56 protein-coding genes (1 of these 56 running past the window's edge) are annotated in these 57,671 nt (G+C 29.8%); 35 read left to right on the plus strand and 21 right to left on the minus strand.

From position 1 onward, the window contains the following. The first annotated feature begins 201 nt into the window (after positions 1-201). The 3 genes from EAH69_RS10805 (at position 202) to EAH69_RS10815 (ending at position 6,696) form a co-directional block, all read left to right on the plus strand. Positions 202-3,309 carry an AsmA family protein gene (locus EAH69_RS10805; RefSeq protein WP_230466786.1) on the plus strand — a complete coding sequence of 1,036 codons (3,108 nt, stop codon included), beginning with the start codon at positions 202-204 and terminating at the stop codon, positions 3,307-3,309. Between the two features lie 361 nt (positions 3,310-3,670). Then, the gene (gene typA, locus EAH69_RS10810) at positions 3,671-5,476 is read left to right on the plus strand and encodes a translational GTPase TypA (RefSeq protein ID WP_121935223.1); all 1,806 of its coding nucleotides are present in this window, start codon (positions 3,671-3,673) and stop codon (positions 5,474-5,476) included. Positions 5,477-5,562: 86 nt separating this feature from the next. Next, positions 5,563-6,696: a carboxypeptidase-like regulatory domain-containing protein gene (locus tag EAH69_RS10815; RefSeq protein ID WP_121935224.1), complete on the plus strand. Its 1,134-nt coding sequence runs from the start codon at positions 5,563-5,565 to the stop codon at positions 6,694-6,696. A 35-nt stretch (positions 6,697-6,731) separates the two neighbouring features. Here EAH69_RS10815 and EAH69_RS10820 read toward each other — a convergent pair whose 3' ends face one another. The 3 genes from EAH69_RS10820 to EAH69_RS10830 form a co-directional block, all read right to left on the minus strand. Beyond that, positions 6,732-7,040 carry a hypothetical protein gene (locus EAH69_RS10820; protein ID WP_121935225.1) on the minus strand — a complete coding sequence of 103 codons (309 nt, stop codon included), beginning with the start codon at positions 7,038-7,040 and terminating at the stop codon, positions 6,732-6,734. Positions 7,041-7,044: 4 nt separating this feature from the next. Beyond that, positions 7,045-9,321, minus strand: coding sequence for a choice-of-anchor L domain-containing protein (locus tag EAH69_RS10825; protein WP_121935226.1), 2,277 nt, complete (start codon positions 9,319-9,321; stop codon positions 7,045-7,047). Between the two features lie 138 nt (positions 9,322-9,459). Then, a complete protein-coding gene (locus EAH69_RS10830) occupies positions 9,460-9,855 on the minus strand; it encodes a hypothetical protein (RefSeq protein ID WP_121935227.1) in 396 nt (131 codons plus the stop codon). Positions 9,856-9,896: 41 nt separating this feature from the next. On the opposite strand from EAH69_RS10830, the gene EAH69_RS10835 reads away from it, so the two are divergent. The 4 genes from EAH69_RS10835 (at position 9,897) to EAH69_RS10850 (ending at position 13,164) form a co-directional block, all read left to right on the plus strand. Continuing rightward, on the plus strand, positions 9,897-10,490 hold the full coding sequence (locus EAH69_RS10835; RefSeq protein ID WP_121935228.1) for an NUDIX hydrolase: 594 nt from the start codon (positions 9,897-9,899) through the stop codon (positions 10,488-10,490). Positions 10,491-10,504: 14 nt separating this feature from the next. Further along, entirely contained in the window at positions 10,505-11,074 is a 570-nt protein-coding gene (locus tag EAH69_RS10840) for a DUF4920 domain-containing protein (protein WP_121935229.1), read from the plus strand. Positions 11,075-11,161: 87 nt separating this feature from the next. Continuing rightward, positions 11,162-11,572 carry a hypothetical protein gene (locus tag EAH69_RS10845; protein ID WP_121935230.1) on the plus strand — a complete coding sequence of 137 codons (411 nt, stop codon included), beginning with the start codon at positions 11,162-11,164 and terminating at the stop codon, positions 11,570-11,572. A gap of 65 nt (positions 11,573-11,637) precedes the next feature. Then, positions 11,638-13,164, plus strand: a complete 1,527-nt coding sequence (locus tag EAH69_RS10850) for a tetratricopeptide repeat protein (RefSeq protein WP_121935231.1) — start codon at positions 11,638-11,640, stop codon at positions 13,162-13,164. 34 nt (positions 13,165-13,198) lie between these two features. Here EAH69_RS10850 and EAH69_RS10855 read toward each other — a convergent pair whose 3' ends face one another. Further along, on the minus strand, positions 13,199-13,816 hold the full coding sequence (locus EAH69_RS10855) for a hypothetical protein (RefSeq protein WP_121935232.1): 618 nt from the start codon (positions 13,814-13,816) through the stop codon (positions 13,199-13,201). Between the two features lie 3 nt (positions 13,817-13,819). Continuing rightward, positions 13,820-15,079, minus strand: coding sequence for an exo-beta-N-acetylmuramidase NamZ family protein (locus EAH69_RS10860; RefSeq protein ID WP_121935233.1), 1,260 nt, complete (start codon positions 15,077-15,079; stop codon positions 13,820-13,822). An 85-nt stretch (positions 15,080-15,164) separates the two neighbouring features. Between EAH69_RS10860 and EAH69_RS10865 the strand changes: the two genes are divergently transcribed. The 9 genes from EAH69_RS10865 to EAH69_RS10900 all read left to right on the plus strand — a co-directional run bounded on the left by EAH69_RS10865 (position 15,165) and on the right by EAH69_RS10900 (position 25,549). Beyond that, positions 15,165-16,394 carry an ABC transporter permease gene (locus EAH69_RS10865; protein WP_121935234.1) on the plus strand — a complete coding sequence of 410 codons (1,230 nt, stop codon included), beginning with the start codon at positions 15,165-15,167 and terminating at the stop codon, positions 16,392-16,394. Positions 16,395-16,423: 29 nt separating this feature from the next. Continuing rightward, entirely contained in the window at positions 16,424-17,785 is a 1,362-nt protein-coding gene (locus EAH69_RS10870) for a pyridoxal-phosphate dependent enzyme (protein WP_121935235.1), read from the plus strand. 27 nt (positions 17,786-17,812) lie between these two features. Continuing rightward, a complete protein-coding gene (lptB, locus tag EAH69_RS10875) occupies positions 17,813-18,541 on the plus strand; it encodes an LPS export ABC transporter ATP-binding protein (RefSeq protein ID WP_121935280.1) in 729 nt (242 codons plus the stop codon). Positions 18,542-18,642: 101 nt separating this feature from the next. Next, positions 18,643-19,209: a porin family protein gene (locus EAH69_RS10880; RefSeq protein ID WP_121935236.1), complete on the plus strand. Its 567-nt coding sequence runs from the start codon at positions 18,643-18,645 to the stop codon at positions 19,207-19,209. A 450-nt stretch (positions 19,210-19,659) separates the two neighbouring features. After that, positions 19,660-20,535 carry a bestrophin family protein gene (locus EAH69_RS10885; protein WP_121935237.1) on the plus strand — a complete coding sequence of 292 codons (876 nt, stop codon included), beginning with the start codon at positions 19,660-19,662 and terminating at the stop codon, positions 20,533-20,535. 39 nt (positions 20,536-20,574) lie between these two features. Further along, on the plus strand, positions 20,575-20,730 hold the full coding sequence (locus tag EAH69_RS13955; protein WP_230466787.1) for a hypothetical protein: 156 nt from the start codon (positions 20,575-20,577) through the stop codon (positions 20,728-20,730). A gap of 3 nt (positions 20,731-20,733) precedes the next feature. After that, a complete protein-coding gene (locus tag EAH69_RS10890; RefSeq protein ID WP_121935238.1) occupies positions 20,734-21,942 on the plus strand; it encodes a metallophosphoesterase family protein in 1,209 nt (402 codons plus the stop codon). A 129-nt stretch (positions 21,943-22,071) separates the two neighbouring features. Then, the gene (locus EAH69_RS10895) at positions 22,072-22,356 is read left to right on the plus strand and encodes a GIY-YIG nuclease family protein (RefSeq protein ID WP_121935239.1); all 285 of its coding nucleotides are present in this window, start codon (positions 22,072-22,074) and stop codon (positions 22,354-22,356) included. Positions 22,357-22,510: 154 nt separating this feature from the next. Then, positions 22,511-25,549 (plus strand): AAA family ATPase, encoded by a 3,039-nt coding sequence (locus tag EAH69_RS10900; RefSeq protein ID WP_230466788.1) that lies wholly within the window; start codon positions 22,511-22,513, stop codon positions 25,547-25,549. 37 nt (positions 25,550-25,586) lie between these two features. On the opposite strand, the gene EAH69_RS10905 is transcribed toward EAH69_RS10900, so the two are convergent. The 3 genes from EAH69_RS10905 to EAH69_RS10915 are packed head-to-tail and all read right to left on the minus strand — an operon-like array spanning position 25,587 to position 27,136. Further along, positions 25,587-25,970 carry a hypothetical protein gene (locus EAH69_RS10905; protein WP_121935241.1) on the minus strand — a complete coding sequence of 128 codons (384 nt, stop codon included), beginning with the start codon at positions 25,968-25,970 and terminating at the stop codon, positions 25,587-25,589. Then, entirely contained in the window at positions 25,970-26,188 is a 219-nt protein-coding gene (locus EAH69_RS10910) for a VF530 family protein (protein WP_121935242.1), read from the minus strand. Before EAH69_RS10910 ends, EAH69_RS10905 begins: the two co-directional genes overlap by 1 nt. Before the next feature lie 42 nt (positions 26,189-26,230). Then, a complete protein-coding gene (locus EAH69_RS10915) occupies positions 26,231-27,136 on the minus strand; it encodes a hypothetical protein (protein ID WP_121935243.1) in 906 nt (301 codons plus the stop codon). 194 nt (positions 27,137-27,330) lie between these two features. Here EAH69_RS10915 and rlmF point away from each other — a divergent pair, with 194 nt between their 5' ends. The 3 genes from rlmF (at position 27,331) to EAH69_RS10930 (ending at position 30,798) form a co-directional block, all read left to right on the plus strand. Beyond that, positions 27,331-28,245: a 23S rRNA (adenine(1618)-N(6))-methyltransferase RlmF gene (rlmF, locus tag EAH69_RS10920; protein WP_121935244.1), complete on the plus strand. Its 915-nt coding sequence runs from the start codon at positions 27,331-27,333 to the stop codon at positions 28,243-28,245. A 56-nt stretch (positions 28,246-28,301) separates the two neighbouring features. After that, the gene (locus EAH69_RS10925) at positions 28,302-28,580 is read left to right on the plus strand and encodes a DUF1294 domain-containing protein (protein WP_230466789.1); all 279 of its coding nucleotides are present in this window, start codon (positions 28,302-28,304) and stop codon (positions 28,578-28,580) included. Positions 28,581-28,704: 124 nt separating this feature from the next. Further along, positions 28,705-30,798 (plus strand): outer membrane beta-barrel protein, encoded by a 2,094-nt coding sequence (locus tag EAH69_RS10930; RefSeq protein ID WP_121935281.1) that lies wholly within the window; start codon positions 28,705-28,707, stop codon positions 30,796-30,798. Between the two features lie 48 nt (positions 30,799-30,846). Here EAH69_RS10930 and EAH69_RS10935 read toward each other — a convergent pair whose 3' ends face one another. After that, on the minus strand, positions 30,847-32,418 hold the full coding sequence (locus tag EAH69_RS10935; RefSeq protein ID WP_121935246.1) for a M20/M25/M40 family metallo-hydrolase: 1,572 nt from the start codon (positions 32,416-32,418) through the stop codon (positions 30,847-30,849). Positions 32,419-32,682: 264 nt separating this feature from the next. Between EAH69_RS10935 and EAH69_RS10940 the strand changes: the two genes are divergently transcribed. Continuing rightward, positions 32,683-33,189 carry a hypothetical protein gene (locus tag EAH69_RS10940; protein ID WP_121935247.1) on the plus strand — a complete coding sequence of 169 codons (507 nt, stop codon included), beginning with the start codon at positions 32,683-32,685 and terminating at the stop codon, positions 33,187-33,189. A gap of 119 nt (positions 33,190-33,308) precedes the next feature. On the opposite strand, the gene EAH69_RS10945 is transcribed toward EAH69_RS10940, so the two are convergent. Further along, positions 33,309-34,100, minus strand: a complete 792-nt coding sequence (locus EAH69_RS10945; protein WP_121935248.1) for a S1/P1 nuclease — start codon at positions 34,098-34,100, stop codon at positions 33,309-33,311. Positions 34,101-34,352: 252 nt separating this feature from the next. Here EAH69_RS10945 and EAH69_RS10950 point away from each other — a divergent pair, with 252 nt between their 5' ends. The 5 genes from EAH69_RS10950 to EAH69_RS10970 all read left to right on the plus strand — a co-directional run bounded on the left by EAH69_RS10950 (position 34,353) and on the right by EAH69_RS10970 (position 38,615). Beyond that, positions 34,353-34,694, plus strand: coding sequence for a PadR family transcriptional regulator (locus EAH69_RS10950; RefSeq protein ID WP_121935249.1), 342 nt, complete (start codon positions 34,353-34,355; stop codon positions 34,692-34,694). Next, positions 34,687-36,480, plus strand: coding sequence for a PspC domain-containing protein (locus tag EAH69_RS10955; RefSeq protein ID WP_121935250.1), 1,794 nt, complete (start codon positions 34,687-34,689; stop codon positions 36,478-36,480). Before EAH69_RS10950 ends, EAH69_RS10955 begins: the two co-directional genes overlap by 8 nt. A gap of 141 nt (positions 36,481-36,621) precedes the next feature. Next, positions 36,622-37,182 (plus strand): 1-acyl-sn-glycerol-3-phosphate acyltransferase, encoded by a 561-nt coding sequence (locus tag EAH69_RS10960; RefSeq protein WP_121935251.1) that lies wholly within the window; start codon positions 36,622-36,624, stop codon positions 37,180-37,182. Between the two features lies 1 nt (position 37,183). After that, positions 37,184-37,609, plus strand: a complete 426-nt coding sequence (locus EAH69_RS10965) for a hotdog fold thioesterase (protein ID WP_121935252.1) — start codon at positions 37,184-37,186, stop codon at positions 37,607-37,609. Continuing rightward, positions 37,599-38,615: an isochorismate synthase gene (locus EAH69_RS10970; protein WP_121935253.1), complete on the plus strand. Its 1,017-nt coding sequence runs from the start codon at positions 37,599-37,601 to the stop codon at positions 38,613-38,615. The genes EAH69_RS10965 and EAH69_RS10970 overlap by 11 nt, the downstream gene beginning before the upstream one ends. Positions 38,616-38,617: 2 nt before the next feature. On the opposite strand, the gene EAH69_RS10975 is transcribed toward EAH69_RS10970, so the two are convergent. Genes EAH69_RS10975 through EAH69_RS10995 form a run of 5 tightly spaced genes read right to left on the minus strand, consistent with a single transcriptional unit; the run spans position 38,618 to position 43,598 of the window. Further along, complete coding sequence (locus EAH69_RS10975) at positions 38,618-39,511, minus strand: Ppx/GppA phosphatase family protein (protein WP_121935254.1); 894 nt, start codon at positions 39,509-39,511, stop codon at positions 38,618-38,620. Beyond that, positions 39,501-41,567 carry a polyphosphate kinase 1 gene (ppk1, locus tag EAH69_RS10980; protein ID WP_121935255.1) on the minus strand — a complete coding sequence of 689 codons (2,067 nt, stop codon included), beginning with the start codon at positions 41,565-41,567 and terminating at the stop codon, positions 39,501-39,503. Before ppk1 ends, EAH69_RS10975 begins: the two co-directional genes overlap by 11 nt. Further along, positions 41,568-42,050 (minus strand): SixA phosphatase family protein, encoded by a 483-nt coding sequence (locus tag EAH69_RS10985; RefSeq protein ID WP_121935256.1) that lies wholly within the window; start codon positions 42,048-42,050, stop codon positions 41,568-41,570. A 49-nt stretch (positions 42,051-42,099) separates the two neighbouring features. Next, a complete protein-coding gene (locus tag EAH69_RS10990; protein WP_230466790.1) occupies positions 42,100-42,537 on the minus strand; it encodes an acyl-CoA thioesterase in 438 nt (145 codons plus the stop codon). Between the two features lie 23 nt (positions 42,538-42,560). Beyond that, on the minus strand, positions 42,561-43,598 hold the full coding sequence (locus EAH69_RS10995) for an AI-2E family transporter (RefSeq protein WP_121935257.1): 1,038 nt from the start codon (positions 43,596-43,598) through the stop codon (positions 42,561-42,563). Between the two features lie 122 nt (positions 43,599-43,720). Between EAH69_RS10995 and EAH69_RS11000 the strand changes: the two genes are divergently transcribed. The 3 genes from EAH69_RS11000 to EAH69_RS11010 are packed head-to-tail and all read left to right on the plus strand — an operon-like array spanning position 43,721 to position 46,155. Beyond that, positions 43,721-44,740 (plus strand): isoaspartyl peptidase/L-asparaginase family protein, encoded by a 1,020-nt coding sequence (locus EAH69_RS11000; RefSeq protein WP_121935258.1) that lies wholly within the window; start codon positions 43,721-43,723, stop codon positions 44,738-44,740. A 46-nt stretch (positions 44,741-44,786) separates the two neighbouring features. Next, positions 44,787-45,569, plus strand: a complete 783-nt coding sequence (locus EAH69_RS11005; RefSeq protein ID WP_121935259.1) for a hypothetical protein — start codon at positions 44,787-44,789, stop codon at positions 45,567-45,569. A gap of 4 nt (positions 45,570-45,573) precedes the next feature. Continuing rightward, entirely contained in the window at positions 45,574-46,155 is a 582-nt protein-coding gene (locus tag EAH69_RS11010) for a hypothetical protein (RefSeq protein ID WP_121935260.1), read from the plus strand. Between the two features lie 303 nt (positions 46,156-46,458). On the opposite strand, the gene EAH69_RS11015 is transcribed toward EAH69_RS11010, so the two are convergent. Further along, a complete protein-coding gene (locus tag EAH69_RS11015; RefSeq protein WP_121935261.1) occupies positions 46,459-47,340 on the minus strand; it encodes a NifU family protein in 882 nt (293 codons plus the stop codon). A gap of 60 nt (positions 47,341-47,400) precedes the next feature. Here EAH69_RS11015 and EAH69_RS11020 point away from each other — a divergent pair, with 60 nt between their 5' ends. Both EAH69_RS11020 and EAH69_RS11025 read left to right on the plus strand, forming a co-directional pair. Beyond that, positions 47,401-47,913, plus strand: coding sequence for a gamma carbonic anhydrase family protein (locus EAH69_RS11020; protein ID WP_121935262.1), 513 nt, complete (start codon positions 47,401-47,403; stop codon positions 47,911-47,913). Continuing rightward, complete coding sequence (locus tag EAH69_RS11025) at positions 47,913-48,239, plus strand: hypothetical protein (RefSeq protein ID WP_121935263.1); 327 nt, start codon at positions 47,913-47,915, stop codon at positions 48,237-48,239. The genes EAH69_RS11020 and EAH69_RS11025 overlap by 1 nt, the downstream gene beginning before the upstream one ends. 31 nt (positions 48,240-48,270) lie before the next feature. Here the strand turns inward: EAH69_RS11025 and EAH69_RS11030 are convergent, their stop codons facing one another. The 4 genes from EAH69_RS11030 to EAH69_RS11045 all read right to left on the minus strand — a co-directional run bounded on the left by EAH69_RS11030 (position 48,271) and on the right by EAH69_RS11045 (position 50,457). Continuing rightward, entirely contained in the window at positions 48,271-48,618 is a 348-nt protein-coding gene (locus EAH69_RS11030; RefSeq protein WP_121935264.1) for an MmcQ/YjbR family DNA-binding protein, read from the minus strand. 31 nt (positions 48,619-48,649) lie between these two features. Next, on the minus strand, positions 48,650-49,081 hold the full coding sequence (locus EAH69_RS11035; RefSeq protein ID WP_121935265.1) for a hypothetical protein: 432 nt from the start codon (positions 49,079-49,081) through the stop codon (positions 48,650-48,652). Further along, positions 49,081-49,668 carry a DUF5715 family protein gene (locus tag EAH69_RS11040; protein ID WP_230466791.1) on the minus strand — a complete coding sequence of 196 codons (588 nt, stop codon included), beginning with the start codon at positions 49,666-49,668 and terminating at the stop codon, positions 49,081-49,083. Before EAH69_RS11040 ends, EAH69_RS11035 begins: the two co-directional genes overlap by 1 nt. 78 nt (positions 49,669-49,746) lie before the next feature. Then, positions 49,747-50,457, minus strand: coding sequence for a DUF5715 family protein (locus tag EAH69_RS11045; RefSeq protein WP_121935266.1), 711 nt, complete (start codon positions 50,455-50,457; stop codon positions 49,747-49,749). 247 nt (positions 50,458-50,704) lie between these two features. On the opposite strand from EAH69_RS11045, the gene EAH69_RS11050 reads away from it, so the two are divergent. The 3 genes from EAH69_RS11050 to EAH69_RS11060 are packed head-to-tail and all read left to right on the plus strand — an operon-like array spanning position 50,705 to position 53,370. Next, positions 50,705-51,580 (plus strand): carbon-nitrogen hydrolase, encoded by an 876-nt coding sequence (locus tag EAH69_RS11050; RefSeq protein WP_121935267.1) that lies wholly within the window; start codon positions 50,705-50,707, stop codon positions 51,578-51,580. Between the two features lie 22 nt (positions 51,581-51,602). Beyond that, positions 51,603-52,307 carry a BlaB/IND/MUS family subclass B1 metallo-beta-lactamase gene (gene bla, locus EAH69_RS11055; RefSeq protein WP_121935284.1) on the plus strand — a complete coding sequence of 235 codons (705 nt, stop codon included), beginning with the start codon at positions 51,603-51,605 and terminating at the stop codon, positions 52,305-52,307. Position 52,308: 1 nt separating this feature from the next. Beyond that, positions 52,309-53,370, plus strand: coding sequence for an agmatine deiminase family protein (locus EAH69_RS11060; protein ID WP_121935268.1), 1,062 nt, complete (start codon positions 52,309-52,311; stop codon positions 53,368-53,370). Between the two features lie 85 nt (positions 53,371-53,455). Here the strand turns inward: EAH69_RS11060 and EAH69_RS11065 are convergent, their stop codons facing one another. Then, a complete protein-coding gene (locus tag EAH69_RS11065; RefSeq protein WP_121935269.1) occupies positions 53,456-54,223 on the minus strand; it encodes a glycerophosphodiester phosphodiesterase family protein in 768 nt (255 codons plus the stop codon). 150 nt (positions 54,224-54,373) lie between these two features. On the opposite strand from EAH69_RS11065, the gene EAH69_RS11070 reads away from it, so the two are divergent. Both EAH69_RS11070 and EAH69_RS11075 read left to right on the plus strand, forming a co-directional pair. Beyond that, positions 54,374-55,936 carry a calcineurin-like phosphoesterase C-terminal domain-containing protein gene (locus tag EAH69_RS11070; RefSeq protein ID WP_121935270.1) on the plus strand — a complete coding sequence of 521 codons (1,563 nt, stop codon included), beginning with the start codon at positions 54,374-54,376 and terminating at the stop codon, positions 55,934-55,936. A 225-nt stretch (positions 55,937-56,161) separates the two neighbouring features. After that, on the plus strand, positions 56,162-57,671 hold the 5' portion of the coding sequence (locus tag EAH69_RS11075; protein ID WP_230466792.1) for a SusC/RagA family TonB-linked outer membrane protein. 1,700 nt of this gene lie beyond the right edge of the window; the window shows 1,510 of its 3,210 coding nt (coding positions 1-1,510); its start codon is at positions 56,162-56,164; its stop codon lies beyond the right edge, outside the window.

Below are 57,671 nucleotides of genomic sequence, written 5' to 3' on the forward strand. Positions count from 1 at the left end.
AGTTGGTAGAGCACAACACTTTTAATGTTGGGGTCCTGGGTTCGAGCCCCAGCCAGGTCACAATAAGCCAAACAGTAATGTTTGGCTTTTTTTATGCTCAAAAAATTGAGTAAAAAATATTTGTAGCAATGTTTCTATCGATAGTATTGCTTAGAATTTGTTTATACGGTTATGAAAAAGGAAAAAAAATCGATTTCAAAAATGTATAAAGTTCTAAAAGGAACTGGAATTGCATTAAGTAGTTTAGCTTTGGGTTTATATGTATCACCTTATTTTTTTAAGGGTACAATTAATGAAGGTATCAAAGAAGTTGCAAATAATTATGTAAAAACAGAAGTCGAATTTGAGAATATAGATATTTCCTTTTTTAAACACTTCCCGAAACTTACAGTTACATTAGAAAATTCTTCGATAAAAGCTTCTAATCCTTTTAAGAATGAGAATTTAATTGATGCGAAAGAAATTGCTTTAGGAGTTGATGTAAAGTCGTTATTTGCTGATAAAATTATCTTTAATGAATTGTATATTAATCAAGCAAATATTAATTTAAAGATAGATAGCTTAGGTCGTAATAATTACGATATTATATTTCCTTCTGAAGAAGTTGAAAAAGATAATGAATCAGGAGTAGGATTGTCTTTAAATGATATTAAAATCAATGAATCAAATTTTATTTATAACGATCAATCGACTAAAGTTGTATTGGATTTGAAAGGTTTTAATTATGATGGATTTTTAGATTTAAAAGATAATATTATAACGATAGACGCCGATACTGATATCAAGAATTCGTTATTTAAATTAGATAAAGATACTTATGTAAAAAATCTTCCGTTAAAAGGAAAAATTAAATCTACAATCGATTTAAATACACTTTCATTTGATTTTACGGATAATCAACTAGTGTTAGGGCAATTTCCTTTTTCTTTAAAAGGTTCATTAAAAATGCCTAACGAAAATAAGGTGTTTGATTTAAATATTTCTTCAGAAAAGAATGACTTAAAAACGATTCCTGCAGTTATTCCAGAAGCGTATCAAGAATGGGCAAAAGATATTGAAATGAAGGGAGTATCTTCAATTTTGTTTACGATGAAAGGAATTATGAATTCGGAAATGAATCAAAATCCAGATATACATATTGAAGCAAAAATAGAAGATGGTTCTTTAAATTATAAGCAATCAAAAACTCCTATCGAAAGATTAAATCTTACTTCAAGTATTGACTTGCCAGCTTTAAATCCGGATAAATTACGTGTTAAAGTTGATCAATTGGATTTTAAATTATTAAATGGATTAACAAAATCTAAGTTTACGTATTGGGCTGGTGCATCAATGTTTACTGAAGGAGAAATTGTGTCGAATATAGATTTAGAAGCTTTAAAAAATGCAACGGGTTTTAAGCAAATAGATACTAAAGGAGTATTAGAATTAGAAGGGAATTGGAAAGGTTCTATAGTTACAAATTCTAAAAATTCATTGATAAAAGTTCCGACTTTTTACATGAAATCAAATCTAAATAATGGTTATTTTAAAATGGCAGAAATGCCAGCTGCAATTGATCATATTAATTTTGATTTAGAAGTTTCCAATAAAGATGGCAATTATGAAAATACATCTGTTTTAATTCATCAGATAGATGCAAAAGCGTTAGATAATTTTATTGAAGGAAAATTGAAAATTTCGAATTTAAAGAATTTTCCAATCGATGCTGATTTTAAAGCTAAAATGCATTTACAAGATATCTATAAAATTTATCCATTAACTGGAATTGATTTACGTGGTGATTTATTTGCACAAATGAAAGCGAAAGGAACATACGAACCAAATCGTAAAAAAGTTCCGGTAAGTAAATCAGTTTTTGTTTTGAAAAATGGGTATTTACGTTTCGAAGATTTACCAAATTTACCATTAGAAAATATCAGTATTGAAACACATCTGAAAAGTGGTCGTGGTTCTTTTAGTGATTTGTCAGTTAAAATTTTACCAATTTCGTTTTCATTGGCAGGTAAACCTTTTACCATTAATGCAGATTTGAAAAACTTTAATAATTTAGATTATAGAGTTCATTCAAAAGGTCAAATTAAGTTGGGAGATATTTATAAATTATTCCCGATAGAAGGTTTGGATGTTGATGGAATGATTACAGCTAATCTTGGTCTAAAGGGAAATAACGGAGCTGCACTAAATAATTTACAAAACAGAGGTTTCGTGAAATTGGAAAATATTACAATTAACACAAAGTATTTTCCAAGTAAATTTAAAATTAATACAGGAGATTTCAAGTTTAATGGAAATCAGTTGACATTCGAGAATGTTAAGGCAAGATATAAGCGAAATCAGTTTATTTTTGATGGAAATGTTTCAAATTACATCAATTATGCTTTAAAGGAAAACGAAACATTAAAAGGTAATATTAACTTTAAAACATCAAAAGTTAATATTAACGATTTTATGCTTTTCAGTGGTGATGAAACTTCGAGTTCATCAGCTTCGAATGAAGGAGTTGTAATGTTGCCAAAAGACGTAGAATTAAATATTAATGGTAAAGCCAAAAAAGTATTATTTAATGATTTAGTTTTAGATAATTTCAATGGAAATTTAAATCTTAACAAAGGAAATTTATCCTTAAATACAACTCAGTTTAATATGATAGGTTCAACATTTAATATGAATGGAACTTATAGACCAATCAATGGTCGAAATGCTAAGTTTTCTTTTGATATTGATGCTAATAATTTTGATATTCAGCGTGCGTATAAAGAAATTACATTATTTAGAGAATTGGCAAGTGCAGCAGAAAATGCGCATGGAAAAGTGTCGATGAATTATCATTTAGAAGGATATTTAGGTGCTGATATGTTTCCTCGTTTAAAAACCGTAAAAGGTGGTGGAGATATAATGGTTGAAGATGTGCAATTTATGGGATTCAAAGTATTTAATACGGTTGCAGCTAAGACTTCGACAGATGCTTTACATGATGCTAAATTGAAAAATGTTAAGGTAAAGACGAAGATTGATAATAATGTACTTACGATTGAGCGAACAAAGTTTAAAGTAGCTGGTTTCAGACCAAGAATAGAAGGGCAGGTTACATTAGATGGTAATATGAATATTGGTATGCGTCTTGGTTTACCACCTTTTGGGATAATAGGTATTCCTATTAAAATTACTGGACCAGCTGATACTTTTGAAGTAGAAGTAGGTAAATACGAAAGAGAAGAATTATCTGAAACAGATGAGGAGAATTCTGAATTTCAGAAAACAATAGAAGAGGAGAAAGCGAAAGAACTTTTAAGTCAACAGAAATAACAAAAAATCCTTCAATAATTTGAAGGATTTTTTGTTATTTTCTATTTAGAAATTAATAATTCTATTCAATAATTCTATTCAATAATAGTAAATATTAAAATTCTGCAAAAAAAAAAATGAAAATTCTGTTATAATAACTAAATATTTGGTACTAAATGACAATAGAATCATTATTAAGTTTTAAAATATGATTATAAAATTGAATTTACATTAGTCAATCTTTAAAAAAGGGAATGATTTTCTAAAAACAATTCACAAAATTTACGTTTTTCCAAATATACTTTAGATTTGTTTAAATAAAATCAAATACATAGTAATAAAAAATAATTTTATCGTAAATTTGCACCCATAATTTTCAAGGATGCAAAACATTAGAAATATTGCGATTATCGCACACGTTGACCACGGTAAAACGACGTTGGTTGATAAAATTCTTCACTCTGGAAACGTTTTTAGAGAAAACCAAGAGTCTGGAGAGTTGATTATGGATAACAACGATATCGAGCGTGAAAGAGGGATTACAATCTTCTCTAAAAATGCTTCGGTTATGTACAAAGATGTTAAAATCAACGTTATCGATACTCCTGGCCACGCGGATTTCGGTGGAGAAGTAGAGCGTGTATTGAAAATGGCTGATGGAGTTATCTTATTAGTTGATGCTTTTGAGGGACCAATGCCTCAAACTCGTTTCGTATTAGGAAAAGCGTTAGAATTAGGATTAAAACCATTAGTAGTTATTAATAAAGTTGATAAAGAAAACTGTCGTCCTGATGAGGTTTACGATAAAGTATTCGAATTATTCTTCAACTTAGATGCTACAGAAGAGCAATTAGATTTCCCAGCATATTACGGATCATCTAAACAAGGATGGTTTAATACAGAAAATGTTCGTACAGAAAATATCTTACCATTAATGGACGGTATTTTAGAGCACGTTCCAGCTCCAGAGGCTCACGAAGGTGAATTACAAATGCAAATTACTTCTTTAGATTATTCTAAATTCTTAGGACGTATCGCAGTTGGTAAAGTTACTCGTGGTGTTATTAAAGAAGGAGATTGGGTTGCTTTAGCTAAGCCTGACGGAACAGCTAAAAAACAAAAAGTAAAAGAAATCTATACTTTCTCTGGTTTAGGTAAAGTAAAAGCTACAGAAGTAAAAGCAGGTGATATCTGTGCTGTAGTTGGTATCGACGGTTTCCAAATTGGAGATACTATCGCTGACGCTGAAAACCCAGAAGCATTACCAGTAATGCACATCGATGAGCCAACTATGAACATGTCATTTGGTATCAATAACTCTCCATTCTTTGGTAAAGATGGTAAATTCGTTACTTCTCGTCACTTAGTTGATCGTTTAACTGACGAATTAGAGCGTAACTTAGCTTTACGTGTTGAGCCAACTTCAGATTCAAATACTCAATTAGTTTACGGACGTGGTATCATGCACTTATCTGTATTAATCGAGACTATGCGTCGTGAAGGATATGAGTTAACAGTTGGACAACCACAAGTTATCTTCAAAGAAATTGACGGTGTTAAATGTGAGCCATACGAAACATTAGTAATTGATGTTCCAGATGATTACTCTTCTAAAGCAATTGACTTAGTAACTCAACGTAAAGGTGATTTATTAGTTATGGAAGCGAAAGAAGGTATGCAACACTTAGAGTTCGAAATTCCATCTCGTGGATTAATCGGATTACGTTCTTTAATGTTAACTTCTACTGCAGGTGAGGCTGTAATGGCACACAACTTCTTAGAGTACAAACCATTCAAAGGAGCTATCGCTGGACGTTCTGCAGGAGTTATTATCTCTAAAGATCAAGGAACTTCAACTCCTTACTCTATCGATAAATTACAAGATCGTGGTAAATTCTTTATCGAGCCAGGTGAAGAGGTTTATGAAGGTATGATCGTAGGTGAGCACTCTCGTAACAACGACTTAGTTGTAAACGTTATTGAAGCTAAGAAATTAAACAATATCCGTGCAGCTGGTAAAGACGATTCATCTTCTATCGCTCCTAAAATCGAAATGACTTTAGAAGAATGTATGGAGTACATCCAAGCTGATGAATGTATCGAGGTTACACCAAACTTCATCCGTTTACGTAAGATTCACTTAAAAGAAACTGATCGTAAGCGTTACGAAAAATCAATGGGAGCATAATCTTACAAGATTTTATATATTTTAAAGCTCGAATCGAAAGATTCGGGCTTTTTTTATATCTTGGAATTAACTTAAAATTCATCAAGATGAAATATTTACTTTTAGTATTTAGTTGTTTATTTTCCATTAATTTATTAGCACAATTACAGATTACTGGAGTTGTTAAAAATGAAGATGGAAATCCCATACAAGCTGCAAAAGTATACATTGACGGATCAACATATTCTACATTTACTAATGTTAACGGTGAATTTTTATTCAATCTTCCTATCCGAAATTATCAATTAATTGTTACTAAAGAACTTTATGATAATTCATTTATTACAATCAATTCTTCTACAAAATATCCTTTGCAAATTACGTTAAAAGTTGAGAATATTAATTTGCAAGAAACTGTTGTTTCTCCAATTTCTAAAGAAGATAGAAAGTATTATTTAAGTCTATTTAAACAATATTTTTTAGGTCGAGAAATTGCTGCAAAACATTGTAAAATTCTGAATGAAGACGATATTAGATTCAATTATGATAAGAATGAAAGAATTTTAAAAGCATCAGCAAGAAAACCACTTATATTAAAGAATAATTATTTAGGTTATGAGGTGGAATATGATTTAATTGATTTTGATTTAAACTTTAAAACCAATTATGTTTTAGTAATTGGAACATCAAATTTTAAAGAGATAAAAGGTAATCAATCAACAATTAATAAATGGAATAAAAATAGGAAGGAGGCTTATTTAGGAAGTGTAGAACATTTTGTGAAAAGTGTTTATGAAAATAAAATTCAAGAAAACGGATTTGAATTAAAACGTTTAATTAGGCAAGAAAATCCTGCATATATAAAGTATAAAGAAGAATTAGATAATTCTTTGGTAAAAACTTTTAATGGGCCTGTTCCACCAAAAATTATCACTTATTTAATCAATCAACCTGTTCTAATTGATAGTATTAGGATGCAAAAAAATGATCAAAAATTCCTTGATTTTGATGGCTTTTACTCGGTTGAATTTAAAAAAGCAAAGGAAGATTTAGAATTTGTTCAAAAATATAGGAAAACAAGTTTAGTAGGTAATCAACTGTCTATTTTTAGTTTGAATCAACCATTACAAATTTTTCCAGATGGAAGTTATCAAAGTCCAGAAGATATTATTGTTGAAGAGTATTGGAGCTTTAAGAAAATAGCAGATTTATTGCCTTTAGATTATATTATGTCAGAATAAACGGGAGCAATTATGTTCCCGTTTTTTATTGAATTTTATTTTGATTGAAGTTCACGTATCGCAAAATTTAATTCCTGTTGCGAAGCGCCATATTCTATTATTTCACCTTCGTTTTTATATTTAGAAAGATTAAATCCTTCTTCGATATCATTATACCAAATTACCCAATTTTTATATTTAGCTACTACCCAGAAATTTTCAGTGAAAACATCATTGCAAGTCCATATTTCTGGAGAAATTTTTATCTGATTCCATAATTTATCCTCTTTTGTATCTAAAACTTGTTCAGCCATAAAAAGCTCCATCATCAAATCCTTTTTAGGAAAAGCACACCATTTATCCATTACACTATTTACTTATTACTAAAATCCAATTCGTTTGTTTTATGATTTTTTCAGATCCTGGTTCCCTAAATTCTAACGTATACCAATAACTTCCTGAAGCTACTTTTTTACCATTAAAAGTTCCATCCCAAATGTAATTATTAGAAGGAGAACCATCAAAAATAATCTTTCCAAATCGATCAAAAACTTGAAATTTTGGATTCAATTTATACATTAAATCTGAATAATCTAAAACATCATTGATACCATCATTATTAGGCGAAATAAAATTAACCATATTTACAATAGCGAAATCTTCGGAAACTGGATTACATTCACTTGAAGATTTTACCGAAACCGTGTGATTTCCAATGCCTACATTATAAAATATATTTGAAGATTGATAAGGTCCATTATCTAATGCATATAAATAATTTGCAGTCGGATTTGTAACCGTAACTGTAACCGTTGTTCCTGTAACAATTACATTTTCTATGATTGGATTTTCAGCTGCGTGTACTATTACTTCCTGGGTGTAAAAACAACCATTAAATTCTAATCGAACGTGATACGTTCCGACAGGAACATTTGTAATAATTTGAGATGTTGAGCCATTATGTAACCATAAATAAGAATCGAAACCTGAACCAGCATTTAAAGTAGTCGTGGCACCTTCGCAGATTGTTTGGTCTACTAATGTTTCTGAACGTTTAGCTTGTTTTAATTTGAATGAAATTGAAGTAAAATTATCACATAAATCAACTTGTGAAAAACGTACAAAATAAGTTGTATCTCCAGTTAATATTTGTTGTTCACTAATTGGATTTATATTGTTTCGTGCATCAGATTCTGTTGCAAAAAAACGATAATTATCATTGATATTTGGAATAAAACCAAGATAATCTTCAAGATTAATCGTTTCTTGATGATCTAATAAATCATCACAAATATCGATTGTTGGTATTGGGTTGACTGAACTTAAAGTTTTTTTAGTAAATATAATTGGATAAAATACAGATGGACAACGATCCGTAATAATAGCAACAAAAATGGTTTTGGTACGATCTGTTGTTGTGAAATTTAATTGTTGAATTTCATTTCGATTTGCTTCTGCATCAGCCAGTGTATTAAAATACTTCATTTGAACAGTGTTCGTATTCGCAAGGATTTGATTATTGAAATCAGCTAAATTAAGCGAAACAACACCATCTAAATCCTCATCACAAAACTCGAAATTAGTTTGTAATAGATTTAAACTTGAATAATATTCTATTCTTCTTTCAGCAGTAATTGTACAACCTGAATGTAAGGAAATTTCGACTTTATAATTTCCAGGAGAATTAACAGTATATGTTGCATTTGTAGCTCCAATAATTTCTACATTATCCTTGAACCATTTATAAGAAGTTGCATTAGCAGTCGTAGCATCTAAAATTGTTGTTTCACCAAGGCAAAGTGCATTATTAGTTGCCACTAATAAATCGTCACCAATGTCTTTACCACCCGAAAAACTTCCTGCCTTTAAGAAAACCCCAGAATCATACAATCCATTTCCTTGATCGGCAATAACCAATTTGATATGATATTTTTTACCAGGTGTAATATTTGCAACCGCATTTAGAACAACAGTTTCACCATTAAAATTTGTAGCAGAGTTTCCAATATTAAATTGACCAAAATATTGCGAATTGATAGGAGAACACAAACCTCCATTCCCGAAAATAGTTAAGACAGAAACAGGAATTGATGTATTAGGAATTACTGCAATATTTTGATAATCATCTCTGGAATCAACTTCTTTGATTAAGAAAGCAAAACCGTCTGTATAACCACAACGGCCTTCGGCAGCGGTACGTAAATATTGTTCTGAAGCAAAAATATATTCAAAATTAATACGATCGTCTTGGTGCGAAATAAAATCAAATTCTAAAATTGTAGCATCTAATGTATTTCTAATTTCTAAAGCTTCTTCCAAATCACGATTGCCTTCCCAATTATTCGCAGTAAAGCTTTGTAAATAATTGTTAGGACCAACAGCACCGTTTAGATTTCCTGTAGATAAAAGTATACCATTTTCTAAAGGAAAATTAGACGTTCCTTTTTCAAAATAACCATAGCTGATGTTGGTAGAATTATTAAAACCTGTAATTTCTATCGAGCGTTCATCAACCTCTATACAATCAGATCCAAGAAAAATATCTTTCACTAATTGTGTAGGTGTAAAACTTCTATCTACACGTATATATTGTGCGTTTATAATGGTTGTTACAAGTAAACAAAATATAGATAAAATCTTCTGCATTAAGTATGAAATAGTTTACAAAGTTACTTTATTTTGAAAATATTATCCTATTGTAATTCAGTTAAATATATTGAGGTTAATGCAGAAAAAAGCACCTCAATTACTTGAGGTGCTTATATTTTTTCTAATCCAAATGGATTATATTTTTCCTAAATTTTCAGAAATTGTTTGGATAAAAGAAGTTAATGGACCTTTTGCCATCATTTCAATCATCATGTTAAATTTTCCGTCAAAATCTAATTGTACATCAGAAGTTGCGTCATCAACCGCATCGATGTTAATAGTTAAAGTATAATCGAAAGCCGGAGCCGGAGATTCGAAAACGATTTGTGAGGGTTCATTCATTTCTTTTAAACGCATTCCAACTTTTGGTAAAGCACCAACACCAACAGTAAATCCTTTTCCAGACTCATGTATTTCAAAAGATTTCGTATCAGCAGGCATCAATTGCTCGTAGTTTTGCATATCTAATAAGAAATCGTATGCTTCTTTTTGATTTTTAGAGAAGCGTACTTTATTTGTATTTACCTTCATATTCCTGTGAGTTTTTTATAAATTTGTATCAAATAGCTCAAATGTACAAAGTTTTTTTTAATGAAAGTTTATTGACTTTCGACCAAGAATCAAAGCCAGATGCGAAAAATATACTGTTTCATCATGAATCTCAATTTGATGAAGCATTTCATACTTTAGCTAATACAGGTGTAACACATTTAAATATTTTTAGTGATAACATAGTTCAAGTCTGGTCTTTATTCATTAATCATTTTAAATTAATTCAAGCTGCTGGTGGAATTGTACGTAACCCAAATGACGAATATCTATTTATTTATCGTTTAGGAAAGTGGGATTTACCGAAAGGTAAAATGGAAGAGGGTGAAACAAAAGAAGAATCCGCAATTCGAGAAATTGAAGAAGAATGTAGTATTACACCACTGCAATTAGAGCGATTTTTGATGTCTACTTATCATATTTATTTTCAAAAAGAATATATCATTAAAGAAACTTATTGGTTCGAGGTTACCTATAATGGTACTGATACTCCACAGCCCCAAACCGAAGAAGGTATTGAGGAAGTAGTTTGGAAAAAACAAGAAGAAATTGCAGAATTGATGAATAATTCTTATCCAAACATCAGATTATTAGTAAATAATTATTTAGATTTGTAATAAATAAGATTATAATGAAAAAATATATTTTAGGAGTTTGTGCTGTTATGGCTTTTGCTGTTACAACAAACGCACAAGTTAAAAAAGAAGATAATAAAGCAAAAACAGAAAAATTAACGAAACAACAAAAGAAAATTATTTCTTCGGGTTCAGTTAAAATTGATGATTTATACGCTTACCAAGTTTATGGAGAATCATTTGATATTAATAAACCTTTATCTAGTGTAGAATTAGGTTCTTTATATGATAACATGAAAGATGGAGATGTAATTGAAAACGTTCAATTTAAATCTACAATCGAATCTGTTTGTAAAAAGAAAGGTTGTTGGATGAAAGTTGATTTAGGTAAAGGAGAAGAGCAATCTTTTGTACGTTTCAAAGACTACGGATTCTTTATGCCTTTAGACGGTGAAAAATCTGATATCGTAGTACATGGTAAAGCTTTCGTTAGTGAAATTTCTGTAGATAAATTACGTCACTATGCAGAAGATGCAGGTAAATCTAAAGAAGAAATTGCTAAAATAACAAAACCTCAGTTACAATTTAATTTTGAAGCTGATGGTGTTTATTTAAAAGAAAACTAATATTTTTAAATAATTAATATTGATAAAACCTTTCATATTTTGAAAGGTTTTTTTATGCAACTTAACTACAAATAATAATAAATTACAATGAGTGTTTTTCAGAATATATTAGGAAAAAAGATAAATGACGATGAAGTAATTCAGTTTCAAAACTCATTAAATGGAGAAGCTACAAAACGAGAGAATAATGTTTCCGATTCTTATGACTACGAATTATTGTTTAAAGAAGATGGAGTCTTATTTGCAATTTTAAATAATGAAATTATATCAATAAAAGTTTTCTTTTCTCCAACGCCAATAACTGAACCTTTTCGCAAAGAATTTGTTTATGGATTAAGCTATATCAGTTCGGAAAATGATGTAAAAAAACAATTTAATTTTCCGATAAATCTGAATCAAGAACCAATGCGCGCAGATAATATTTATGAATACGAGAATTGTTCAGTTGCCTTTGATGCTATGACGGGTGAAATTAATTTTGCTGAGATATATGTATAATTATTTCTATATATAAATATTTACTATGAAGACTTATTACGTATGTTTAAACATTTAACAAATAAATGAATAGAGTATTTCAGATATATATAATTTTATTATTTACGCATTTTTCTAATTATAGTAAAGCTCAAGTAAATATTGAAATGGAACAATATTTCACTAATTTGATGAAAAATGGTTCAATTTCGGAGAAAGAAAAATTAGCTAAAGGAGATTCGATATTAAAAATAGCAAAAGATGATTATTCGAAAGTAGTAGGACATTTTATCAAAGCGAATTCTTATTTGTATACAAACGATTATGATCAAGGTTTTACAAATATTATGTTGGCAGATTCTATAATTGATCGAAATGATTTTCCAAAAGAAAAAATTCGTTCATATAACATGCAAAATGCGGTTTATATTTTTTTAAAATTATATTCGAAATATGAAGATAATCTTACAAAAATTGAAGAATTATTAGCAAAAGAACCCAAAGACAATTTTTATTATAGAGCCACTGCATCAAATTTAGTTTCAAAAGCATTTTTACATAAATGGTTAGATCAATTAGATGAAGCCGAGAAAACACTAAAAGAAGCTATTAGTTTTTATGAGAAAAATAAAATGTTGAATGAAGATGGTTATATAAAAGCATTAAATGATTTATCAGTTGTGTATTCTCATCAAAATAGATATGATTTAGCAATAAAAACGTTAGAAAAACTTAAAGTTCAAAATGATAAATATTTGAAAAATACTTATCACACACTTAATTATTACAATAACGTAGCTACAGTTTATAGACTTAAGGGTGATTACGAAAAAGCAAAAGAATTCTATGAAATTGGTTTAGCTAAAGCAAAAGAATATAATATTTCTTATTATGAATTAGGTTTTAAAGATAACTTAGTCTTAGTTTATGATTTATTAAATGACAAAGTAAAAAAAGATACGATTCAAAAAGAGTTTTTAAAAGATTCTCAAGAAATTACAGCTAATGCAATGGTTGCTAATCAGAAAGTTTTTAAAGCAGCTGAAGAAGAGAATATGAAGATTGTGGAGCAGAAGCAATCGTACATAGGCTTAATAGTAGGAATTGGAGTTGTATTGGTTTTAACTTTATTGTCTATAATAGTTTATCAAGTAAATAAGCGTAAAAAGCAAAAAGAAAAATTTCTTGAAATAATAAAATTATATGAAAATAATAGTAATGAAGATAATATTGTAAAAGAATCTACATTGGTTGAAATTTCAGAACAAAAAGAGAAAGAAATTTTAATTTTATTAAAAGAATTTGAGATGAATAATTTGTTTTTGGATAAAAATATGACAGTTTCTTCTATGGCTACACTCTTAAATACAAATACAAAGTATTTAGGACAAATATTAAAGAAACACCGAGATTCTAATTTCAATGATTATATAAACAAAGTTCGAATCAAATACATTGTAAATCGTATTTTAAAAGAACCTGAATTGGCAAAATATAAAATTGGTCATATTGCAGAATTAGCAGGATTTTCTTCGCATAGTAGATTTACAATAATATTTAAAAAAGAGGTAGAAATTTCACCTTCTCAATTTTTGAAAGAAGTTAGTAAATAAACAAAATTTGCATTAGTATCATAAAAAAACGGAGCTAAATAAGCTCCGTTTTCTCTTTATATTTTAAATCTTTTCCAATAAATTTTCTCCAAATAAGATCGATAAATGCTAGTGAATAAATTAACCGTATTAAAAAGAAAATGATTAAGTAGAAATATTTTTCATGTAATCTTGTAATTATTGTATTCCTTCTAATTACTTCGGTTATTTCTTCTTGATGTTCATACAGAAAAGGAAGAATAATTACATCAACAAGTATTGAAAAACCAGTAAAAAGTAAAAGAGCAATAATCGCTTTTTTATTTATTTTATTAAGAATTTTAAAGTTACAATATAAATAATAGCTTCCAAAAACGAATGTTCCAAAAATTGAAACACCAACAATAAATGTTTTAGTAAATAATTCTTTAGCTTCAGGATGATTAGGATAAACTAAGTTTGAGTCTAATAAATTTTCTTTACGTTCATTTTCAATTTTAGTTTTAATAAGTGAATTGATTCGATTTATTTCCTCTTCAGAAAAAGTAAAACCTCTTTCATTCAATATTTCCAAAGCTAATTTTATAGCATCACTTGTAAACCTTGAATTTGGAGCAATATATTTTTCTAATTCTTTAGCTGAAAGTTTATTTAAAACAGATTTTTTTACCATTGACTAATCTTCATAAATCAAATATTTAGCACGAACGATTTTAAATTCCTCTAAATCTTTTTGCCAAGTAGCTTTGATGCGTTCTTCCGACCAACCAGCTTCAATTTGTTTTTTTAATTCAGGCGTTCCAGATAATTGATCAATCCATAATTTTTTACCGTTCAATGTCCAAAATGGTTGTTTCGTATTGTTTTTATACGCATTAATTAACCATTTCAACGAGATTTCGTTCATATAAGGTTCTTGCGATAAATCTTCACCGTAACAAACTTCATCTTTAAATTTCGGACTCGTTGCGCCAGGCATAGAAGTTGGCGTATATTCAAAAGGCATATTTTTTAAGAATGGCGAACCATAAACCTGAAATTGAATATCTGTTCCACGTCCTTCGTTTACATTTGTTCCTTCAAACAAACACGTACTTGGATATAAATTAATCGAACGGTCGTTTGGTAAATTTGGCGATGGTTTTATAGGTAAAGTATATCTCGATTTATGGGAATAATTCGTTAAAGGAATTACTTCCAAATCCGCTTTTATTTTGTTTTTTAACCAACCTTCACCGTTAATCATTTGTGCATATTCGCCAATCGTCATACCATAAACAATCGGAACTTTGTGCATACCAACAAAAGACGTAAATCCTGGCTGCATCACTGGTCCATCTACATAATGTGCATTCGGATTCGGTCGATCCAAAACGATAACTTTTTTACCATTTTCTGCTGCAGATTCCATTACATAATGTAATGTAGAAATGTATGTATAGAAACGTGCCCCAACATCTTGCATATCAAAAACCAAAATATCAACATCTTGTACTTGTGCATCCGTTGGTTTACGGTTATTTCCATACAATGAAACAATTGGTAAACCAGTTTTTGTATCTACACCCGATTTTACTTTAGCTCCAGCATCAGCATCACCACGGAAACCATGTTCTGGCGAGTAAATTTTTACAACATTAATCCCATTATCAATCAAAAAATCAACTAAATGTATTGTGTTTTTATATTCTAATTGTGATGGATTTGTTCTTAAAATTCCGGTTTGATTGGATACAACTCCAATTTTTTTACCTTTTAATTGCGATAAATATGCTGCCGAATTTTCAGCACCTAATCCGATTGATAAACCATGAACTTCTTTAACTAATTGTCCATTGTCTTTAATTTGAACTTTTTGATCAAAAGATTGTGCAATCGTAAATAAAGGTGTGCTTAGAAGTAAAGCAATTGATGTATATTTGACAAGTTTTTTCATGATGATAATTGATTTATCATTAGTTTAAACAAAATGGATTTATGTTGAAGGTCAACATAAATGTATCATTGTAAAAATTAATAATTTGAACTTTTCTTGGTGGTTTTCTAAAAAAATAGCGCTTGGTAAAAATACTAAAAATAACTTATCAAGCATTATCATTCGTATCGGACAAGTTGCCGTAGCTTTAGGAATTATAGTTTCTTTGGTTACGATTTCTACTGGTGTTGGTGCGCGTAAAGCGATCAAAAGTAAATTAGCCGATTTTAATGGCCATATTACAATTAAAAATTATAATAGCAATAATTCTTTAAATTCAGATTCTTTATCAATTAAACAAGCTTTTTATCCCGAGTTTAAACAAATACCGGATATAGAGCATGTGCAAGCTATTGCAAATAAAAGTGGAGTAATCCGTACTGCTGAAAATTTTAGTGGAGTAGTTTTTAAAGGAGTAGGAACGGATTATGATACTGTTAGATTTCAGAATTTTTTAGTAAAAGGCTCGTTTCCGAAAATCAATAACGATTCGATTTTAAATGATGTAGTTTTATCTCAAAAAATAGCAGACGAATTAAAACTGGATATTGATAGTTCGTTTGTGATGTATTTTATTCGCGATGAAAGTAAGCCTGTTTATAGACGTTTTAATGTAAAAGGAATCTATAAATCTGATATCAAAAATTTTGATGATATCGTGATGCTTGGAGATATTAAACACGTTCAAAATTTAAATAAATGGGATTCTACTACGGTAGGAAGTTTCGAGTTATTTGTAAAAGATGTAGAAGATATTGAACGAGTTTCGGGCGAAGTAGCACAAAACATCCCGTACAATTTATTGTCGGAAGGTGCATCGGATTCATTTGCTCAAATCAACGAATGGATTACAATTTTTGATAAAAATATTGTAATTATCGTAGTTATTATGTTGTTTGTCGTTATCATCAACATGGTGATGGTTCTTCTAATTTTAATTTTAGAAAGAACACAATCAATTGGATTATTAAAAGCATTCGGTGCAACCAATTGGAGAGTTAGAACCTTGTTTATTTATTACGCTATATTTATCATGTTACCTGGCTTAATCGCCGGAAATGTAATTGGTTTGGGATTATTATTGATTCAGAAATATTTTAAAATAATAAAATTACCTGCAGAAAACTATTATATATCTGTTGCTCCAGTTTATCTGGATATTCCAACAATTGTATTATTAAATGTAGGTGCTATCATAATTTGTGCAATTGTATTACTTTTGCCATCATATATGATTTCTAAAATTACACCAGCTAAGGCAATCAATTTTAGATAATTAATTAAAAGAATTAAATAAGTATTAGAATGAAATACGCAAATAATATATTAGAGACAATTGGTAATACACCTTTAGTAAAAATTAATCACATTACTAAAGATTTACCATGTACAGTTTTAGCAAAGGTAGAATACTTCAATCCAGGACATTCTTGTAAAGACCGTATGGCTTTAAAGATGGTTGAAGATGCTGAAAAAGATGGAAGATTAGTTCCAGGTGGTACAATTATCGAAGGTACTTCTGGTAACACAGGAATGGGATTAGCTTTAGCTGCAATTATTAAAGGATATAAATTAATTTGTGTAATTACAGATAAACAATCAAAAGAGAAAATGGATATCTTACGCGCTGTTGGTGCTAAGGTAGTTGTTTGTCCTACTGATGTAGAGCCTACAGATCCACGTTCTTACTACTCTGTATCTAAGCGTTTAGCTGAAGAAACTCCTAACGGATGGTACGTAAACCAATACGATAATCCATCAAATGCACAAGCAAATTACGAGCAAACTGGTCCAGAAATTTGGGAACAAACAGAAGGGAAAGTTACTCACTTTATCGTAGGTGTTGGTACAGGAGGAACTATTTCTGGAGTTGGAAAATACTTAAAAGAGCAAAATCCTAACGTTAAAGTTTGGGGTGTTGATACGTACGGATCAGTTTTCAAAAAATATAAAGAAACAGGAATTTTCGACGAAAACGAAGTTTACTCTTATGTAACAGAAGGAATTGGTGAAGATATTTTACCAGAAAACGTAAACTTTGATACAATTGACGGTTTCACGAAAGTTACAGATAAAGATGCAGCTGTTTATACGCGTCGTTTAGCATTAGAAGAAGGATTATTCGTTGGAATGTCTTCAGGTTCTGCGATCAAAGGTTTATTACAAATGAAAGACGAATTTGGTCCAGACGACGTAGTTGTAGTTTTATTCCACGATTCAGGTTCTCGTTATGTTGGTAAAATCTTTAACGATGATTGGATGAGAGACAGAGGTTACTTAGAAGATGATGTTAAAACTGCTGTAGATTTAATTCAAGAACACGTAGATAAACCATTAGTTATCGCTCGTACAGAAGAATTAGCTTCTCACGCGATCGATCGTATGCGTCGTTTCAAAATTTCTCAAATTCCAGTTGTTGACATCAACGGATTCGCAGGTTCTTTATCAGATACAGATTTATTCCAAGCTTATTTAGATAATCCAGCAATTGCAGAAAAGCCAATTCGCGAAATTATGGGAGCTGCTTATCCTATTGTTAAGGCTAATGCATCGGTAGAAGAAGTTTCTAAATTAATTACAAAAGATAATCAAGCGGTATTAATCGAATTAGAGAATGGTAAACACAATATCATTACTAAATACGATATTATCAATTCGATTAAATAATAAACGTATCTTTACAACGATATGGGAATTGTATTAAGAGGAGAAAATTTAATTAAAGATTACGGCAAAAAACACGTCGTAAAAGGAGTTTCTTTCCAAGTAGAGCAAGGAGAAATTATTGGATTATTAGGACCTAATGGTGCTGGTAAAACGACGTCATTCTATATGATTGTAGGTTTAGTACAAGCAACACAGGGTAAAGTTTTTTTAGATAAACAAGACATTACTAATGATGCCATGTACAAACGTGCTCAGAAAGGGATTGGATATTTAGCCCAAGAAGCTTCAATTTTCCGTAAACTTTCAGTGGAAGATAATATCAAATCAGTATTACAATTCACAAAATATTCGAAAAAGGAACAACAAATGAAAGTTGATGCCTTAATCGAAGAGTTTTCATTAGAACACGTGCGTAAAAATCGTGGTGATTTGTTATCAGGAGGTGAGCGTCGTCGTTGCGAAATTGCACGATGTTTAGCAACTGAACCAAATTTTATTTTATTAGATGAACCATTTGCGGGAGTAGACCCTATTGCGGTAGAGGATATCCAAAAGATTGTTCGTTCATTAAAAGATAAAAATATTGGTATTTTAATTACCGATCACAACGTATCTCAAACGTTAGCTATTACCGATAAAACTTATATTATGTTCGAAGGTAAAATCTTAAAATCTGGTTCGCCAGAAGAATTAGCAAACGATCCAGATGTACGCCGTGTATATTTAGGAGAAAACTTTACGTATCAACAGATTTAAGAAATTAATCAAGATATTATTAATCCCTTTAGCTTATTGTTAAAGGGATTTTCTTATTTATAAATTTAATTGATTAAATTTGAGTTAATTAAACTAAAATTATGAAAAAAACATTTACTATTTTAATTCTTGTATTGGGACTATTTTCTGTTTCATTACAAGCTCAAACGTTACATTATGGTGTAAAGGCAGGATACAACGCTGCTAAAATTGGAGGCGATGTTGAAAATGTGAAAGCTTTGGATGCTTTTCATGTTGGATTTTTAGCTGAAATTGAATTAACGGATAAATTTTCAATCCAACCGGAAGTCTTGTATTCAGCACAGGGAACTAAATATAATTCAACTCGTAAAAGTCAACTCGATTATATTAATGTACCCATATTAGCGAAATATTATTTGATAGATGGATTATCTATCGAAGCAGGACCACAAATTGGATTTTTAACGAAATCCGAAGATAAATTAAAAGGGACTACAGTAGATTATAAAGATGTAACAAAAGATATAGATTTTTCTTTACCTGTAGGCTTAGCTTATCGTTGTGCAATCAATATATTTGCTTCAGTTCGCTACAATTTTGGATTATCTAATTTTAATGATGAAAGTGGATCACATTATAAAATGAATAATCAAGTTTTTCAAGCATCTTTAGGATATCGTTTTTAAAATACACTCAACTATAAATATAGGCGCAATTGGTTATTATCCATATTGCGCTTTATTTTTATACTATTCTTCAAATTTATAAAACTTTAGATATAAAAGTTTCCAGCCAATTATTAGACAGAATAACAAATGTTTTTATCGTTAATATATTAATGAACGGAAAAATATAAAACAAAAAAAGTTGAAAATAGGATTTCTATTTTCAACTCTAAAAATTGTAAAATATTTATTTTAATAAACTCTTATACATAAACTGAACAAAGTATGAATTGCGAGGGCGAGTTTAAATAAATATCTAATTGCTAATTTTTATATCAAAATATTAATCTCTTAAGAATGTGAGAACAGAGATTAATCTAATGATTGATTAAAGATAAATTACTTATTTCATAAAAACAAACTTATCTGTTTTTATTAATTTTGATATTATACGATATAGATTTTTTGTTTATGAAGATTTACAATCCCAAAGAATGGTTTCATTCTGTCATTTACTTTCACAAATCAGATACATTTGTCAAGTTATTACCGTTTATTGTTTTAATGGGAATTTATTCTTCAGCTATTGCATATTTTGAATTAGAGTATCTGAATTTATCATCAAAATCATGGTTGAAAGAAATTACAACTGTGCATTCCCTTTTAGGTTTTGTTATTTCGATGTTACTAGTTTTTCGTACCAATTCAGCTTACGATCGTTGGTGGGAAGGTCGTAAACAATGGGGAGCCTTAACAAACACTTCACGAAATTTTGCAATTAAATTAAATGGATTGTTGACAGAGGATGATATCGAAAATAGAAATTTTTTCAAGAAAGCGATTGCCTTATATGCCAAAACATTATTTAGTTTTTTACGTAGCGATTATTCAAAATTCATGTTAGATGAAGATAAATACTACGATATGGAACTAATTTCTAAGCACGGACCAAACCAAGTAGCGAGATTAATTTACGAGAAATTATGTGCTTTAAATAAAGTAGGTATTCTTGATTCTTACCAATTTATGATGATTGATAAAGAATTTCAGGAGTTTACAAATATTTGTGGTGCTTGCGAACGTATTAAAAATACACCAATTCCTTATTCATATAGTTCGTTTATCAAGAAATTTATTGTGTTATATGTTATAACTTTGCCAATCGGTTTAGTTTTTTCAATGGGCTATTTTGTCGCGATTGCAGTTCCATTTATTTTTTATGTATTAGCTTCTTTAGAATTAATTGCAGAAATGATTGAAGAGCCTTTCGGAACTGATTTTGATGATTTACCAATTGAACAAATTACAATGAATATTGAAAAACATGTTAGCGAAATAATTAAATAGCGACATAGTTTGTCTTTTTAATAGTGTAAATTTATAGAAATGAGTAGAAATACAGAAGCGAATAAGAAAAGAGTGAAAGCTAAAAAGGCTCAACAAAGAAAAAAGGTTAAAGATGCTGAAGCTGGTCGTAAAGCTCGTTTAAAAGAAATCATTCAGCAAATGAATGAGAAAGAAAAAAATACTAACGAAGAATAAATAATGAAAATTCTACATACTGCTGATTGGCATTTAGGTAAAAAATTAGACAATTTTTCTCGTTTGGAAGAGCAAATTTTGGTAATGGACGAAATTGTACAAATTGCTGATGAGCAACAAGTCGATTTAGTTTTAATTGCAGGTGATTTGTTTGATACGTTTAATCCAAGTGTAGAAGCTGTCGAATTATTTTATAAAACATTAAAACGTTTAGCTAAAAATGGTGAACGTCCTGTTATTGCAATAGGAGGTAACCATGATTCGCCAGATCGTATCGATGCTCCTGATCCATTAGCGCGAGAATGTGGAATTATTTTAATCGGTTATCCAAATGCAGTGGTTAATCCATTCGAATTGGATGGATTTAAAATCACTCAATCAGATGCTGGATTTCTAGAGTTACAGCTTAAAAACTCTATAACACCAGTTCGAATCGTACATACTGCTTATGCAAATGAAATTCGTTTAAAACAATACTTCGGCGAAAATAAAGACGAAGAACTAAATAAGGTTTTAAAAGAACAATGGACTTCGATTGCGGTTAAATATTGCGATGAAAATGGAATCAATTTATTGGTTTCTCACTTGTATATGAACAAGCAAGGCGAAACTACTTTGTTAGAAGAACCTGAAGGCGAAAAACCAATTAAAATTGGGAATGCAGATTTAGTTTATTCAGATGCAATTCCGCCTCAAATTCAATATTCAGCTTTAGGGCATTTACATGGTTTTAATAATGTTGGTACAGAAGAAAAACCGGTAGTTTATTCATCTTCACCTTTGTGTTATAGCTTTTCAGAAGCGGGACAAACCAAATATGTTTCGATCATTGAAGCCGAACCAAATCAAATTGTAAAATTTGATAAAATTGCTTTAGAAAATGGTCGTCCTTTAATTCGAAAAAAGTTTGATGACATTGAAAATGCAGTTTCTTGGTTAAATGAAAATCAAAATACTTTGGTCGAATTAACAATAGAAAGTGATACTTTTTTAAAGGCGGAAGATAGAAAATTGATTTATCAATCGCATGACGGAATTATTCATTTAATACCCAAAGTAAAAAATACTCAACCGGAAAATGCTGTTCATACCGAAATCAATTTAGATAAGGATATGAAAGAGCTTTTCAAAGATTATTTTAAATCTAAAAACGGAAATCAAGATCCGAATGCTGAAATTCTGGATTTATTTAATGAAGTGATGAATTCTTGATGGTTGAGATATTGAAATAAATTCAACATTACTTTTTCTCATTATTTTATATTTAATAAATTCTGTCAGTTCGAGTAATTATCAGTAATGAAATGAATGATAATGTATCGAGAACTAAAATTTTGTATTATGAAGATAGGATATGTTTACATTTTAAAATGTTCAGATAATACATATTACACAGGATTTACTTCTAATTTATATAATCGTATAGAAGAACATATTCAAGGAAAGTATCAAGAATCTTATACATATAAACGTAGACCACTTGATTTGGTTTTTTATTGTGAATTTACAGATTTTCAACAAGCGATTTCTTATGAGAAAAAGATTAAGAAATGGTCAAAACTTAAAAAAGAAGCGCTAATCAATGGTGAATTTGATAATTTAAGAAATTTAGCCAAGAAAAAATAAATATGACTTCTCGATACGCTTCACAAGTTTCGCTACTCGAAGTGACAGAGTCGTTAATTTTAATACTATTTAATAAATTCTGTCAGTTCGAGTAATTATCAGTAATGAAATGAATGATAATGTATCGAGAACTATTAGCATTAATACCCAGCCTATGATACCAATTCAACTAACAATAGAAGGATTATATTCTTATCAAGAAAGACAAACTATAGATTTTACAAACCTAATTGATGCCGGTTTATTCGGGATTTTCGGAGCCGTTGGTTCAGGGAAATCATCTATTTTAGAAGCTATAACTTACGCTTTATACGGAGAAACAGAACGTTTAAACGCACGTGATAAACGTACCTATAACATGATGAATTTAAAATCTAATCGTTCGTATATCGAGTTTGATTTTATAAATCATGAAAATAAAAAGTTTCGTATTACCAGAGATTTTAAGAGAAATTCTAAACGTTTTGATGATGTAAAATCGCCAACTGTTGTTTTTTCTGAGTTGAAAGATGAGGTTTGGATGCCGCTTAATCATACTAATGCGGAAGAATTATTGGGTTTAAGTTATGCTAATTTTAAACGAACAATTATAATTCCACAAGGTCAATTCAAGGAATTTATTGAGCTTGGAGCAAAAGATCGTACACAAATGATGAAGGAAATTTTTAATCTTCATCGTTTTGATATGCAAGATAAAGTTGCTGTTTTAGCAAAGAAAAATCAGTCTGATGTAGATCAATTACAAGGGAAATTATCAGGTTTCGAGGAAGTTTCTGAAGATTATATCAAAGAATTAGAAAATCAATTCGTTGAATTAGAAAAAGTAGCTGGTCAACATCAAATTGAATATGCAGAAGCAAATGAAAATTTTCAAAAATTAAAAGCTTTAAAATCAGATTTTGAAAGTTTAAAGCAAAAGAAAATTGATTTCGAAAATTTATCTGAGCAAAAAGTTTTAATTGATGAACGTAAAAATCAATTGTATAAATATGAATTGATTTTTAATGCTTTTAATCAATTATTAATTGATCAATCAAAGGTTCAAAAAGAAATTCTTCAGAAGAATTCTACAATTGAAGCTGAACAGAAACAATTGATTTTAATAGAAAATCAATTTGCAGAAGTTTCTAAACAATTAAATGATTTGCAACCAACTTTTGATTCTTTACCAATAAAACGTAAGGAGGAAGCTGAGTTGGAATTTATCGTACAGATTTTATTTTTTTCGGAGGAAATAAAAGCTTTGAAATTTAGAACTGAAAAAGGTTTAGCTAAAGTTGAAGAGGTTAAAGAGAAAGAAATTTCTATTGAGAAAGAAATTAAATCGTTAGAAAAAGAAATCAAATCTTTAACTGAAAATAAAATTGATTCCACAACTTTGATGGAAGTTGGAAACTGGTTCAATCAGAATCAAAATATCCAACAATCAATCACAAAACAAGAACAAAAGGTAGCTGATTTTCAAAAACAAATAGAAGTTTTTACAGAGGAATTAGCAAAACAAAATATAAATATCAATTCGTTTGAAACTGATTTTAATTCAAGATTTGAAGAATTAGAAACAAAGAAAATCGCTTACGAAAAGCAAAAAAACGAAATTGAAGTAAGACAAAAAATTTCTGAATATGCACATAATTTGCATGATGGAAAACCGTGTCCGTTATGTGGTTCAGAAGATCATCCGCATATTGTCGAGGTTGAAGATGTAACAAATCAATTGTCGGATGTTTCTAAATTAATTTTAGAAGTTGTTTCAGACCAAGAAAAATTAAGAAAACTGCAACAAAATGTTCAGACTATTAACAGCAAAAAACAGTTAATAGAAGAGCAATTAAAAACTGAAAAAAATCTTTTAACTGACTTGGTTAATCAATTAAAATTTCAACAAGAATTATTTGTTTGGAAAGATTTTGATTCGAAGGATTTTGCAAAATATGAAGAACGAAAAAATGCTTCTTTAGCAATTGAAAAATCAATTGTTAAGAAAAATAATTTGTTGATTCAGCAACGAGAATTGTTAGAAAAAGAACGTGAGAATTTAGAGAAATTCGCGAAAGCTTTAGAACAATTTAAACTAGACGAAGCACAAAAAGCTTCTCAAATTCAGCAAAATAAAGAACATCTTAAAGTGTTGAAATTTGAAGAATTTGAATCTGAAACGGCTGAAATTGTTCAAAATAAATTAGAAAAATTACAGATTTCTAATCATAAAATTGAGCAGGATTTTACACGATTAACTCAGAATTTAAATGATTTAAATCCAAAATTAGCTTCACAAAAAACTTCGATAGCTTCTTTACAGAAGCAAATTGTAGACTTGAATAATGAGTTGAAGGATTATTCTAAGCAAATTGAAAATGCATTAATTCAAAATCAATTTGAATCGTTAGAAATCGTTCATCAAACATTAAATTTAAACTTAAATATTTCGCAAGTTCGTCAAGAATTAGAAGATTTTAGAGTACGATTTGAAACATTAAAAAGTTCGATAAAAGAATTAGAAGAAAAGCTAAAATCAATTTCTTTTGATGATGAAGTATATCAAATTCAAGAAGAAAAATTGAAGACAATAACATCACAATTAAAAGAAGCGGTAGAAGCTGTAACAAAGCTAAAAACGGCAATTGAAATATTGAAAGAATCCTTTGAAGCGAAAAAGGATTTATTGACAGAAATGGACAAATTACAGAAACGAGCTGCAAATTTATCTACATTAAAAAATATGTTTAATGCCGCTGGATTTGTGCAATATGTTTCGTCTATTTATCTAAAACAATTATGTGAAAATGCAAATATTCGTTTTCACCGAATGACAAGAAATCAGTTGAGTTTACAGATTAATGAAAACAATGATTTTGAAATTGTAGATTATTTAAACGAAGGACGTGCAAGAAGTGTTAAAACGTTATCGGGAGGTCAGGCATTTCAAGTTTCTTTAAGTTTAGCATTGGCATTGGCCGAAAGTGTACAATCTAACTCGAAAGCAGATCGTAATTTCTTCTTTATTGATGAAGGATTTGGAACACAAGACGCAGAAGCTGTAAATATCGTTTTTGAGACATTGAATCATTTACATAAAGAGAATAGAATTGTAGGTATTATTTCTCACGTAGAAGAGCTAAAAGAACGAATTCCGATGTCGCTGAATATTGTAAAAGACGAAGAAAAAGGAAGTAAAATTAGTATAGTATAAAAAAAACCTTCAACATTTTGTTGAAGGTTTTATATTTTTAACCAAATAAAACATGGTAGACATCACTACTGTTTCTTGGTATTTTGCTGCATTCAAAGCCACCAGGTTGTGGAATAACTTCAATTAAATCAAAAGATTTGCAACTTTTTGGTAAACCTTTAAAAAACAATGTAAAGTTTAAACTAGAACCTTCTGGGATATGTGTCCAATGTGGGTACATTGTAATATTTTCTGCATGTATTAATTTGTATCTAATACCTGTTGCATTATCAATTATATATGTACTCGGCCAAATACGCGCTGCATCTGCAAATTCGGTACAATCCATGTGGCAATGTACAATTACTTGCGATTCTTCTTCAATTTCTGTTAAAAGTTCCGCTGCAATAAAAATCTCTCTTTCTAAATCGATTTCAGGCATTATTTTGCGATTTTTTTAATGTACAAATCTTCAACTTCTTTACGTGCCCAATCTGTTTTACGTAAGAATTTTAAGGACGATTTTAAACTTGGATTATCATTAAAACATTTAATATTTACAACTTTCCCAAGACCTTCCCAACCACCATAGTACAAAACCAAAGCTTCAATAATATCATCTAATCTTTTGCCGTGCAATGGATTGTTTTTTTGCTCCATAATTCAAAAATATCTACAAATTTACGAAAAATATAATCAAGCTTATTTCAATATAAACTCAATTTCTTTAATCACTTCTTGGTTGTCAGCCTCAATAAAATCACGTTTCATTTGGTATAATATGACACCAGAGTTGTGTGTAACTTGGAAAATTTTACTGATGTAATCAAAATTCTGAATTTCTTCCATTTCTTTTACTTCTTTAGAAATAATCGTTTCAAGAGTAGATTTTATTTCGCCAATAATATTGTTCTCACGTGGATAAATTTCAGAATACAGAGAGTATGTATTTTCTTCTTCATCAAAACTTTCTAATTCGATAGATTGTTTATATTGAATTTTATTTTTAGTGATAGGATTAATGTTTTCAAATTCATCATTTTCAGGTTTACCTAATTCTAAGGCATGACCATAAAAGAAATGTAAAGTATTGATTTTATTAATGGCAAATTGTGTGATAACTTCTTGGTTTTTTAAGATGATTTTAGAAACTTCTTCAAATTCTTTTCTAGCTTTTTTATCAGTAATAGATTCTAACATCAAGTCCATTGTTCGATTATTGAATTCGATAATTTCATTGATATTTAATAATTCTTGAAACGAACCATATTCATCCGTTTTATATTTGAAAACTGAATTACCAACTTTTTCGGTTACCATTTGTGCAATTGCAGGCGGATATGCAGTTAAATCTGGCGTGTTTTCCCAATGAATTGTATACGAAGTAGAATCTTGATCAACAATTTTTAACTTTACATCAAACTTTTTGTTCTTTGTAATAATTGTATCGTTTTTATTGATTTTATATTCCTTTTCAAGTTGTTCATATTCAAATTCATCACCTTTTTCCCAATAAGCTACTACATTTGCTTTTTTTTCCTCTTTTATATATTGAGCATTTGATATATAGGCGATTAGAATAAAGAATATTGGAAGGTATTTTTTCATTAGAATTTGTTTATATGGTACTAAATCAAAAGTTTTTTGGTTTAGAAATCGAGTTTAAAATTACATTTTTTATCAATAATGCAGTTAGGTTATTGCATTTAGTTGAGCATAAAATTAAGTTAAAAAATTAATTAAGAATTAGACCTTGCTAATAAAATCTTTAGGTTGTTGTATTTTTGTACAAATTTTTAGAAATGAGTACTCCTGAAAATAAAGGAAAGATAAAGAAATTACATTCGAGAAATAGACATTTAGCTCAGTATAATTTTGATAAATTAGTAGCTATTTATCCTCCTTTAAAACAATATATAATTCCGAATAAATCTGGTGAGCCAACAATTAATTTTTCTAATCGTGATGGTGTTAAAGCGTTAAATAAAGCGTTATTAAAAACATATTACGATATTGATTATTGGGAATTACCTGCAGATAATTTATGTCCACCGATTCCAGGTCGTGCAGATTATATCCATTATATCGCTGATTTATTAGGAGAGAGTAACGAAGGAATTATACCTCGTGGGAAAGATGTAAAAGTTTTAGACGTTGGTGTTGGTGCAAACTGTATTTATCCTATTGTAGGAAATTACGAGTATGATTGGAATTTTGTTGGTGCAGAATTAGATTATCAATCGCATAAAAATGCATCTGAAATTGTTCGTAAAAATGCACGTTTACGTAACAAAGTTGAGATTAGAATGCAGTATAATCCAACAAACATCTTTACAAATATTGTAAAACAAGGAGAAAAATTTGATATTTCTATTTGTAATCCACCATTCTTTAAATCGAATAAAGATGTGATGGAACAAACAATGCGAAAATTAAAGAATTTAGGAAATAAATCGGATCAAAAACCAATTCAGAATTTTGGTGGAAATAATTCAGAATTATGGTGTAGAGGTGGAGAGCGTGTTTTTATTACGAACATGATTAAAGAAAGTGAGAAATACAAACACCAATTCAGATGGTTTACAACGTTAGTTTCTAGAAAAGAAAATTTACATCCTTTAAAAAGTATGTTAGAACGAGTAAAAGCTAGGGAAGTTCGTGTGATAAATATGGAACAAGGAAATAAAATTACACGTTTATTAGTTTGGAGATTTTAATCTAAATATATTTAATCCTAATTTGTAAAGAATTAGGATTTTTTATTTGAATGATAATGGAATATGTAATTTATATTTTAATAGGAATTAATCTTATTACTTATCTAATTTTTGGAATTGATAAAGTAAAAGCAAAAAATAAATCGTGGAGAATTCCTGAAAAAACGCTTTTTACTTTAGCTTTTTTTGGAGGAAGTGTTGGGGCAGTGATAGGAATGATTCAATTCAGGCATAAAACACAAAAATCTGAATTTAAGAATATCATTTATTTAATCATTTTTGTACAATTAGCTTTGATAGCATTTGTGGCATATCAATTTTATAACAATAAATAAAAAAAATCCGATTCACTTATAATCGGATTTTTTTATGTTTCTTTATTAAGATCTGTAACTTTTTTATAACGATTACGTCTTAATAGTAATAATGTGTAAACACAACTATATAATTGGCATAAAAATGATAAAAAAACTAATAACTCTATTTATTATCTTTTCATTAATACAAGAAACCAAAGCTCAAGTAGAAAATGACTCTATTGAGTTATTTGATAATAATGATTTTGTTGAAATAAAAGAAGTTTTGATTCAGGCTCAACGTAAAAAAATGAATGCAGATAAAGCAATTTATACATTTGATAAAGAAGCATTGGAAAAAGCTAGATATGCAAAAGATTTATTAAATACGTTGCCAGAATTACAAATTGATTTTGTTTCTAATACTATAAAAAGCACAAAAGGTGGTATTACTTTAATTTTGATTAATGGAATTGAATCTACTGATATGCAAATACGTGGTATAAAACCAGCAAATGTTGTTCGTGTAGAATATTTTGATATTCCGCCAGCGCGTTGGGCTAATCGTGCAGATCAGGTTGTAAATATAATAACTAATAATCCTGAAAATGGATATGTAGTTGGTGCTGAATATTTAGGCGCATTTTCTACGGGTTTTTTAAATGGAAGCACTTACGCAAATGTAACCAGAGGAAAGCATAATTTTTCTGCTGAATATAGTATTAATCTACGTGATTACGATAATCGAGAAAATAATAATTCATATCGTTACTTTCTTAATTCCGATGAATATTTTACACAAGAAAATAGATTTGATCATTTTGGATATACGTTTCAAGATGCAGCTTTACGTTACATAACTGTGGATGATAAATATAGTTTTCAAGCCAAATTGAGTATGGATTTTTTAAACGATTTTTCTTACGTAGATGGAACAAGCTTATTCGCTATCAATAAAGTAAATGCAAATCATACAACATTCAAACACAAAAATAGTTCTTATATCAAACCCACTATAGATTTGTATTATTCGAGAAATTTAAGTGAAAATGACGAATTGATATTCAACTTTGTAGGTTCAAAATTTAATACAGAATCCTACGAGTTATCAAAAGAATGGGTTACAAATTCAGGTCTTTCAGTATTTAATAATGAAATGAATTTGAAGGCAAGCCAAACAAGTATAGTTGGAGAAATTTCTCACATCCATAAATTTAAAAAAGGTAGTTTAGGTTCTGGTGCAAGAATTTCAACAAATAAAATTGATAATGAGTTAAAAAACTTAGTTGGAGAAACTAATTACAAAGTAAATTATGTAGAAAATTATTTTTATTCAGAATACGCTGATAAAGTTGATAAATTTAGTTATCGTATAGGATTAGGTCTAACAAATATTCATAATAAAAGTGCTGAAATTACTCGAGATGATTGGACTTTTTCGCCTAAAATAGTTTTAGGATATGAATTGAATACGAAGCAGAATATAAGATTATCTAGCACTTATTTTCCTACAAGTCCTTGGAGTGATGCACTAAGTAGTAATGTGGTGCAAATGGTTCCAAATATCGTTCGCAAAGGGAATCCATATTTGGAAGCTCAAAAACACTTTGACACAAGTTTTATTTATTCATTTAATTCGAAGTATTTTGATTTAAATACATCTTTAAGATATTTGCATAAATCAAATGCAATAAATGAATATTTTGTTTATGATGCAGGATTAGATGCAATAGCTTTAACTTACGAAAATGCAGATTATTCAGATTTATATAGAATGCAAATTTCAGGTGCTATAAAACCTTTTGGTAACGATTTATTGACTCTTAAAGTTACAGTTTCACCAACTTCTCAAACAATAAAAACAAGTGAAGGCAAAGAATTAAAAAAAGATTTTATCGGGAATAATTTTAACTTAACCTCTGTTTATAAAAACTTTACATTTACTTATCAATTAAATTTCCCAGTATATTCTTTAGATGGTGCTTTTTTATCTACAAATGAAAATAACAATCATCTTTTTTTAAGTTATAAATTAAATGATTGGTCATTTACAACTGGAATGTTTTGGATAGGAATGCCTTCAGAGTATAAGACAAAAAGCTTAGATGAAAGTCTTGTTAATTATACGAGTCATACACAGATTTGGAACAATAAAAATATGTTTGTACTTGGATTAAGTTATGATTTTGCTACAGGTAAACGAACTAATATGAATAAAAAATTAAATAATAACACTGCTGATGCAGCAAGTTTTTAATAAAAAATCCGATTCTTACGAATCGGATTTTTTTATGCTTAATATTTATTATTTAAAATAAGCGTCAGAAGTACGTGCTGGTCCTTTCACCTCTGGCCATTCCATTTGTTTTCCATCACGCCCGTTTGGTAAAACACGACGATCACGGTTAACTAAAGTTTCTTCTTGGTCAGCCATATAAACTAAAGAAGCAGCTAAAATTGCATTACTTTGAATTTCTTCAAATACGATTTTATCATATGTATCTTTGTTTGTGTGCCAAGTATATGTACCGTAACCCCAGTTTAAAGAGCTTAACATGAATCCTGGGATTCCTGCTGCTACAAATGAAGAGTGATCAGATCCTCCACCGCTTGGTAATCCTGGATAATCAGTTTTGATGTGTTTTGTAACCTCATTTGGTGCTCCAGCTAACCAACGTGTCATATACTCATAAGATTCTTTAAAACCAGATCCGTTGATATTTACTACACGTCCAGTTCCGTTATCTAAATTGAAAACAGCTTGCGTATTTTTTACAATTTCTGGGTGGTCTTCTACAAAAGCACGAGAACCGTTTAATCCTTGTTCTTCAGAACCCCATAAACAGATTAAAATTGTACGTTTATTGTTTGGATATAATTTTTTGATAGTACGAATAGCTTCCATCATTGCAACAGTTCCAGTTCCGTTGTCTGTTGCACCTTGTGCACCGTCCCAAGAATCGAAGTGAGCAGATAAAATGATGTATTCGTTTGGTTTTTCTGTTCCCTTAATTTCACCTACAACATTGTAAGTTTTTGCAACTCCGTTGTGTTTAGATTGTGCGTTTAAAGTAATTTTAGGAGTAGTTCCATTTTCAGCTAAACGGTATAACATTCCGTAATCTTCGTTAGAGATATCAATCATCGGAATATTTTTTGTTTTTGCACCAAAAATACGGTTAGCACCCATAATTCCAGTCCAATAAGAAATAGCAACAGCAGCAGCTCCGTTCTGTTCTAAAACTACAGGTAATGTATTATTGTTGTGTCCTGTAACTTTTATAGAATTTGCCCAAGCATCATTATCAGCTTTACGTTGTGTCGTAACTTTATCGTATAATTCTTCAGTACCAAATTCTTTATATTGGTAATCAGAACGTCCGTAACGTTGGTTTTGAGACATTAATACAATTTTACCTTTAACCTTAGGTAACCAAGCTTTAAATTCAGCTTCTGTAGTAAAAACAGGCATAGCAATAACTTCTGCATTAATTGCTTTCTTAGTTGCTGGTGACCAAGCTAATTGAGTCGCTTCAATATTTTTTGCTCTTGGGTAGGTCATGTCAACATGTGTTAAACCACGTTCCCAAGCTTTCCATGTTCCATAATCTTCACGACGAGAATTAATTCCCCAACTGTTAAAAGTTTTAATAGCCCAATCAGCAGCCTGATCCATTTGAGGAGAACCAACTAAACGAGGTCCAATTCCGTCTAATAATTCATGAGAAATTTTTTCTAATTGATTATTATTTTTAATCTCAGAAACAAAACTCTCAATAGTAGGATTTAGTTTTTGTTGTGCTGGTGCAACTTGTGCCTGTAACGTTAATGCAGTACCAAAAACAGCTGCATAGGTTAGTGAATTAATTAATTTCATGTGTTTATTTTTAGCTAAAATAAAGGTTTAGAAGTGGAATTAAAAAGAAATTATGTAAAAATTAATATACTTTAAACTCTATTGATTTAATATTATTTTATGATGTATTATTTAGTTAATATTTTTTATGATATAGATATTCAAAATTTTATGAGTTTTTAATTAAGCTTTAAAACTATTATTGATTTTTACGATTAAAATAGATATTTGTTCGTTTTTAAATTTTGGCAGGTACTTTGTATTATCATGAAAAAATGAAATTAAATGAAGAATTTACTTGTTTTATCGATTGTATCACTTTTTCTGAGTTGTTCTCATAATAACAAACAATCGACAGTTAATTACACAAATGAGGACAAGATTATTGATTCTTCTAAAAAAATAGATTATGAAATTGGATCTAATTATTTCGTGAAAAATAATTTTAATTCAAGTTTAATAGATAAATCATATATTGATTCTAAGAGTGTATTTGATTCTGTTTTTGGAGTAGCAAGAACCATGTCACCTCAAAGTATTCCGACAGAAATAGATTTTTCAACAGATATTGTGATTCCAATTATTTTAGATCAAACAAATATAGGTTCTACAATTACTATAGATAGCGTAAGATTAATAGGTCATCAATTAAATGTTAATTATACAGTAACAGAAGTAGAGCCAATTTCTTATGTAATTCAACCAAGTGAGTTGATAATTATCAAGAAGAAAGATATTTTAGATTTAGACAACCTAAAATTGAAGTTTGAAAAGACGACTAAAGTGTTATAACAAATACTAAAAAGTTCATAGAAAGGATTTCTTATGATTTATTACCTATGTTTAAATTTTAAACATAAAAAAACCGACTCAGTAATGAGTCGGTTTTATTTTATATAAGTAAAGAAATATTATTTAAAGATTGTATTAATCGTTTGTGCTAAACGTAAACCTCCTTTTAATAATTGTTCTTCCATATTGTATTTGTTATCGTAGTGATAATTGTAACCTAATTTATCGTCCATTTTAACAGTTGCATAAATTACATTTGCTTTTTGGTATGAATCGTAAATCCAATCTGCAAAAGTTCCTTCTTGCATTTTTTTACGATCTTTTTTAGTTACAATATCTAAAACTCCAGCATATTCAGTAAATGAATAGTTTTCGTAATCTACTAATTTAGAATCCCAAACTGTGTGGATATTTGTAGTATCACGGAACCAACTTACTTTAATTTTGTTACCTCCTAAATCTTCCTCACGACCAACGTGCATTGGTTGATGAGCATCACCAATAATATGGATTAAAAAGTATAAATACTCTTGTTTTTTCTCAAGAGATAATTCTTTATTATTTTTTAATTCGTTAATTAAAAATAATCCTCTTTTGTACATGTTTTCATCAGCAGTATTTTCAATTGCAACATTGTATTGCTCTCTACTCATATCTCCAGGTATGTTAACATAGTGGCAAGCATCTGCATGTTTCCAACTTTTATCTGATTTGATAAAATCTGGCCAGTTTGCCCAATATGCTAATTTTTGAGGACCTATAATTTTAGTTACCTCTTTACGAGCTTTATTTGTCAGGTTATTATCAGCGATTTCTGCAACAACTCTGTGTCCTGTCATTCCCCATGCTGATGCTTCTGTCGAAATCAATAAACATGTTAATGCGAATGCACTTGTAACTAATTTTTTCATGTATTGTTAAATAATTTGGTGCAAATGTAAGCTTTATAAACACGTTTATATAATGGATTGATATGATGAATTTAATATTTTTTAAAAATTATTAAAATTTAACATTTTGTTTACAACCTTGATGCTTAGAAGCTTTAATGATATTTCTGAGTGCTTTTATTAAAATAGTATTAAAAATAATTCAGTACTTTGTTTTGCATAATACTATAATTTTTACATATATTTGTATAACAAAATAAAAACAACCAGATAATGAATATAGAGAAAACAAAAGTTCAGATGCGAAAAGGTGTACTGGAGTATTGTATTCTTAGCATTATTAAAAAAGGTGATGCATATGCTTCTGATATTATAGATGAATTGAAAAAAGCAGAAATGATTGTTGTTGAAGGAACTTTATATCCTTTGTTAACACGATTAAAAAATGATAACCTTTTACAATATCGCTGGGAAGAATCTACAGCAGGTCCACCAAGAAAATATTATGCTTTAACTGAAGAAGGAGAAATTTTCCTAAATGAGTTAGCAGAAACTTGGAATCAATTGATTGAAGCGGTTGGTAAAGTAACTAAAGAAACACACTATAATGGATAAAACAGTATCAATTAGTCTTGGAGGATTTTCATTTATTATTGATGAAAATGCTTACTCAAAATTAACTATCTATTTACAAGATGTTAAAAATTCGTTACGTGGAACAGAAGGGATTGAGGACATTATTGAAGATGTTGAAATCCGTATTTCTGAGTTATTCCGCGATCGAAATAAATACAAGGAGGTTATTAGTAACGATGATGTAGATTTCGTTATTGCTACAATGGGTCATCCAGATCAATATAAAGTAGAAGACGATGATTTTGAAGGATCAACTTCACAAAACAATACATCATACACTAATTCAACGTATGGTCCACAAAACAAGAAAAGATTGTTTCGTGATCCAGACGATAAAATTATCACAGGCCTTTCTGCCGGTTTAGCACACTATTTAGGATTGGATCCTTGGGCTGTTCGTGCAACTTGGTTAGTTTTAGGAATCTTAGGGATTTTTACAGCAGGTGTTTCATTTTTATTAGTTGCATTTTGTTATTTTGTACTATTAATTTTTGTTCCTAAAGCGCAATCAACTTCAGAAAAGTTACAGATGTATGGAAAACCAGCAAACATCGATACATTAAAAAAAAACGTCGAACAAGCAGGTGATGCTGTAGTTTCTGGAGGACGTGAAATCAGTAACAAATTAGGATCTGCTTTCGGAGTCTTTGGTAGATTCTTACTTTGGTTCATTGGATTTTTAATTATTTGTACAGGAGTTGGATTAATCATCGGAGGATTTGCCTTCTTCTTCACAACTTGGACTGAAATGCCAACCGAATTATTTGGTTATTTAGTCGAAGAAGATTGGATGAGTATGACTTCTAAAGTATTAGGAGGATTATTAATGGTAATTCCAGGTATATTAATTACAATATTAGGAGTTCGTTGTTTTACTCAAATTAATACAAGTAAAGCCTTAATCTTTGGTTCAATTGCCGTTTGGTTTGCAGCTTTATTTGGGATTATCGGAATTTCTTTATCTACAGCAAGTAAATTTAGAAACTCTGTAGAGACAACAAAAGACAGAACTTTTAATATACCTTCGGATACATTAGTTGTTAACTTTAAAGATCACGGAAGTGGAAATTATAAGTATAAAACGTTTAATGATTTAGATCAGTTGATCGATGAAAATGGAAACTTAATCATTCCAATTCGTGATGAATTTGATATCAAAGAAAGTAATGATACTAATTATAGATTAGAAATTAGATATTCTTCAAAAGGTGGAAGTAATGCTGAAGCGAAAAGAAATCTTGAATCAATCGTTTATAATTATGAAGTTTCAGGGAAAGAATTAAACTTAGACGAGTTTATTAAAATTCCTAAAAACGGGAAGTTTAGAAATCAAACAGTAGACATCACTTTATTTGTACCAGCAAATAAATATGTATTGGTAAGAAAAGCCGAATCTGTAAATGTTTATTCAAATGGAAATAACGATACAGAAGAATATTACTACGATATTTATAATAAATTATACTTAAATAATGGTAGAAATATCGTATGTTTGAATTGTGAAAAAGATGAAAATCATGACAGTGAAAATTATGATTCTTATGACAACGATGAAAGAGTTAATATAAATATTAATGATGGAAATGATTCTGCAAAAGTTATAATCGACCAAAACGGAATTAGAGTAAAAGGGAAAGATGGATCAATTGGAATTAATGTTGAGCCAAATTCTAAATCTAAAAATAGTAACAACCAACAAATAAACTATAAAGATGATACAGATTCTATTAACATTAACTACGGAAATAATAAAAACAATCGTTAGTTTCTTTATTTAATAAATATCTAACTATTTAGTTTAAATAATATCAAAGGATGGCTGAAAAGCTGTCCTTTTTTGGTTTAAATATTTTACTTTTATTAGAATCTATAATTACATTTACAAACCACAATAAATGTGTAACGAATGAAGAAGTTTATCGGTCAATTAATGTTGAGTACAATCGGATGGAAGTTAGATAATCATCTGGATTTATCTAAAGTTGATAAATGCGTTTTGGTTTGCGCACCACATACATCCAATTGGGATTTTTACTTTACAATTGCAGCATTTTGGCAAATGGGAATTCCGATGAAAATGTTTATCAAAGATGCATGGACAAAACCATGGTACGGATATTTTATTAAACAATTAGGAGGTATCGGAATAGATCGTTCACAAAAACACAACATGGTTGAATTTGCTGCAGGAGTTTTAAATAAAGCAGATAAATTATATTTAATTAACACACCTGAAGGTACTCGATCTTATGCTGAAAAATGGAAAACAGGGTTTTATCATATTGCTAAAACCGCAAATGTTCCAATTGTTTTAGCTTATTGTGATTACGATAAAAAGCGAGCAGGAATTTCTAAAATTGTAGAGGTGAATGATAGACCTTTAAATGATATTTTAGATGAAATTGAAAAATTCTACGAAAATGTAGGTGCAAAATATCCTGAATTATATAACAAAAAAATCTATTAATATGTCTTTTGATAAAGCTGTTGAAAATTTAAATAAAATGTCAGAGAATACGTTAGTTTCTCATCTAAATATAAAATTTTATGAAGCTGGCGAAAATTACCTAAAAGCTTCGATGCCAGTAAATAGTCAAGTGCATCAACCTTTTGGTTTATTGCATGGTGGCGCTTCTGTTGTTTTGGCAGAAACTTTAGGAAGTTCTTTGTCTAATTATATTTTAAATGATCCTAGTGCTGTGGCAGTTGGACAACAGATTGACGCAAATCATCTTCGTTCGAAGCGAGATGGAACGGTGTTTGGACACGCAACAGTAATTAAAAAGGGAAGAACTTCTCATTTAATTAAAATTGAAATTACAGATGAAGAAGGTAAATTAATTTGCTATTCTCACATCACAAACGCTATCATTAAAAATCCAAATGCAAAATAAATTTCAGGAGAAATTTCAAGAAGTTATCGCCAATCAACAATCGTTTTTACTCTTTAGACAACCAAATTCTTCTGAAGTTGAATTATGGTTGGATGAAGAAAAAAACGATGAAAATCAATTTGTTTTTCATCGTTTTGATGACTCTGAGCACATTATTTTTTCGACTGATAAAGTTGAAAGAATTGCTATAAATGAATTAGTTAATATTGAATCTTTTTCTTTAGAACAATCATCAAAAAAAGAAGCTATTTCTTACGAAAATTACTTAGAATTAATTTCTAAAACAGTTGAAGAATTAAACACAACTTCAACTGAAAAAATTGTTATTTCGAGAATCAAAGAGATTGAAAACGAAGGTGTAAATTTGATCAAAACTTTTAAAAATTTACATCAAAACTATCCAAAAGCTTTTGTTTATCTATGGTTTACAAAAGAAAATGGATTATGGATTGGTGCTTCGCCAGAGTTACTTTTAGAAGAAGAAAATCTTACAGTTAAAACAGTTTCTTTGGCCGGAACTTTACCAAAAGAAGAAGAATGGACATCTAAAGAAATACATGAACAACAAGTTGTAACAGATTATATTGTATCAAATTTGCAAGATGCAAAATCTATTTCGGTGAATGGACCACATACGGTTGATGCAGGATTTTTTAATCATTTAAAATCATACATTTCTGCTGAGGTTGATGATTATGAACAAGTAAATAAAATCTTAAATCGATTACATCCAACACCAGCAGTTTGCGGAATGCCAAAGCAAGAAGCTAAGAATTTTATTCTAGCAAACGAAGGATATGATCGTAAATATTACGCAGGATATTTTGGGTTTAAAATGCCTGAAAAATCATTGTATTTTGTGAATTTACGCTGTGCACAAATCTTCTCAGATGTTGTAAAACTATATGTAGGAGGAGGAATTATGCCAGATAGTAATTCTGAAAAAGAGTGGCAGGAAACCGAATTAAAATCAAAAACAATCGGCAACCTATTGGTTACCGATTAATATTATTTCTTTTTTGAAATGTCTTGATATAAGGAACGAATAATTCCGTCTGAAAGTCCAATTTTCGGAACGTGAATTTTCGTTGCTTTAGACCATTTTAATACGTTTGTATAGATTTCTAAGGCATATACAACAACATCAGCACGGTCAGGCTTCATATTGAAGTTTTGCATGCGTTCATCAGCTGTCATGGTTTGCAAAATTTTGTAATGTTTTTTAACGTAAGTTGCACCTAAAGGCATTCCTATTTTTACGCCTGAATATTTATAGACGTGGTTAATATTTCCACCAGAACCAATTAGTTCAATTTCTTCATTCCCTACATTTTCTTTTAACCATTTTTCCATTTCAGGAAAAGTAGTTGGGTTTACACGATTATCTAATAAACGAACCGTACCAACTTCAAAAGATTTAGATGCAAAAATTTTATTATCTTTTAATAAAGTAAGTTCTGTACTACCACCTCCAACATCAACATATAAATAGGTTTTATTGTCTTTTACAAATGAACTTAATTCAGTAGAAAAAAGTAATTCTGCTTCTGTTTTACCATTGATAATTTGAATATTTACACCACAATGATCTTTTACTTTTTGAGCTACATCTTGTCCATTTTTTGATTCACGCATAGCTGAAGTTGCATAAGCACGATATTCTTCGACACCGTATACTTTCATCATTAAAGCATAAGAATGCATCGCATCACAAATACGTTCAATATTTGAATCAGAAATTTCTCCATAAGTAAACACATCATGTCCTAAACGAATAGGCATACGAACAATACTTGTTTTATTAAATACCGGAGCTTTACCTTCTTCTTCGTACACAAAGTTTATCAGCAAACGCATCGCATTCGATCCAATATCTATGGCTCCAAGTTTTCTAATCTTCATTTAGTTTCTCATTTAATTGTTGTAAATATTCATACGTAGAGAATTGGGAACGGTTAAAAGTTTCGTTATCCTTACGGTATGTTAAAGATTTATTTTCATCTATAATTCTTGCTTTTACATTATCGTTAAAGCTTAAATTAAACGTATCGATGATAATTTTCTTAATGTTTTGATCATAAATTGGGCAGGCAACTTCTACACGATAATCCAAATTACGTGTCATCATATCAGCCGAAGATATATAAATTTTATCTTCGCCAGCATTCTTAAACCAATAAATACGAGGGTGTTCCAAGAATTTATCAATTATACTTACACATTCGATATTTTCAGAAAGTCCTATTTTTCCAGGAATTAAACAGTTAATACCACGAATAACTAATCTTACTTTAACACCTTTTTGAGATGCTTTGTATAATAAATCAATTATTTCTTTATCAGCCAAACTATTCAATTTCATATTGATTTCAGCTTCTAAACCACTTTTTTGATTCTTTATTTCTCGTTTAATGGCTTTAATAATTTTATTTCTTGTTCCATGTGGAGAAACCATTAAATGATGATATGTCTGAATCAAATAGTTTTTATCAAAGAATTTAAAAACTTGTTCAATTTCCTTTGTAATTCCAGGATTTGAAGTGATATAAGTATAATCCGTGTATATTTTTGCCGTTTTCGCGTGGAAATTTCCTGTACTGATAATTGCAAATTTTTCTGCAATTCCTTCTTCAGGCATACGTTCGATATAAGCAATTTTAGAGTGAACTTTTAATCCAGGAACACCAAAAATAACATTAACTCCAGCTTCTTGTAATTTTTTAGACCACATGGCGTTATTCGATTCATCGAAACGAGCACGTAATTCTAAAACAGCTGTAACTTCCTTACCATTCATTGCTGCATTAATAAGTGTATGCATGATTTGTGAATCTTTAGCTACACGATAAACAGTCAATTTCATCTTCTTTACCATTGGATCAATAGCTGCTTCACGCAGAAATTTTAATAATAAAGAATAATCATGATATGGAGCAAAAATCATTTCGTCATTTTCTGTAAATGCTTGGAAATAACTGTTGTATTTAAAAGGTCTTTTTTGTACAATAGGTTTGATTTTATTGTATGTTAAACCTTGAATTCCGAATGATGGGAAACCAATTAAATCTCGTTTATTGTGATATTTTCCTCCAGGAATAATACTATCATAATCGTCCAATCCTAATTTATCTAAGAAATATTGAAGTGTATCTTCAGCAATTTCTCTATCATAAACTAAACGAACCGGATCACCTTTTTTACGTTCTTCTAAACTATGAATTACTTTTTCGTACAATGAATGTTCTAAATCATTATCGAAATTTAACTCAGAATCACGCGTGATTTTGATGGAATGCGCTTCGATTGAATCGTATTGAAATGTTCGGAAAATATCATTCAAATGATAACGAATTATATCTTCTATGTACATTACATAATATTTTTGTCCCCATCTTGGTAACAAAATAAAACGATCAAATAGGTGAGTAGGAACAATAATTAAAGCATATTTAGCTTTGTCTTTTATTGTCATTTTAACTGCCAAATAAAAGGAACCATCACGCAAAGGTGGAATAACAATTTTTTCATTTAAAACGAAAACTCCAACGTTATGAATAAATTCTTCGTTGAAAAAATCGGTAATAAATTCTTTGTATTTAAATGGTAAGGTTTTATCGTCAATAACGTAGATATTATGATCTTCTAGTTTTTTGAATAATTCTTCGTAAAGTTGATCATAGATTTCTCTTTGTTCAGTAACAATTGTATTAATTTCTTCAATTAATTCCTCGTCAGTTTGATCAGCGACGATATTACTATAAACTTTTTCAACATCTTTTAACTGAATAGAGCGTAAAATAGCCGAATAACGAACCGAATAGAACTCGTCTAAGTTATTTGAGTATATTCCTAAAAATCGAATACGTTCAAGTAAAGGAACATTTTCGTCAGCGGCTTCTTGTAATACTCTCGCATTAAATTTTAGCCAACTAATATCTCTATTTATATATTTTTTCATTTATAATTCTTTAGGTAAGATCACGTGTTTAGTAGTGCCTTTTATAATTTCTGACCAATCGTCAGTATCAAATTCAATCCAAACTACGCCTGATGTTGGGATATTAAGAATAAATTCAGAACCCAAATCATATGCAATATCCGTAAATGCTGGATTATGTCCAAAAATGATCAGGTGATCTAACGCATTATCAGCTGATTTTATCCAATTTTTTAATACTAAATGCGAAAATGTGTATAATTCTTTTTCGAATTGAATTGTAGTATCAGGAAAAACAATCTTTTTTGTGATTTCGGCAGTTTCTTTTGCTCTAGTTGCGACACTTGAAAAAACATGTTTCGGTTCGAAATCTAATATATCCGCTAATTTTTTAGCAGACAAATGTGTACGCTCAATTCCTTTATCGTTTATAGAACGAAATTGATCTGAAAGTCCTTCGTCCCAACGACTTTTTCCATGACGAAATAAGATTAGTTTTTTCATAGTTGATTGAATTAAAAAAGTCACCAGTAAAACTGATGACTAAAGATACTTATTTTTCTAAAGCAACTTCGTATGTATGGAAATCATTCTTTAACCATTCTGGTATTTCGATGCTTTTTCCGATGGATAAATCAATTAATACTTGTGTACTCATTCCTTTTGCATGAATTATTGGTTCGCCATCTTTTCCGTCAGAAATTATTAAATATTCAAAATCAAAAGATTTTGATCCGATTTTTGCTACGCGCATTGCTACACGCGGATTTTTAGCCATTAATTTTATTTCTTTGAAATAGTCACATTCTATATGCGCAATTACAAACATGTTCTTTGTCCAATCCCAATTTGGCGACGATGTAACCATATAATGCCCACGTCCAATCTGGAAATATTCAAAATAGTAAATATTGTTTACATGGCCAATTGCATCCATATCATTCCATCTTATATCTAATGGTTGAAAGAATTTAAAGTCTTCAAGATTCATTTTTTTAATAGTTTTTTGTGGTTTTACTCATCTTCTGGATTTGGATCGACAAATTCAGATTTATAAAGTTTGATTAACCATAAAAATACAGAAAATAAAATGGGACCAAAAATAATTCCTATAAATCCAAAGAGATTAATTCCGATTATTACTCCAAAAATTGTGATTAAAGGATGTACATCAGCCATTTTTTTCTGAAGCATAAATCGGATAAGGTTATCAGATAGTCCTACAACTACAATACAATAAATTAGTAGTCCAATTGCATGGGTATTATCGCCTTGAATAAAAAGCATAATTACTAAAGGAATGTATATTAAAGCAGCACCAACTATTGGTAACATTGCAGCAAATATTGTAAGGATAAACCATGTAAAAGGTTCTTCAACTCCAAAAATTAAATAACCTATATATGCAATAATAGCTTGTAAAAAAGCAGTTAAAGGAACGCCTACTGCATTTGAAATTACAAGTTGGCGTAAATCTAAATTCATACTTTTTAGATTTCGTGTCTTTAATGGAACATATTCATAAAAAGACTGTTCCAATTTTTTGTGTTGCATCAACATAAAATACGCCAATAAAAACGCAACACCAAGCTGAATAAACATATCTAAAGAAGCGTTTAGTAAGGTTTGTAAAACTGTCGTAGTGACTTGAGCTAATTTAGAAATATTGTTTTCACTAAAGATATCAATGTTAAATTGTTTGTTTAATAAATCAATTAATTTGGTGATTTGCGCTTCAATTTTATTCGTGTCATTTAATAAAATCATTACTTTATTAGTTAAAGTATGAATCAAAATATACAACGGTAAAATGATACATATTGCACTAGAAATGATTAAAAGTATAACACTTGTCGTCTTGTTAATTTTTTTTTCTTGGGTTAACCAATTTAAGGGATTAAACAAAAGTACATAAAGACAAATTGCACCTAAAATACCTGGTATAAAAGCAAAAGCATTTTTTAGTATTAATCCAAAGACAATTAATATTAATATTAAAAATCCAAGTTGTAGTAAAACGTTATTAGAAATGTATTGTTTGTTATTGTTCATAGTAGTGGTTTTAGAGTTTAATTCAATCAAAATCAATGCTAAAAAATCTTAATATCAATATTTCTTATAAGAATCTAATAATCTTTATAGTTTTAATATCTTTAATAGATTAGAATTTATACATGAAAAAATATATTATAGGCTTATTGATAGTAGGATTTGGAACGATAGTATCTGCTCAGAAAAAAGATAAAATAGTTTTAGTGATTCATGGTGGAGCAGGAACAATTTTAAAAGAGAATATGACGGGCGAAAAAGAAATTGCTTATCAAAAAGTTTTATCAGAATCGCTGATGAAAGGATATGAGGTTTTAAAAAGTAAGGGAAAAAGTGAAGATGCTGTAATTGTAGCGATTCAAGTGATGGAAGAATCTCCTTTGTTTAATGCTGGGAAAGGTGCAGTTTTTACAAATGAAGGTAAAAATGAATTAGATGCGTCTATAATGATTGGTAAAACGAAAGAAGCAGGAGCGGTTGCTGGAGTTTCGACAATTAAAAGTCCAATCCAAGCGGCTTATACTGTTATGAAAAAATCTGGTCATGTGATGATGGTTGGAAAAGGAGCAGAGAAATTTGCTCAAAATCAAGGATTAGAAATTGTAGATCCGAGTTATTTTTATACAGAAGATCGTTGGAATGGATTGCAAAGAGTGTTACAAAAAGAGAAAGAAACTATGCAATTGGATCACGATGCAACATCCTATAATTACGAACCTATTAATTTTGTTGATGAAAAATTCGGAACTGTAGGGGCAGTTGCTTTAGATAAAGAAGGAAATCTATCGGCCGGAACTTCAACAGGAGGAATGACTAACAAAAAATATGGTCGCATTGGTGATTCTCCAATAATTGGAGCTGGAACTTATGCGAACAAATTTGTTGGAGTTTCGTCTACAGGCTGGGGCGAATATTTTATAAAATCAGTTGCTGCTTATGATGTTGCTGCTTTGATGGAATATAAAAATTATTCAGTGAAAAAAGCAGGTGATGAGGTCGTGAAAAAAATAGGAAAGTTAGGTGGTGATGGTGGTATGATTATTTTAGATCATAAAGGAAATGCACATTTTCCGTTCAATACTTCAGGAATGTACAGAGGTTCGATTACAGAATCAGGCGTTATAACAATAGAAATTTATAAATAAACCTTACATTTAGAAATTCATATTAAAACTTAAAACAATTATAACAATGATAAAAAGATTTTTACTAGCTACTTCATTATTTACTTCATCAATTAATATTGCACAAGCACAGCAAACTATTATTGATAATGTAACTTTTGATGATAATACTATTTTAGTGGGAATGGCTGCCGATTATAATTCGGATAAATCTTACGAAAAATATAATTTCTTCATCAATGATGTAAAAAGTATTAATGGTGTAAAGTTAAATTTAGAGCATGGTTATGAGTTAGATAACAAAGTAACAGATGCCAATCATTTTATGATTTATGCGATTAAAAATCGTAAAGTTGTGGATCAGTGGTTAGTAAATCCACGCTTATATAATATTTTTAATAACGGAATTGCATATTCTTTTGATGCAGATAAATTAGAAAATATTGCGAAACAATTTCCTTTTGAGTATGCTATTGAATTAAAAACTTTTAAGACAGAAAAAGAATATTTAAAAGCGAAAAAAGCAATTGAATTAGATCAAAAAGTTTTCTTATTGTACGAACCAGTTTTTGATTACGAAGGAACATTTGAAGTATCAATCAAAAAGGACGAAAAGTTCAAGACTCCTGCTGAAGCAGAAGCTTATTTAAGAGAATTAGTAAAGCCAACAACGAAGAAAAACGTAATAATTACGTATGCTTTAAATGAGAAAAATTTAATGGATCCTTCGCAAATGACTATGATTATTGCTGGTCCAGAAGATGTTTATAAGAAAATTAAAATTGTTGGTCATGAAAAATCTGAATGGAAACCAGAAATTTTTGAAGCAACTTTAGTTCGTAAAAAGTAGTGCTATGAATTTGAATTCTAAATTTACTTCAATTTTACAACAATCAAAAGACAATAAAACAATTATTGCAATCTTTCAAGATCCAGGAAGTTCAGACTTTTGGGCAGGATATGTTGTTGATTTTAATGAAGAATATTTTGTAATGCAACACATTACAAAATTTGGTAAAAAAGATGGACTTCTAATTGAACCGATTTATAAAATTAGACGCATTGACAAAGATGATTATTGTAAATGCTTACAATATGTTTTTGAAAATAGCGCTGATTTAGATAAGGAAGAAGAAGTTATTTTAAATATTCCGAAAGAAGAAAATTGGGTATTTCATACATTAAATGTAATTAAAGGAGAACAAGATTATATCGTTCGGCTTGCGATTGGGAATGATACGCGTTTTGCAGGATTTGTAACGGACGTAACCGAAGACGATTTTGTTTTACGTTGTATTGGTCCGGATGGGCAAGACGATGGTGATTTATTCTTTATGAATGATGATGTTACTTCTTTCCGAATTAATGATTTAGAAGCTCGACGTCGATTGATGATTTATCATTACCGTCAATCTATTGATTTTTATAATGAATAGTCAAAAATTATTATTAATAAGGATAATTATAGCTTTGATAATAAGTTTATCATTATTTTTAATTTTTTCTATAACAGGTGGTTTATTCGCATTTATAATTTTACTATTTGTTATAGCGTCATTAGATATCTTACAATTATTAATCAATCGTAAATTTAGATTATCTGTCGAAATGCTAGTATTTTATATTCTATTATTTAGTGGTTATTACTATTTAATAGATTCAGGATTATTACGATAAATTAATTCAACAAAAAAACCTCAGAATAATCTGAGGTTTTTACTTTTTATACTGATTGATAATTATCCGTTAACAGCTTCTACGTTATCAACTACATCAGGCATCATTTGTTTTAATAAACCTTCGATTCCGTTTTTTAATGTAGCTGTAGAAGAAGGACAACCAGAACAAGCTCCTTGTAATAACATTTTAGCAGTTCTTGTTTCTTCATCAAATCCAATTAATTCAATATTTCCACCGTCGTTTTGTACCGCTGGCTGAACATATTCGTCTAAAATAGATTTAATTTGCTCTTCAACATCTGTAAATTCCTCTCTTGGTTTTACAACCACTTCTTCTGGAGCTTCAGTTTTGAATTCGTAGAATTCTTCAAAAACCATTCCTCCAGCTTGTAAGTAATTTAAGATAAAAGATCGAACGTCCATTGTCCATAAATCCCATTCTTCCGTTTCATCTTTCGTTAAAGAAACGTAGTTCTCCGTTAAGAAAACTTCTTTAATAAATGGATATTCTTTGTAAATGGCAACCGCTAAAGGAACTCCAGCCGCTTTTTCTTTATCCTTAATTTCTATAATTTCTGGAACTAATGGTGCATTAGCAACAAATTTCATAACCGATGGATTTGGCGTCATTTCAGCATAGACCGTGAAAGGTTGCTTTTTTTGCTGGTATAAAACGATACCTTCCTCTAAATGTTCTTCAACAATTTCTAATAAATCATCTTTCACATCATCCCAACTAACCGCATCAATTTTTTCAATCGCTACAAAATTTGCAGTGATAAAAACTTGTTGAATAAACGGTATAGTAAGTAAAACTTGTGCAAGCGGAGATTCGGTAGCAGCTGAATCTTTCGTGAATTCAACTCCACCTTGCGTTAAAGTTTCGTCACAAACGAATTTTAACACGTTTTCATTAGGTGTATTTTCTGTATATACTCTCATAATTGATACAAATTTATTGATTTAGTTCTATATTTTTGTTGATGTATAATAATATTTTTTATGGCAATAATAAAAGAATTAAATGGTAAACATCCGCAAATGGGTGAAAACTGTTTTGTAGCAGATAATGCAGTGATTGTTGGTGATGTACAAATGGGTGATGATTGCTCGATTTGGTTTTCGGCAGTGCTTCGTGGTGATGTTCATTACATTAAAATGGGAAATAAGGTAAATATCCAAGATAATGCAACGATACATGCAACCTATCAAAAATCGCCGACAACGATAGGGAATAATGTTTCAATTGGACACAATGCAATTGTACATGGTTGCACAATTCATGATAATGTTTTAATTGGTATGGGAGCAATTGTTATGGATGATTGTGTGGTTGAATCTAATTCGTTAGTTGCTGCAGGTGCAGTGGTAACAAAAGGAACTCATATCAAAGAAGGTGAATTATGGGCTGGAGTTCCGGCTGTAAAAGTAAAAGATGTTCCGCAAAGTTTAAAAGAAGGAGAAATTGAACGAATTGCGAATAATTATTTAATGTATAGTAGTTGGTATAAATAATGGAATTCTCGTTCGAAATTTTACATCCTATTTATGATGTTTTAAATGATGAGGTTGATGTTGTTGTAAACATTAAAACGAACCAGACTAAATACCATGTGACTTTTGTAACTTACCAAAGAGCACAAGAAATTTTTAAAGAACACCCTTACTCGTTGTTTTCTACAACGATTTTTGTTGAACGATTGACAGAAGAGGAAATACAAAAAGCTTTAAAAGATGTGATTGAAAAATCTTCAGCTTCAACTTTTTTTTATCCAAAAAATGAACAAGCTAGAATTAATTTATTTAAGAAATTAGAACAAGAAAAGGAAGTAGAATTATAGAAAAGCAGAACTTATGTTCTGCTTTTCTATTTTATATTAAATCTGGTCTTTTTGATTTAGGTAAAGTTAGAATAACAAGATTATAAGAATCTTTGATCCATTCTTTAATACTACTATCTTTAACATCTTGGTTTATCATAACCGTATTCCAATGTTTTTTGTTCATGTGATAACCTGAAAGTACTGCTTGATATTTTTCTCTTAATTCAATTGCTTTTTCAGGATCACATTTAATATTGACAGAATCAAATTGATTGATATCAGCTAAACAAAACATTTTTCCTGCGATATAAAAAACTAAAGTTTCTTGATCAAAAGGAAATTTTTCTTCAACTAAAGGCAAACTCAAACAAAAATCTCTTAATTCTTCGATATTCATAGCTTGTGATTTGGATTTAAGGTAAGAAAAATTAATGATTTGTAAAATTAACTATTTTCGGAAATGTATCATTGATTCTAAGATTATCCATCTTTTCATCATAATTATTATCACCATATTCTAAACCAACTTTAATAAATGAATTTAAATTGATTTGATCTTTTTTTGATAATTTAGAAATGACTTTTATATATTCATCTTCCCCAATTCTGAAAATAATTTGAGTTAGTATATAGCCTAAATTATAACATCCTGTACCTTCTCCGCAATTATATTCAAGTAGTTTTTTAAAACCATTAAACTCCTTGTTAAGGCATTGATTGATAATCTTATTTAAATTTTTATTTTCTTGAAAAGATTGATTTGAAAGTAAAGTATCAGAAATGATTATTCCATTAATATTATTCTTCAAACAAGAAATTAAACTAAACATAATAAATAAAGCTATCAATATTCTCTTCATTATCTAACAACGATATGATAACAACTACTTAAACGTTCTTTAACAAAGTAAATACGTCCCGAATTCTGAAATCCAGTTAAAATCTTTTTCAATTCCTGGTCTAATTTTTTATTAGGCCCAAGTTTATGATTAAAACGCACATAAGAAATATCAAAAGAAGCACCATAATTGTGTGCACTATCATTTGATGATGCATTTCCATTTACACCTCTTAAACGATTCTGATCATGTAAAGTTCTTGTTAAAGACGTTACAACAAAGAAATTCTGACCGGTTTCTTTTACAAATTCACGTGCAATATCACGTAAAACTTGCTGTCCTTTTGGTACCAAATAACTATGACTATGTGTTAAATCGGCAACACGCCAACCATAACCACGTTGTTTTACAGGAACCAATTTTCCTCGACTAATTAATTTATTTAAATGCTTTTTGTCTTTTACTAAATCTAAATTATGAGATTTAGCTGCATTTAAATGTTTTTTATAGTCTTCGCTCGGAGGTATTACTTTTCTGTTTTGTGCATTAGAAAACTGAATACCTGAGATAAATAATATTAATAGAAAAAAGGAAAATTTGCTATACATTCTGCAAAAATAATAGGAAATATAAGACTAATGTAACCTTATTAATGAAAAAATCCTACATTAATGTAGGATTTGAATTTATTTTTTTGAAATATCTGTCATTTTAGGATTAAAGTTTCTGACTGTGATATGAAAACATGGTTGTCTTCGCTCTTTAATAAAATAGATTTTACCATCGGCAGCAAAATCTTCTAAAATAGATTGTAATAGTTTTTCGTTTGCGTAATTACGTCCATTTTTATCTCCATATTTTGAATAAGAAATGTCAAATGAAGCACCGTAATTATGTGAGCTATCACCTTTTGCTGCATTACTATTTACTCGTCTTAATTTATTTTGATTTTCTAATGTTCTTGTTAATGAAGAAATGCTTAATTCCACTCCAGTTTCTTTGTAAAATATTGAAGAAATTTCTTTTAGAATTAAATAAGAAGTTTCGTTTAAATATGCCTTAGAGTGTGTTAATTTCTGAATTTTATAACCTTCACCTTCTTCAGGAACAGTTACTAAATGATTCGCTAATACAAGAGAATCCATCTGTTCGTCATTTAAAATTAACGGAATATCAAAGGATTCAGCTTCGTGTAGATGGTCATTGTAAGTAATTTTCTTAGCAACTGTTATATCAACTTCTTCTAAAGGAATCGACTCAGATTCTGTGGTAGTTGTCGTATTTGTGTAATTAGAAATATAATGATATAAATTGTTGTTAGATACAAAAGTAGCGTCAGTTTGAGCCATCATAAATGAACTACTCAATAATGAGATAGTTAGTAATAAATTTTTCATTTTTTGTTTTATATTTTTCAAACCAAGAGCAAAATTATCACTTTTCGAATGAAAAAGTTATAATAAAAATTTAATATTATCTTAAAGTTGAAGGACAAAAAGGTATTAATTGATAAATATTATAGAATTGATGATAAATGTATTTGTTTTTTGTGAGTTTCTTAATTAAGATTTTCTTATAATTATTCTAAAAGAATATCACTATTTTTGTTGTTTACATTTATATAACTATTTATCAATTTTCGAAATGGCAAAAGTTAAAGTTGGAATGGTACAAATGACTTGTACTAAAGACAAACAAGAAAATTTAAATAAAGCGATCGAGCAGGTTAGAGTAGCAGCAGCGAAAGGAGCTCAAATCGTATGTTTACAAGAATTATTTACATCATTATATTTCTGCGATGTTGAAGATTATGATAACTTCGATTTAGCAGAAGCAATCCCAGGTCCATCAACAGATGCTTTATCAGTAGTAGCAAAAGAATTAGGCGTTGTAATTATTGCGTCATTATTCGAAAAGCGTGCACAAGGGCTTTACCACAACACAACTGCAATTTTAGATGCAGATGGTGAATATTTAGGTAAATATCGTAAAATGCACATTCCAGATGATCCAGCTTTCTACGAAAAATTCTACTTTACACCTGGTGATTTAGGATACAAAGTATTCGATACTAAATTTGGTAAAATTGGAGTTTTAATTTGTTGGGATCAATGGTATCCAGAAGCTTCTCGTATTACAGCTTTAATGGGTGCAGAAATTTTATTTTACCCAACTGCAATTGGATGGGATACTACACAAGACGAAGAAACAAACCAAGATCAATACAATGCTTGGCAAACAATTCAACGTTCACACGCAGTAGCAAATGGAGTTCCTGTAATTTCTGTTAACCGTTGTGGTTTCGAGCAAGATGGAGCTATGAAATTCTGGGGTGGTTCTTTTGCAGCAAATGCACAAGGAAAATTATTATACTTAGCTTCTCACGACAACGAAGAAACAGAAGTTGTAGAATTAGACTTAAACGAGTCTGACTATTTCCGTAAACACTGGCCATTCTTAAGAGATCGTCGTATCGAGACTTATTCTCCGATTACGAAGCGTTTTATTGATGAAGATTAATTTCGACATAAAATATTTAAAAATGTATTGGATAGGAATTATTTTCTTATTCAGTACATTTTTATCTGCACAACGTGCAACTTTAATTATCGAACAAATCAATCCAAAAGTATTTGTTCATACAACTTTTAATACATTCAATGGGAAGCAATATGCTGCGAATGGAATGTATTTAGTTACAAAAAAAGGAATTGTTCTTTTTGATACGCCTTGGGATAAATCGCAATATCAACCGCTTTTAGATTCAATTCAGCAAAAACATCATTTACCTGTTATTGCAGTTTTTGCATCACATTCGCACGAAGATCGCGCAGGTGGTTTTGAGTATTATAATCAAATCGGAATTCCAACATACGCAACGAAAGAAACGAATGAGATTTTAAAAGCCAATGATCAAGCGATAGCAAAGAATGAAATTGAATTAGGAAAAAAGTATAAGATTGGAGGCGAAAAGTTTATCATTGAATATTTTGGAAAAGGTCATACAGCAGATAATACGGTCGTTTGGCTGCCAAAATATAAAATTTTGAATGGTGGCTGTTTAGTGAAAAGCACAGAAGCAACTGATTTAGGATTTATTGGTGAAGCTGATGTAAAAGCTTGGCCAAATACAATTCAGAAATTAATGCATCAACATCCTATTATCAAATTAGTGATTGCTGGACACGACAATTGGAAAAATCAAGGGCATTTAGAACATACTTTACAACTTTTAAAAAAGAATTAAATTGAACACAATAGATACAACAAAATTTCCTAAAGATTTAGGATATCGTTTCCCAGCTGAATGGGAAGAGCATGAAGCGACTTGGTTATCTTGGCCTCATAAAGAGGAATCTTGGCCAGATCGTATTCACTTAATTTTCCCAATGTATGCTCAATTTATTGCAGAATTATCAAAGGGTGAAAAAGTACGCATCAATGTAAAAGATGAGGAAATGAAAGCTTTCGCTTTATCACACATCGAAAAAACGGATGCTGATTTATCGCAAGTTGAATTTTACTTTTTCGAAACAAATGATGCATGGTGTCGTGATCATGGACCAGCTTTTTTAGTGAATAAAGTAAATGCTGAAAATCCTAAAGTAATTGTAGATTGGGGATTCAATGCGTGGGGAGGAAAATATCCACCATTCGAAAATGATGATGTAATTCCAACTAAAATTGGAGAATATTTTAATATTCCAGTTTTTCATCCAGGAATTATTATGGAAGGAGGTTCAGTAGAATTTAATGGAAAAAATACATTGATGACTTCTAAATCTTGTTTATTAAACGAGAACCGTAATCCTGAATATACGCAAGAACAAATTGAAGAATATTTAAGAAATTACTACGGAGTTTCTCAAATTCTTTGGGTTGAAGACGGAATTGTTGGTGATGATACGGATGGTCATATCGATGATACTATTCGTTTCGTAAATGAAGACACAGTTTTGACTGTTGTTGAAGAAGACGAAAACGATGATAACTACGAGTTATTACAAGTAAATCTTCGCCAATTACAAGAAATGAAATTAGAAGATGGTCGTCCATTAAATATTATCGAATTACCAATGCCTGATGGCGTTTATTGTGAAGGTGAACGTTTACCAGCTTCATATGCGAATTTCTACATAGCGAACAAATCAGTAATTGTACCAACTTATCGTTGTGCAAAAGATGAGGTTGCTCTAGAAATTATCCAAAAGTGTTTCCCAGATCGTAAAGTGGTAGGAATTGATTCTACAGATATTATTTGGGGATTAGGATCTTTCCACTGTTTAAGTCAACAAGAACCAAAAATATAAATACAAATACAAAAAAACCACTTCTTAAGAAGTGGTTTTTTTGTATTCTAAAAATGTTTTATTTGATAATGAGGTTAATTTTATATTACATCTTATTAAGTTTAGATTTTAGAACTAATGGTTCATCTGTTGAGATATATTGTATCTTTTGATTAATCATTTCTTCCATTATTTCTTCTTGATTAACTGTCCAAGTATTGGTAATTAATCCTAAATCATTGGCTTCTTTAATCCAAGTCGGGTTTTTCTGAAAAATTTTATAATTATAATCAATGCCATCCCAACCTTTTTCTTTGACTTCTTTTGGCGATAGATCTCCATTTAAGTAAGAAACTAAAGCTTCTGGATTTTGCTTTTTAACTTCGTTACAAATGTTTTGACTAAAGGAAATATATTCCACTTGTTGTTCTAGTTTCAATTCATTTACAAGTTTCATAATTTCAGAAACTGCTTTATTTTCTCGGTTTAAATCTTGATGAGATTTAACTTCTAAAATTAATTTTAAATGCGGATATTTTTTTCCTTCAATCAAATATTCTTTTAATGTAGGAAGCGTTTCACCATTTTTTAAAATTGTATTTTTTATAGCTGAATAATTCGCGGTTTCGATTAAGATTCCATTCACATCATGATCATGATAAACAACCAAAACATCATCTTTTGTGATATGAATATCTAATTCACTTCCAAAAAAATTTTCTTTCGCAGCTTTTTGTAAAGCCATTATCGAGTTTTGAGCATTGTTTTCGGTTTTCCAAAAACCTCTGTGTGCTATAATTTGTGTGGTTTGTCCGTTCACTGTTGTAAAAGTTGATGCTAATAGAACGAATCCGACAATTATTTGTTTTATCATGTTGTGTTAAATTCTGATGCAAATGTAAAGGAGTAAATCATTCAAAAAAATCTATAAATGATAAACAACAATTATTTAAAATAGAGTTAATATTTACTTAATACAAGTCCAAATTCTTATTTCCAAATTTGCTTCAATTAAAAACAACACATGAAAAAGAGTTTATTTACATTATCAATTTTATTCGCAGGTTTATTTGTCAATGCACAAGAAATTGCAAAAGGAATTGTTTATGAAGACACCAATAAAAATGGAATTTTAGATAGAAAAGAAAAAGGTTTGCCAAATGTTTTGGTAAGTAATGGAGTTGATATCGCAAAAACAAATGCAAAAGGTGAATACGAAATTACGGTAACCGATGAAACGATATTATTTGTGATAAAACCTTCAAATTATCAATTATCAGTTTTAAAAAATCAGTTGCCACAGTCTTATTATATACACAAGCCAAACGGATCTCCGGAATTAAAATATGGAGGAAGTAAACCAACTGGAAAATTACCGAAATCAGTCAATTTTGGTTTAATTCCAACCGTTGAAGGAAAGGAATTTTCAGCTTTAGTTTTCGGAGATCCTCAAGCTTACAATTTAGAAGAAGTTGATTATTTCTCACGTGGAATTGTAGATGAATTAAAAGGTGTAAAGAACATGGTTTTTGGAATTTCTTTAGGAGATTTAGTTGGTGATGATTTGGTTTTACATCAACCCTATATTAAGGCTGTAAATGAAATTGGGATTCCATGGTATAATGTGATGGGAAATCATGATATGGATTATGACGCCAAAGAAGATAAATATAGCGATGACACATTTGAGCAAAATTTTGGGCCTGCCAATTATTCGTTTAATGTTGGTGATGCACATTTTATTGTATTAGACGATATCTTATATCCTGATCCTCGTGATGGGAAAAGTTATTGGGGTGGATTTAGAGAAGATCAATTACAGTTTATTGAAAACGATTTGAAACATGTTTCAAAAGATAAATTAATTGTTTTAGCTTTTCATATTCCTTTGCGTCATACAAACGAAGATGCTTTTAAAAATGATCACCGTCAACGCTTATTTGATTTATTAAAAGATTATCCAAATACAGTTTCAATGTCTGCGCATACGCATATTCAGCAACAATTGTATTATGGTAAAAAAGAAGGTTGGAAACAAGAAAAACCTCATCACGAATTTAATGTAGGAACAACTTCTGGTGATTGGTATTCTGGACAAAAAGACGAAAAAGGAGTTCCAGTTTCAACCATGCGTGATGGAACACCAAAAGGATATGCTATTCTTAATATAAAAGGAAATCAATACAATTTTGATTATAAAGTTGCCAACAAAGCAAAAGACTTTCAGATGAATGTTTACAACACGAAAAAAGTGATTGAAGGTTCTAAAAGTAAAGCAATGTTAATGGTTAACTTTTTTATGGGACAAAAAGGAGATAAGGTAGAGTATCAAGTAGAAGGTGGTGAATGGAAGAAAATGAACTACACACCTGGAGTTGATTATAATTATCTAAAATCTGTGATGGATTTTGATGTAGATGCAGTTAAATTTGATGGAAGAAGACCTTCAGATGCTGTAGAATCTTCTCATATTTGGTCAGTAAGATTACCATCAAAAGTTGCAGGAAAATATAAAGTAAACATTCGTGTAACCGATAAATACGGTAAAATTCACACGAGTAGTACAGGATACGAGGTGATTAAATAATGACTTAAAAAAACCGTTGTTTGTTTTAAAGCCTAGAGAAATCTAGGCTTTTTTTATTTAATAATCATGTAAAATTTAGGTTATTAAATTTTAGCAAAGAAGACTTATTTAACAATTTGTTAAGAATCACTTAAAATTCAGTTAATCGTTATTGATTTTAGCCAAAATAGATTTGTATCAAATTAACAACACACTTAGATAGGTATAAATTAAGTACTCTACAAAATGAAAAAAAGACACATTCCGATCGTTTTAGCATGTAGTATATTCTCGATGCAAATCGCTCAAGCGGAAACTAATTCAAGAGCTATTTCAACTGAATTTTCGATTGATGAACAAGGACCAATTAAAGGTCGAATTACAGACGCAGACGGTTTTGGCGTTGCAGATGCAGAAGTTAGAATTATAGGAACTGATTATGTTACTTATACAAATGTAGATGGTTTTTTTGATTTTGGAGTTCATGTTCCAAATGCAAAAATTTCGATTGTTTCCTTAGAGCATAATGATTTAGAAATCGGTGTTCCAGCAAACGGAATTACTAATGTTTCACTAATAAAACCAGAAACTAATCAATTGTCTGAAGTTGTTGTTACAGCTTTAGGAATAAAACGTGAAGAACGAAAATTAGGATTCTCTCAACAAACTATTGGTTCGGATGAATTGGCTACAGCTGAAGCTACAAACTGGTCTTCAGGTTTAAAAGGTAAAGTTGCAGGATTACAAATTACGTCAGCTTCATCAGGTCCAATCAATTCGCAAGGAATTAAATTAAGAGGAAATAATTCATTAGATCAATCGAAGAATTTTGCTTTAATTGTAATAGATGGAGTTCCTATGAGTACAGAAATGACTTCTTCTGGAAATGATTCCGCTTACATGGGAGACGATTCACCTATCGATTTCGGTAATGCTTTATCAGAAATCAATCAAAACGATATCGAAAGTGTTACAGTTTTAAAAGGTCCGGCTGCCGCTGCATTATATGGTTCTCGTGCAGCAAATGGTGCTTTAATTATCACAACTAAAGCAGGTAATAAAAAGAATAAATTAGGAATAGAATTAAAATCAACTTATTCGGTTGAGGTAGTGAATAATTGGCCAGATTATCAATATGAATATGGTCAAGGAACAGGTAAACAATTTGATGCAAACGGAAATCCATATTATTCTTACGGACGATCAACAGATGGACCAAGTACTTCTGGAACTTCTTCAGCATTTGGTCCAAAATTCAACGGGCAAATGTTTTATCAATACGATCCATCTTTAGGTGGAGTAGGATTAGAGCGTACGCCTTGGGTGCCTTATAAAGATACACATAAAGGATATTGGAATACAGGTTTTAATAGTCACAACTCGGTTACATTATCAGGTGGTGGAGATCAGGGTAGTTTCAGAGCGTCATTAGGACATTTGAAAAATACTTGGATTATGCCAAATACGGGGTACGAAAATTATACTGCCTCATTAAATGGTAATTATAAACTATCAGATCGTATCACTGTTTCATCAGTAGTAAATTATACTCGAAAAACGTCAGATAATCTACCAAGTACAGGTTACAACAACGGTTCGATTGCGTATTTTATGATTATGCATTCTCCTAATGTTGATTTAAATTGGTACAAACCGCGTTGGAAACAAGGATTTGAAGGCGTAGATATGATTCGTCCTTTCAGTTCATACATCGATAATCCTTACGTAATTGCTTACGAAGCGGTAAATCCTATGC

Source organism: Faecalibacter macacae (assembly GCF_003687725.1).
GTDB lineage: Bacteria > Bacteroidota > Bacteroidia > Flavobacteriales > Weeksellaceae > Empedobacter > Empedobacter macacae.

Bases quoted from the DNA above. Each gene is read 5' to 3' on its own strand.
- EAH69_RS10805 (WP_230466786.1), top strand. From the start codon at position 202: ATGTATAAAGTTCTAAAAGGAACTGGAATTGCATTAAGTAGTTTAGCT.
- typA (WP_121935223.1), top strand. From the start codon at position 3,671: ATGCAAAACATTAGAAATATTGCGATTATCGCACACGTTGACCACGGT.
- EAH69_RS10815 (WP_121935224.1), top strand. From the start codon at position 5,563: ATGAAATATTTACTTTTAGTATTTAGTTGTTTATTTTCCATTAATTTA.
- EAH69_RS10820 (WP_121935225.1), bottom strand. From the start codon at position 7,040: ATGGATAAATGGTGTGCTTTTCCTAAAAAGGATTTGATGATGGAGCTT.
- EAH69_RS10825 (WP_121935226.1), bottom strand. From the start codon at position 9,321: ATGCAGAAGATTTTATCTATATTTTGTTTACTTGTAACAACCATTATA.
- EAH69_RS10830 (WP_121935227.1), bottom strand. From the start codon at position 9,855: ATGAAGGTAAATACAAATAAAGTACGCTTCTCTAAAAATCAAAAAGAA.
- EAH69_RS10835 (WP_121935228.1), top strand. From the start codon at position 9,897: ATGTACAAAGTTTTTTTTAATGAAAGTTTATTGACTTTCGACCAAGAA.
- EAH69_RS10840 (WP_121935229.1), top strand. From the start codon at position 10,505: ATGAAAAAATATATTTTAGGAGTTTGTGCTGTTATGGCTTTTGCTGTT.
- EAH69_RS10845 (WP_121935230.1), top strand. From the start codon at position 11,162: ATGAGTGTTTTTCAGAATATATTAGGAAAAAAGATAAATGACGATGAA.
- EAH69_RS10850 (WP_121935231.1), top strand. From the start codon at position 11,638: ATGAATAGAGTATTTCAGATATATATAATTTTATTATTTACGCATTTT.
- EAH69_RS10855 (WP_121935232.1), bottom strand. From the start codon at position 13,816: ATGGTAAAAAAATCTGTTTTAAATAAACTTTCAGCTAAAGAATTAGAA.
- EAH69_RS10860 (WP_121935233.1), bottom strand. From the start codon at position 15,079: ATGAAAAAACTTGTCAAATATACATCAATTGCTTTACTTCTAAGCACA.
- EAH69_RS10870 (WP_121935235.1), top strand. From the start codon at position 16,424: ATGAAATACGCAAATAATATATTAGAGACAATTGGTAATACACCTTTA.
- EAH69_RS10880 (WP_121935236.1), top strand. From the start codon at position 18,643: ATGAAAAAAACATTTACTATTTTAATTCTTGTATTGGGACTATTTTCT.
- EAH69_RS10885 (WP_121935237.1), top strand. From the start codon at position 19,660: ATGAAGATTTACAATCCCAAAGAATGGTTTCATTCTGTCATTTACTTT.
- EAH69_RS13955 (WP_230466787.1), top strand. From the start codon at position 20,575: ATGAGTAGAAATACAGAAGCGAATAAGAAAAGAGTGAAAGCTAAAAAG.
- EAH69_RS10890 (WP_121935238.1), top strand. From the start codon at position 20,734: ATGAAAATTCTACATACTGCTGATTGGCATTTAGGTAAAAAATTAGAC.
- EAH69_RS10895 (WP_121935239.1), top strand. From the start codon at position 22,072: ATGAAGATAGGATATGTTTACATTTTAAAATGTTCAGATAATACATAT.
- EAH69_RS10900 (WP_230466788.1), top strand. From the start codon at position 22,511: ATGATACCAATTCAACTAACAATAGAAGGATTATATTCTTATCAAGAA.
- EAH69_RS10905 (WP_121935241.1), bottom strand. From the start codon at position 25,970: ATGCCTGAAATCGATTTAGAAAGAGAGATTTTTATTGCAGCGGAACTT.
- EAH69_RS10910 (WP_121935242.1), bottom strand. From the start codon at position 26,188: ATGGAGCAAAAAAACAATCCATTGCACGGCAAAAGATTAGATGATATT.
- EAH69_RS10915 (WP_121935243.1), bottom strand. From the start codon at position 27,136: ATGAAAAAATACCTTCCAATATTCTTTATTCTAATCGCCTATATATCA.
- rlmF (WP_121935244.1), top strand. From the start codon at position 27,331: ATGAGTACTCCTGAAAATAAAGGAAAGATAAAGAAATTACATTCGAGA.
- EAH69_RS10925 (WP_230466789.1), top strand. From the start codon at position 28,302: ATGGAATATGTAATTTATATTTTAATAGGAATTAATCTTATTACTTAT.
- EAH69_RS10930 (WP_121935281.1), top strand. From the start codon at position 28,705: ATGATAAAAAAACTAATAACTCTATTTATTATCTTTTCATTAATACAA.
- EAH69_RS10935 (WP_121935246.1), bottom strand. From the start codon at position 32,418: ATGAAATTAATTAATTCACTAACCTATGCAGCTGTTTTTGGTACTGCA.
- EAH69_RS10940 (WP_121935247.1), top strand. From the start codon at position 32,683: ATGAAGAATTTACTTGTTTTATCGATTGTATCACTTTTTCTGAGTTGT.
- EAH69_RS10945 (WP_121935248.1), bottom strand. From the start codon at position 34,100: ATGAAAAAATTAGTTACAAGTGCATTCGCATTAACATGTTTATTGATT.
- EAH69_RS10950 (WP_121935249.1), top strand. From the start codon at position 34,353: ATGAATATAGAGAAAACAAAAGTTCAGATGCGAAAAGGTGTACTGGAG.
- EAH69_RS10955 (WP_121935250.1), top strand. From the start codon at position 34,687: ATGGATAAAACAGTATCAATTAGTCTTGGAGGATTTTCATTTATTATT.
- EAH69_RS10960 (WP_121935251.1), top strand. From the start codon at position 36,622: ATGAAGAAGTTTATCGGTCAATTAATGTTGAGTACAATCGGATGGAAG.
- EAH69_RS10965 (WP_121935252.1), top strand. From the start codon at position 37,184: ATGTCTTTTGATAAAGCTGTTGAAAATTTAAATAAAATGTCAGAGAAT.
- EAH69_RS10970 (WP_121935253.1), top strand. From the start codon at position 37,599: ATGCAAAATAAATTTCAGGAGAAATTTCAAGAAGTTATCGCCAATCAA.
- EAH69_RS10975 (WP_121935254.1), bottom strand. From the start codon at position 39,511: ATGAAGATTAGAAAACTTGGAGCCATAGATATTGGATCGAATGCGATG.
- ppk1 (WP_121935255.1), bottom strand. From the start codon at position 41,567: ATGAAAAAATATATAAATAGAGATATTAGTTGGCTAAAATTTAATGCG.
- EAH69_RS10985 (WP_121935256.1), bottom strand. From the start codon at position 42,050: ATGAAAAAACTAATCTTATTTCGTCATGGAAAAAGTCGTTGGGACGAA.
- EAH69_RS10990 (WP_230466790.1), bottom strand. From the start codon at position 42,537: ATGAATCTTGAAGACTTTAAATTCTTTCAACCATTAGATATAAGATGG.
- EAH69_RS10995 (WP_121935257.1), bottom strand. From the start codon at position 43,598: ATGAACAATAACAAACAATACATTTCTAATAACGTTTTACTACAACTT.
- EAH69_RS11000 (WP_121935258.1), top strand. From the start codon at position 43,721: ATGAAAAAATATATTATAGGCTTATTGATAGTAGGATTTGGAACGATA.
- EAH69_RS11005 (WP_121935259.1), top strand. From the start codon at position 44,787: ATGATAAAAAGATTTTTACTAGCTACTTCATTATTTACTTCATCAATT.
- EAH69_RS11010 (WP_121935260.1), top strand. From the start codon at position 45,574: ATGAATTTGAATTCTAAATTTACTTCAATTTTACAACAATCAAAAGAC.
- EAH69_RS11015 (WP_121935261.1), bottom strand. From the start codon at position 47,340: ATGAGAGTATATACAGAAAATACACCTAATGAAAACGTGTTAAAATTC.
- EAH69_RS11020 (WP_121935262.1), top strand. From the start codon at position 47,401: ATGGCAATAATAAAAGAATTAAATGGTAAACATCCGCAAATGGGTGAA.
- EAH69_RS11025 (WP_121935263.1), top strand. From the start codon at position 47,913: ATGGAATTCTCGTTCGAAATTTTACATCCTATTTATGATGTTTTAAAT.
- EAH69_RS11030 (WP_121935264.1), bottom strand. From the start codon at position 48,618: ATGAATATCGAAGAATTAAGAGATTTTTGTTTGAGTTTGCCTTTAGTT.
- EAH69_RS11035 (WP_121935265.1), bottom strand. From the start codon at position 49,081: ATGAAGAGAATATTGATAGCTTTATTTATTATGTTTAGTTTAATTTCT.
- EAH69_RS11040 (WP_230466791.1), bottom strand. From the start codon at position 49,668: ATGTATAGCAAATTTTCCTTTTTTCTATTAATATTATTTATCTCAGGT.
- EAH69_RS11045 (WP_121935266.1), bottom strand. From the start codon at position 50,457: ATGAAAAATTTATTACTAACTATCTCATTATTGAGTAGTTCATTTATG.
- EAH69_RS11050 (WP_121935267.1), top strand. From the start codon at position 50,705: ATGGCAAAAGTTAAAGTTGGAATGGTACAAATGACTTGTACTAAAGAC.
- bla (WP_121935284.1), top strand. From the start codon at position 51,603: ATGTATTGGATAGGAATTATTTTCTTATTCAGTACATTTTTATCTGCA.
- EAH69_RS11065 (WP_121935269.1), bottom strand. From the start codon at position 54,223: ATGATAAAACAAATAATTGTCGGATTCGTTCTATTAGCATCAACTTTT.
- EAH69_RS11070 (WP_121935270.1), top strand. From the start codon at position 54,374: ATGAAAAAGAGTTTATTTACATTATCAATTTTATTCGCAGGTTTATTT.